The sequence below is a fragment of the Muriicola sp. Z0-33 genome (genome assembly GCF_026126425.1).
Taxonomy (GTDB): Bacteria; Bacteroidota; Bacteroidia; order Flavobacteriales; family Flavobacteriaceae; genus JAFMPW01.
The window spans coordinates 1-49,113 of record NZ_JAFMPW010000020.1; the positions used below are offsets into that span (position 1 = coordinate 1).

The 49,113-nt window shown below is 40.7% G+C and carries 38 protein-coding genes and 1 other RNA gene; 22 read left to right on the forward strand and 17 right to left on the reverse strand.

What is annotated here, in order from left to right; all coding sequences use genetic code 11:
- Positions 1–186 precede the first annotated feature (186 nt).
- The 5 genes from lgt (at position 187) to J1G40_RS17430 (ending at position 4,274) form a co-directional block, all read left to right on the forward strand.
- Positions 187–1,152, forward strand: a complete 966-nt coding sequence (gene lgt, locus J1G40_RS17410; RefSeq protein WP_265243942.1) for a prolipoprotein diacylglyceryl transferase — start codon at positions 187–189, stop codon at positions 1,150–1,152.
- A 28-nt stretch (positions 1,153–1,180) separates the two neighbouring features.
- Positions 1,181–1,675: a DUF192 domain-containing protein gene (locus J1G40_RS17415; protein ID WP_265243943.1), complete on the forward strand. Its 495-nt coding sequence runs from the start codon at positions 1,181–1,183 to the stop codon at positions 1,673–1,675.
- A 163-nt stretch (positions 1,676–1,838) separates the two neighbouring features.
- On the forward strand, positions 1,839–2,363 hold the full coding sequence (locus J1G40_RS17420; RefSeq protein ID WP_265243944.1) for a GNAT family N-acetyltransferase: 525 nt from the start codon (positions 1,839–1,841) through the stop codon (positions 2,361–2,363).
- A 213-nt stretch (positions 2,364–2,576) separates the two neighbouring features.
- Complete coding sequence (locus tag J1G40_RS17425; RefSeq protein WP_265243945.1) at positions 2,577–3,806, forward strand: ATP-binding cassette domain-containing protein; 1,230 nt, start codon at positions 2,577–2,579, stop codon at positions 3,804–3,806.
- 3 nt (positions 3,807–3,809) lie between these two features.
- A complete protein-coding gene (locus J1G40_RS17430) occupies positions 3,810–4,274 on the forward strand; it encodes a hypothetical protein (RefSeq protein WP_265243946.1) in 465 nt (154 codons plus the stop codon).
- Positions 4,275–4,329: 55 nt separating this feature from the next.
- On the opposite strand, the gene secDF is transcribed toward J1G40_RS17430, so the two are convergent.
- Together secDF and mdh are read right to left on the reverse strand one after the other, a co-directional pair.
- Complete coding sequence (gene secDF / locus J1G40_RS17435) at positions 4,330–7,284, reverse strand: protein translocase subunit SecDF (protein ID WP_265243947.1); 2,955 nt, start codon at positions 7,282–7,284, stop codon at positions 4,330–4,332.
- 176 nt (positions 7,285–7,460) lie between these two features.
- Positions 7,461–8,387, reverse strand: a complete 927-nt coding sequence (mdh, locus tag J1G40_RS17440) for a malate dehydrogenase (RefSeq protein WP_265243948.1) — start codon at positions 8,385–8,387, stop codon at positions 7,461–7,463.
- Positions 8,388–8,686: 299 nt separating this feature from the next.
- On the opposite strand from mdh, the gene J1G40_RS17445 reads away from it, so the two are divergent.
- Positions 8,687–9,058: a hypothetical protein gene (locus J1G40_RS17445; protein ID WP_265243949.1), complete on the forward strand. Its 372-nt coding sequence runs from the start codon at positions 8,687–8,689 to the stop codon at positions 9,056–9,058.
- A gap of 343 nt (positions 9,059–9,401) precedes the next feature.
- Here J1G40_RS17445 and J1G40_RS17450 read toward each other — a convergent pair whose 3' ends face one another.
- Together J1G40_RS17450 and gyrB are read right to left on the reverse strand one after the other, a co-directional pair.
- The gene (locus J1G40_RS17450; protein ID WP_265243950.1) at positions 9,402–10,406 is read right to left on the reverse strand and encodes a DUF6588 family protein; all 1,005 of its coding nucleotides are present in this window, start codon (positions 10,404–10,406) and stop codon (positions 9,402–9,404) included.
- Positions 10,407–10,479: 73 nt separating this feature from the next.
- A complete protein-coding gene (gyrB, locus tag J1G40_RS17455; protein ID WP_265243951.1) occupies positions 10,480–12,474 on the reverse strand; it encodes a DNA topoisomerase (ATP-hydrolyzing) subunit B in 1,995 nt (664 codons plus the stop codon).
- Positions 12,475–12,922: 448 nt separating this feature from the next.
- On the opposite strand from gyrB, the gene J1G40_RS17460 reads away from it, so the two are divergent.
- On the forward strand, positions 12,923–14,380 hold the full coding sequence (locus J1G40_RS17460) for an SLC13 family permease (RefSeq protein ID WP_265243952.1): 1,458 nt from the start codon (positions 12,923–12,925) through the stop codon (positions 14,378–14,380).
- A 162-nt stretch (positions 14,381–14,542) separates the two neighbouring features.
- Here the strand turns inward: J1G40_RS17460 and asnB are convergent, their stop codons facing one another.
- A complete protein-coding gene (gene asnB / locus J1G40_RS17465) occupies positions 14,543–16,216 on the reverse strand; it encodes an asparagine synthase B (RefSeq protein WP_265243953.1) in 1,674 nt (557 codons plus the stop codon).
- A gap of 249 nt (positions 16,217–16,465) precedes the next feature.
- On the opposite strand from asnB, the gene J1G40_RS17470 reads away from it, so the two are divergent.
- Complete coding sequence (locus tag J1G40_RS17470) at positions 16,466–17,014, forward strand: DUF2911 domain-containing protein (protein ID WP_265243954.1); 549 nt, start codon at positions 16,466–16,468, stop codon at positions 17,012–17,014.
- Positions 17,015–17,101: 87 nt separating this feature from the next.
- On the opposite strand, the gene J1G40_RS17475 is transcribed toward J1G40_RS17470, so the two are convergent.
- The 5 genes from J1G40_RS17475 to J1G40_RS17495 form a co-directional block, all read right to left on the reverse strand.
- Entirely contained in the window at positions 17,102–18,721 is a 1,620-nt protein-coding gene (locus J1G40_RS17475) for an amidohydrolase (protein WP_265243955.1), read from the reverse strand.
- A gap of 91 nt (positions 18,722–18,812) precedes the next feature.
- Positions 18,813–19,241, reverse strand: a complete 429-nt coding sequence (locus tag J1G40_RS17480; RefSeq protein ID WP_265243956.1) for a hypothetical protein — start codon at positions 19,239–19,241, stop codon at positions 18,813–18,815.
- A gap of 161 nt (positions 19,242–19,402) precedes the next feature.
- The gene (locus J1G40_RS17485) at positions 19,403–20,164 is read right to left on the reverse strand and encodes an NYN domain-containing protein (protein ID WP_265243957.1); all 762 of its coding nucleotides are present in this window, start codon (positions 20,162–20,164) and stop codon (positions 19,403–19,405) included.
- Between the two features lie 24 nt (positions 20,165–20,188).
- Positions 20,189–21,640, reverse strand: coding sequence for a serine hydrolase domain-containing protein (locus J1G40_RS17490; protein ID WP_265243958.1), 1,452 nt, complete (start codon positions 21,638–21,640; stop codon positions 20,189–20,191).
- A gap of 166 nt (positions 21,641–21,806) precedes the next feature.
- A complete protein-coding gene (locus J1G40_RS17495) occupies positions 21,807–22,937 on the reverse strand; it encodes an OmpA family protein (RefSeq protein WP_265243959.1) in 1,131 nt (376 codons plus the stop codon).
- A 193-nt stretch (positions 22,938–23,130) separates the two neighbouring features.
- Between J1G40_RS17495 and J1G40_RS17500 the strand changes: the two genes are divergently transcribed.
- Positions 23,131–23,916 (forward strand): NIPSNAP family protein, encoded by a 786-nt coding sequence (locus tag J1G40_RS17500; RefSeq protein ID WP_265243960.1) that lies wholly within the window; start codon positions 23,131–23,133, stop codon positions 23,914–23,916.
- 51 nt (positions 23,917–23,967) lie between these two features.
- Here the strand turns inward: J1G40_RS17500 and J1G40_RS17505 are convergent, their stop codons facing one another.
- The 3 genes from J1G40_RS17505 to J1G40_RS17515 form a co-directional block, all read right to left on the reverse strand.
- A complete protein-coding gene (locus J1G40_RS17505; RefSeq protein WP_265243961.1) occupies positions 23,968–24,186 on the reverse strand; it encodes a hypothetical protein in 219 nt (72 codons plus the stop codon).
- A gap of 216 nt (positions 24,187–24,402) precedes the next feature.
- Positions 24,403–26,154, reverse strand: a complete 1,752-nt coding sequence (locus J1G40_RS17510; protein ID WP_265243962.1) for a TonB-dependent receptor — start codon at positions 26,152–26,154, stop codon at positions 24,403–24,405.
- A 14-nt stretch (positions 26,155–26,168) separates the two neighbouring features.
- The gene (locus J1G40_RS17515; protein WP_265243963.1) at positions 26,169–29,189 is read right to left on the reverse strand and encodes a tetratricopeptide repeat protein; all 3,021 of its coding nucleotides are present in this window, start codon (positions 29,187–29,189) and stop codon (positions 26,169–26,171) included.
- A gap of 264 nt (positions 29,190–29,453) precedes the next feature.
- On the opposite strand from J1G40_RS17515, the gene J1G40_RS17520 reads away from it, so the two are divergent.
- From J1G40_RS17520 to ppgK, 3 genes are all read left to right on the forward strand, one after another.
- A complete protein-coding gene (locus tag J1G40_RS17520; RefSeq protein WP_265243964.1) occupies positions 29,454–30,137 on the forward strand; it encodes a cell division ATP-binding protein FtsE in 684 nt (227 codons plus the stop codon).
- A gap of 176 nt (positions 30,138–30,313) precedes the next feature.
- Positions 30,314–31,741, forward strand: a complete 1,428-nt coding sequence (locus tag J1G40_RS17525; protein WP_265243965.1) for a sulfatase — start codon at positions 30,314–30,316, stop codon at positions 31,739–31,741.
- Positions 31,742–31,836: 95 nt separating this feature from the next.
- Positions 31,837–32,580, forward strand: coding sequence for a polyphosphate--glucose phosphotransferase (ppgK, locus tag J1G40_RS17530; protein ID WP_265243966.1), 744 nt, complete (start codon positions 31,837–31,839; stop codon positions 32,578–32,580).
- A 1-nt stretch (position 32,581) separates the two neighbouring features.
- Here the strand turns inward: ppgK and typA are convergent, their stop codons facing one another.
- Entirely contained in the window at positions 32,582–34,381 is a 1,800-nt protein-coding gene (gene typA, locus J1G40_RS17535; protein WP_265243967.1) for a translational GTPase TypA, read from the reverse strand.
- A 142-nt stretch (positions 34,382–34,523) separates the two neighbouring features.
- Here typA and kdsA point away from each other — a divergent pair, with 142 nt between their 5' ends.
- On the forward strand, positions 34,524–35,345 hold the full coding sequence (gene kdsA / locus J1G40_RS17540) for a 3-deoxy-8-phosphooctulonate synthase (protein WP_265243968.1): 822 nt from the start codon (positions 34,524–34,526) through the stop codon (positions 35,343–35,345).
- A 47-nt stretch (positions 35,346–35,392) separates the two neighbouring features.
- On the opposite strand, the gene J1G40_RS17545 is transcribed toward kdsA, so the two are convergent.
- Positions 35,393–35,752: a DUF1801 domain-containing protein gene (locus J1G40_RS17545; RefSeq protein WP_265243969.1), complete on the reverse strand. Its 360-nt coding sequence runs from the start codon at positions 35,750–35,752 to the stop codon at positions 35,393–35,395.
- Between the two features lie 15 nt (positions 35,753–35,767).
- Between J1G40_RS17545 and J1G40_RS17550 the strand changes: the two genes are divergently transcribed.
- The 4 genes from J1G40_RS17550 to J1G40_RS17565 all read left to right on the forward strand — a co-directional run bounded on the left by J1G40_RS17550 (position 35,768) and on the right by J1G40_RS17565 (position 42,109).
- Positions 35,768–36,751, forward strand: coding sequence for a transglutaminase domain-containing protein (locus tag J1G40_RS17550; protein ID WP_265243970.1), 984 nt, complete (start codon positions 35,768–35,770; stop codon positions 36,749–36,751).
- 38 nt (positions 36,752–36,789) lie between these two features.
- Positions 36,790–37,905: an Sb-PDE family phosphodiesterase gene (locus tag J1G40_RS17555; RefSeq protein WP_265243971.1), complete on the forward strand. Its 1,116-nt coding sequence runs from the start codon at positions 36,790–36,792 to the stop codon at positions 37,903–37,905.
- Between the two features lie 224 nt (positions 37,906–38,129).
- Positions 38,130–41,423, forward strand: a complete 3,294-nt coding sequence (locus tag J1G40_RS17560; protein WP_265243972.1) for a S41 family peptidase — start codon at positions 38,130–38,132, stop codon at positions 41,421–41,423.
- A 383-nt stretch (positions 41,424–41,806) separates the two neighbouring features.
- A complete protein-coding gene (locus tag J1G40_RS17565) occupies positions 41,807–42,109 on the forward strand; it encodes a GIY-YIG nuclease family protein (RefSeq protein ID WP_265243973.1) in 303 nt (100 codons plus the stop codon).
- A gap of 261 nt (positions 42,110–42,370) precedes the next feature.
- On the opposite strand, the gene J1G40_RS17570 is transcribed toward J1G40_RS17565, so the two are convergent.
- Positions 42,371–43,576: an NAD(P)-dependent oxidoreductase gene (locus tag J1G40_RS17570; protein WP_265243974.1), complete on the reverse strand. Its 1,206-nt coding sequence runs from the start codon at positions 43,574–43,576 to the stop codon at positions 42,371–42,373.
- 242 nt (positions 43,577–43,818) lie between these two features.
- Between J1G40_RS17570 and ssrA the strand changes: the two genes are divergently transcribed.
- Together ssrA and J1G40_RS17580 are read left to right on the forward strand one after the other, a co-directional pair.
- Positions 43,819–44,217, forward strand: a transfer-messenger RNA (tmRNA) gene (ssrA, locus tag J1G40_RS17575).
- 617 nt (positions 44,218–44,834) lie between these two features.
- Positions 44,835–45,119, forward strand: a complete 285-nt coding sequence (locus tag J1G40_RS17580) for a DUF2188 domain-containing protein (RefSeq protein ID WP_265243975.1) — start codon at positions 44,835–44,837, stop codon at positions 45,117–45,119.
- A 349-nt stretch (positions 45,120–45,468) separates the two neighbouring features.
- On the opposite strand, the gene J1G40_RS17585 is transcribed toward J1G40_RS17580, so the two are convergent.
- Positions 45,469–45,882 carry a hypothetical protein gene (locus tag J1G40_RS17585; protein WP_265243976.1) on the reverse strand — a complete coding sequence of 138 codons (414 nt, stop codon included), beginning with the start codon at positions 45,880–45,882 and terminating at the stop codon, positions 45,469–45,471.
- Between the two features lie 435 nt (positions 45,883–46,317).
- Here J1G40_RS17585 and J1G40_RS17590 point away from each other — a divergent pair, with 435 nt between their 5' ends.
- The 3 genes from J1G40_RS17590 to J1G40_RS17600 are packed head-to-tail and all read left to right on the forward strand — an operon-like array spanning position 46,318 to position 49,036.
- The gene (locus J1G40_RS17590) at positions 46,318–46,515 is read left to right on the forward strand and encodes a hypothetical protein (protein ID WP_265243977.1); all 198 of its coding nucleotides are present in this window, start codon (positions 46,318–46,320) and stop codon (positions 46,513–46,515) included.
- 57 nt (positions 46,516–46,572) lie between these two features.
- Positions 46,573–48,141 carry a type I restriction-modification system subunit M gene (locus J1G40_RS17595; protein WP_265243978.1) on the forward strand — a complete coding sequence of 523 codons (1,569 nt, stop codon included), beginning with the start codon at positions 46,573–46,575 and terminating at the stop codon, positions 48,139–48,141.
- Entirely contained in the window at positions 48,125–49,036 is a 912-nt protein-coding gene (locus J1G40_RS17600) for a restriction endonuclease subunit S (protein ID WP_265243979.1), read from the forward strand. Before J1G40_RS17595 ends, J1G40_RS17600 begins: the two co-directional genes overlap by 17 nt.
- Positions 49,037–49,113: the final 77 nt, after the last annotated feature.

The following is a 49,113-nucleotide window of genomic DNA, read 5'->3' on the forward strand; positions in this document are numbered from 1 at the left end:
CATCTCGCCTGTTCACTAAAAATGTACCCCGTACATTTTCTTTACGCTCCAGCGCCCTGGGGAGGTAAAGGCTATGATCCGGTTCCTTAAATTAAACACAAATGTTACCCTCTTGTTTCAATTTCAAATACGAATTGCGAAGTACTTTCTACTAAATAACTATCTTAGCCCAACAAAAAAAACAGTATGTATTTTTTAGGTATTACCTGGAATCCTAACGAGACACTTTTCAATATTGGATTCATTCAGATCAAATATTATAACCTGCTTTGGATAATAGCTTTTGCTGTTGGCTGGTTCCTGATGAAAAAGATATTCCAGAATGAAAAGAAATCTATAGAAAAATTGGATTCCCTTTTCATTTATACTGTTTTAGCCACAATGCTTGGTGCTCGATTGGGCCATGTATTTTTTTACGATTGGCCGTATTATAAAAATCATTTGGCCGAAATCTTACTTCCCATCAGGGAGAGCAGTGGCGGATCTCTTTTCGGATTAATCAATGGTTATGAATTTACCGGTTTTACTGGTTTGGCAAGTCATGGGGCAGCAATTGGTGTAATTATAGGAATGTATTTACTCAGCAGGAAATATAAAGACATGAAGATACTATGGCTCCTGGACAGAGTAGTTATCCCTGTTGCATTGGGAGCATTTTGTGTTAGATTGGGGAATTTCTTTAATTCGGAGATCAATGGTAAAGTCACAGATAAGGCATTTCTATTTGCGACAAGGTTTGTAAGGGATTCCGATGATATGCCCGCCTCTGAAGCCTTAAGGGTGACCAATGAAAGGTCTGTCAATGCGGCATATGCAGCTATAGAATCTAATCCTAAATTTGCTGAGTACCTTCAGGCTATTCCTTATAGGCATCCGGCACAATTGTATGAAGGGTTTTGCTATATTTTTGTCTTTCTGATACTCTACTATTTTTATTGGAAAACAGATAAGAAAAACAAACCAGGATTCTTATTTGGCCTCTTTTTGGTCATGCTTTGGACCGTTCGTTTCTTTGTAGAATTTGTGAAGAAAAGCCAGGGTGGGTTTGAAGATTCATTGGGTGTCCTTTCCACTGGTCAGTGGCTGAGCATCCCGTTTATTTTCATCGGGTTGTATTTTATTTTCAAATCTAACAAGGTCACCACCAGCTAATAGAAGTTCAGCGTTTAGAATACATAAAATGAATATAGGCAACAGATCGGTATTGATCTTACTTCTCGGGTTTATTATCTCTTTTAGCGCTTGCAAAGAAACCAAAAAAAAAGTAGTTACAACCACCCCTGTAACATTCACTAAAGAGGGTGAGTTAAGTATCTATAATGGTAAAACAGATTCGCTGACCACCAAACTCAGTATTGAAATCGCCAACTCTGATTACGAGACCCAAACCGGCTTAATGTACAGGGAGTCCATGGATGCCAATCAGGGCATGTTGTTTATTTTTCCAGAGGAAGCCATGCGTTCATTTTATATGAAGAACACCAAAATTCCTTTAGACATTATATATATAGACAGGGAGAAGCGTATTGTTAGCATACAAAAAAATGCCCAACCTTTTGATGAATCCGGACTACCTTCCACGGCACCTGCTCAATACGTTCTGGAGGTCAACGCAGGGCTTACAGATCAATGGGATGTAAAGCAAGGCGATAGAATCGAGTACAGCAAAAACTAACTTCTAAAAGTGATTGCCCTGAAGATTATAATTGACACTAACAAAGGGCATTCGCTATCTGCTACCCTTTTTGAAGGGCCATTAAAAAACAATTCGGGCTCAGTTTATGGAAAAAGACATAGAAATGGTTAAACAGCAACTAAAGAATCTTTTATAGTTAGTCATGGGGAAATTATTACTTGTGGGGGCAGAGACAGAGCGACTGTCTTTTCGGAAGATAGTACCTTCCGATTTTGAAACATGGTTACCATTTCACCAGGACCCTAGAAGCACTCAATATTGGGAAGGTATACCAAAGGATCCTTTCCAGGCCTGTACGGAGCAGTTTCAACGCTTATTTGACAGGTATGAAAAGAATCTCGGAGGCATGAATGCCCTGATTAAAAAAGACACCAACCAATTTATTGGTATCTGTGGTCTGTTAATACAAAGCGTTGACGAGGTAGAAGAATTGGAAATTGGATATTCTATACTTCCTGAATACTGGAAAAATGGTTATGCCTCCGAAGCGGCCATCAAATGCCGGGAATATGCCTTTGAACATAAGTTGAGTACATCTCTTATTTCCATTATCCATGTAGACAATCTCCCTTCTAAGAAAGTGGCCAGAAACAACGGAATGATATTGGATAAAAGAACTGTCTATAAAAACAATCCGGTAGAAATCTTCCGAGTTAAGAGCAAGTAGCAGGCCTATTTATTTTAAAGAAGTGCGGAGGCATACAAGGGTATGTGGCATTAAATTTCAAGCTGTTATATCGGTACATGCTCATCTGCGTTCATATAATCTAACTCAGGTCTGTAGGTAGTGAAAATATTGTAGCTCACAACAGGCTTTGTACTGCGCAAAGAACAAATTCTAAATGAATACTCTATTTTAGCAACACATTCGATGTAAAAAATGATTAAAAAACACAGGGCCATATTTATTAACAATGATTCTGACAAGCAGGGTTTAATTGAGCGTATTTTAGAGGGCCCGGTCTCAAATCCTTTTGAAGATCTAAAAGGACAGCAAGGCGCCCTGTTTTCTAAACTTGCGCTTGATAAATACATTGAAGAAGAAGTACTGCACGACCAAAAGGTCCTCACAAAACATTCAAAACAAAGCCTTCGCTCTATGAGCAGTGGTGAAAGAAAAAAGGCATTATTAGGTCACATTAAAAACAGCAGCCCCGAATTTCTGATTTTAGACAACCCCTTTGACAATCTGGATGTAGGCTCAGTTGATGACCTTAAACAACAACTTTCCTTGATGTCGAAGAAGACCACCATGCTACAGATTATTAGTCGAAAAAAGGATTTGTTACCCTTTATTAAGGAATACTATATGCTAGAGGACAAACGCTTGCTAGCCAAAAGTTACGACATCCAAAGCGTGGAGGAGACCTTCTTTGGAGATGAACTTCCTGCTCCTTTAAGTGCCATTAACCATAGTGGTGAAGAACTTATTAAGTTTAAGGGTATAACGGTAAACTATGAGGGCATGCCCGTTCTAGACAACATCAATTGGGTAATCTGTAAGGGAGAATTCTGGCAACTAAAAGGCAAAAACGGCAGTGGCAAAACCACACTACTTTCAATGATTACCGGGGACAATCCTAAAGGCTATGGCCAGGAGTTGTTTCTTTTTGGCAAGAAAAAAGGAAGTGGCGAAAGTATATGGGAGATTAAAACCAAGATTGGATATTTTACTCCGGCCATGATCGATAGGTTTAAAGGCTATCACAGTCTGGAAAATATGCTCATTTCCGGCCTTACAGATTCTATCGGGCTTTATGTACAACCTTCCGAAATTCAGATCAGAATTGCAAAACAATGGCTACAGCTCATCGGCATGGAAAAATTACGGCACACCTACTTTCACGACCTTTCAATGGGGCAGCAAAGACTAATAATGTGTATCAGGGCTATGATTAAACATCCATTACTATTAATTCTGGATGAACCTACAGCAGGCTTAGACGATAAGAGTGCGGCTTTGTTTGTTGCTCTGGTCAACAAAATTGCCAGTGAAAGCGATACCAGTATCATCTTTGTTTCCCATAGAGAAGAAGCTGGTTTAAATGCAAATCTTGTATATGAGTTACTTCCGGGAAAAAGGGGCTCTACAGGAAAACGACAAGAATAAATCATGATAGAAAACATGCTCATTGTTGGTGCAATAGGTAGTGGCTTGTTCACATGCTTCCTGGCCTTATTTGCCATCAGTGGATGGGTAAAATACCTGCGGGATGAAGCGGGGAGATTTCAAAAAAAGTGGAATTGGAAAGCGGTAAGCAGTGTGTTTATTTTCATTGTTTTACTATTGGGTATTCTTCTTTGGGGTAACAACAGACTGGGACTGTACTATATGGATAACCCAACTTCAATAGCATTATTTTTGAATGCCTTTGGGATCTTCTTTTTTATACATCTCTTTGATCTTATAATTATAGATTACTTCCTGATAGTAAAGTGGCATCCAAAGTTCTTGAATCTTCCGGATACGGAGTATTACACCACTATAAAACCTCATTTTATTGGGTTTGTTCGCGGCCTTCCCTTTGGTATTATAGGAAGCATTCTGGCCACTGCAATTTCTATTATTATGACATAAAAAAACCGCTTAAATCAACATTGAAATTAAGCGGCTTTTTTGAGATTATTTAATTCTATTCCTTCTCGTTCATTATCCTTTTTCTAAGCGAATCGAACATGACTGGTGTTGCGATAAATACCGAAGAGTAAGTACCTACAATTACACCAACGATCATCGCGAACATAAAGCCTCTGAGAGACTCTCCTCCAAAAGTAAAAATCGCCAGCAATACCACCAATGTGGTAAGGGATGTATTTAACGTTCTACTCAAAGTACTGTTCAAAGCCAGGTTAATGTTATTACCTGCACGCCAACCCTTTTCGCTAACAATCTCCCTGATTCTGTCGAACACTACCACGGTATCATTCAGGGAATATCCTATTACTGTAAGTATGGCTGCAATAAAGGCCTGATCTATTTCCATGCTAAATGGCATAATCTTACTGGTTAATGAAAAGATACCCAATACGATCAGTACATCATGAAAAACAGCGGTTACAGCACCTAAAGAGAATTGCCATTTTCGGAATCGCAACAGTATATATAAGAAGACTACCGCAAGAGAACCAATAATAGCCCATAATGCATTCTTTTTAATATCATCTGCAATCGTCGGGCCTACTTTACGGTATTTCATCACCCCAACATTGTCATTTGTACCTCCCGGGATGAAGTCGTTCATAGTAGTGCCATCGGGTAAATATTTTTGCAGATTAACATAAAGACTGTCCAGTATCTCATTATCAACTTCTGTGCCTCCTTCAGCAACTTTGTATTTGGTAGTCACCATGATCTGGTTGGCATCCCCAAAAATTTTGGCACTGGCACTTCCAAGAGACTCTGATAATTCTGATGATATTTCTGACGGATTCACCGGGTTGACAAATCGTATCTGATAATTTCGCCCTCCGACAAAATCCACACCCTGATCCAGTCCCTGTGTAAATAATGAAAATAGTCCAACACTGACCAAAATAGCCGACAAGACATAGGCAATCTTTCTTTTATTAAGGAAGTTAATGCTCAGGTTGGTAAACAGGTTTTTGGTAATAGATGTAGAGAAATCCAGGCGTCTGGTTTTTCCAGATATATACCAATCTACCAATAATCTGGTGATAAAAATAGCCGTGAACAATGAGGTCAGAATACCTATGATTAATGTCGTAGCAAAACCTTTAATTGGTCCGGAACCAAATACCAATAATATAAGGGCCGTTAACCCAGTGGTAATATTGGCATCCAGAATTGAGGAAAGGGCGTTACTAAAGCCATCAGAAATTGCCTGGCTCTTACCTTTTCCTTTTGCTATTTCTTCTTTAATACGTTCAAAGATCAGTACGTTAGCATCTACAGACATACCAATTGTCAGTACAATACCGGCAATACCAGGTAATGTAAGAACAGCATCAAGACTTGCCAGAACCCCGAAAATCAGCACGATGTTAAAGATCAGTGCGATATCTGCAAATATTCCTGCCTTGCCATAGTAGAATATCATCCAAATCAGTACAAATACAAAGGCGATCAGGAACGATTTAAACCCGCTGTCGATGGCTTCTTGCCCCAATGAAGGTCCTACCACAAAGGAATCTATAATCTCTGCAGAGGCAGGTAATTTACCTGCTCGTAGTACGTTCGCTATATCTTTTGTTTCATTTACAGTAAAGCTTCCGGTGATTTCCGAGCTTCCACCAGATATACCTCCTACCTGAGAAACCCCAGGAGCGGTATACACTTTATTGTCCAGAACAATGGCAATACCGGTATTGTTAAGGTTGGCCTCACTGGTTAACTTTTCCCATAGTTTTGCTCCTCTAACGTTCATATCCATTCCAACGGCTGGTCTGTTGAACTGGTCAAACTGATCTCTTGCATCGCTTACGACATCTCCGCTGATCCTCGGCAAATTATCCCGGTTAGATTTTAAAGCATAAAGGGCAGCTACCTCAGAATCTTTAGAAGGGCGTTCCCAAAGAAATTTTGAGAATTGAACATCGGCCGGCAAAAGTCGTCGTATTTGAGGTAATCTTAACCAGGCCCCTATTTGGGCGGTATCCTTAACCGCGGCTACGCCAATGGCATAGTTTGGACCAGGGATTTGCAATTTGTCTATCAAAGGATTCCTCTCGGTAGAGAGATCTAAAGAATCCTGAGCAACATCGGACAATAAGGAATCTATCTCCGACTCTTCTTTTACTTCTTCTTCCTCCTGATCTTCAACAATGGTCTTAAGTTCATTATTAGCCTGTATCAGGAAATTGATCAAACTTTGATTACCAGATTCATAGGTTTCCCAGAATTCTAACTGAGCTGTACTTGAAAGCAGATCCTGAGCTCTGGCAATATCTCTGGCACCAGGCAGCTCTACTAAAATACGTCCGGAATTACCTTCACGCTGAATATTGGGTTGTGTTACACCGAAGCCATCTATACGTTCTCTAAGTACTTCAAAGGCAGAGACAACAGACTCGTCTATTTTTCTTCTAATGATGGGTTTAACCTCATCATCGGTCATTTGAAAATTTATTTCATCACTTAAACCTTTGTTTGCAAAAATATCCGGAGAAGCAAGTTGTACATCTCCTTTAATCTGATCAAAAGCATCAAAAAATAATTCCAGATAGGTATCATCACTACTGGTTGAAGCCAAATCAGCATCTTCCAGAGCCTTATTAAAAACAGGGTTTTTAGTGTTGTCTGCGAGCCCTTTCAAAATATCTTTAACCGATATTTGCAGGGTTACATTAATACCTCCTTTAAGGTCTAATCCCTTGTTTAACTCCTCTTCCTTAGCTTCTTCATAGGTGGTATAACCCAGAATTGGGTTCTTGCCAATGGAGTCCAGATAAGTCGCTTCTAGTGCTTCTCTCTTGGCTACATAGTCCTCTTCCGAAGAAGAAATGGTGGTTGCGGCATAAACCTCAGCTTCATTTTCTATTTTGCTCGTAATGAAAGTATAAGACAGTTGATAAATACTGACAATCCCGAACAGGAAGGCAAAAAGCTTTATAAGTCCTTTATTCTGCATGAGTTAGTTGAATTTGTTTTTGAATTACTCTTGGATTTGCAAACAGCGTGCAAATATATTATTTCCAAGAGGAACTGACAATTAATTTCGGGTATTTGTAACACATCAAAAAGGGCATTCCGATTGAATCGAAATGCCCTGAAAACTCATTTTAGAACGAGGAGTCTATTATTTATTTAAACTTCCAGTAAGCCATTAGTCTTTGAAACCCCCTCAGCACTTTCCTGCATTTTGGCTTTTTCTGCATCACTAAGTTCAATTTCAACTATTTGTTCAATCCCGTTTTTACCAAGAATTACAGGCACCCCAATACAGAGGTCGTTGAGGCCGTATTCCCCTTCCAATAATGTAGAGCAGGGGAACATTTTCTTTTGATCACATGCTATTGCCTGTACCAATCCTGAAACAGCTGCACCTGGAGCATACCAGGCACTTGTGCCCAGAAGTTTTGTAAGGGTAGCTCCCCCTACTTTGGTATCTTCCGCTACTTGTTGCAGACGTTCCGTTGAAAGGAATTCCGAAACTTTAACACTATTTCTCGTTGCGTGCGCCGTAAGTGGCACCATTCCTTTATCACTATGACCGCCAATTACCATACCGTCCACATCAGAAATTGGTGCTTCCAGGGCTTCTGCAAGTCGGTACTTAAAACGGGCACTATCCAAGGCTCCACCCATACCAATTATCTTATTTTTTGGAAGATCTATGGTCTTATGAGCCAGATAGGTCATGGTGTCCATAGGGTTACTTACAACAATAAGAATCACATTTGGAGAATGCTCAACAAGGCTGGAACAAACGCTTTTCACTATTCCTGCATTTATGCCTATTAGTTCTTCTCTTGTCATTCCTGGTTTTCTTGGAATACCCGAAGTAACCACAGCAATGTCGCTATTCGCCGTTTTAGAATAATCCCCGGTAGTTCCAGTAATTTTGGTATCAAAGCCATTTAAAGATGCGGTTTGCATCAGGTCCATTGCCTTCCCTTCGGCATAACCTTCTTTAATATCTAGTAATACCACCTCAGAAGCAAAATCTTTTATTGCTATATACTCTGCACAACTGGCGCCCACGGCACCTGCACCAACTACTGTAACTTTCATCTATTTAATGTTTTAAATTTTCCAATTAGTAACTACTTATTTTAATCGATAACACCTCCCATTCGGGGCTTCAAAAATAGGTTATTTTAGGCAAATTTAACAGCGTTTGCAGCCTTTACTCTTAATTAATTTATTGGGGAAACTTGGGATCTAAGAATGCTCTATGCCGTTTTATATGTTAAAGAAATAAGCCGTTTATCGAAGATCGTGTAATAATTGTGTTATTCGTCGAGTTTTGACAATAGAGTAAGCATTACGGACGTTATCACCATACCCAAATCCTAAAAATTAACCTACAAATGAAAAAGCTTTTTTCATTTATGGCAATTATAGCAATTGTTTTTGCCAGCAACTGTACACGAATACCGGAAAATAATGATCCAGTAATTGGTATATGGTACAAAATTGAAGTCCAAAACACAAGTGAGACCAGTAAGCAAACCATTCGTCAGGAATGGATATTTAATGATGCTTATTTAGGTCGTTATCACAGGTACAATGGCAATCAACTAGAATTTATAACCGATTTCAGTTGGGAACGGAACGAAGATCAATATACAATTTCGTATCCCGGTACAGACATGTCAGACAATATAGTAAGCATGAATACCTCTTCCGATCGAGAGTTGTTGGAAGACAGCCAGGGGAATGTCCTGGCCCAAAGAGAGTAAGTCCCCTTAATTTTTTCCATATAGTTATGAAAGCAGCCTTTGATATAAAGGCTGCTTTTTTTATTTGATACAAGAACTGGTATTAGAGACTTTTCACTAATCAGCAGGACATTATAGCAGATTCCTTCTTTATAAGGGATTGTTGTGTTTTACAGTATATGGCAGCTTGGCGAGATTGCTTCGCTCCGTTCTTAACGGAGCTCGCAATGACGTATTTCTATATACTATTTATGTTGATACTCGTCATTACGAGGATCCCACCATAGGTGGGAGACGTGGCAATCTCATAAAAAATAGACAATGACGATCTTTTTATGGGGTTTGTTTTGCTGATGCGGCTGGTCTACCTAAAGCCAAAGTTTAGACCAACAGAAAGGTTATTGAACTCTCCAAGTGAATAATCTGCATGCAGCCTGAAGAATCCGAGCTTGAGTTTAGCACCTACATTGGCTATTACACCACTAGCTGTTTCGTCAATTGAAAAGGGATCTGTATAGGTCTGTTGAATAGGTCCGCCAGTTACTATATAGGTTCCCAGAATATTGGTTTCCGACTTCCCACTCAGGTAGCCTAAACCACCATAAAAATTAATTACAGGTAATCTGGTAGAAACCACGGCCTGAAAAATCCAGCTATCCATCTTTGCATCAATACGCTGGTTATCTCCATCAATAATACTGGTATTAGTAAAGTCGTACGTCCCATCTAAATGCGTATATCCAATAACTGCGGAAATGGCCACTGGCAAAAGTTTATCGGCGGGAAGGTGTTTGGTAAATTCGTGCTGTATCCCCAACCCGTATAATCCTATAGCAACGTCGTCCGTATTTATTTTGGGAAGAAATCTTGCTTTTATTTCAGTGCCTTTAATAATCCCTACACTTGCCTGTAAATAAGCAGAAGGTATAAAGTTTATGTTTTCTGAAGCCAGGCCCGTTGGTAATTCGAACTCTTCACGAAACAGGCCATTTTCATCTTCAACAAAGACCCTTATACCTTCCAGATCACCTAAAGCTGTTGCTACTGTTTTAGAGCTACTACCGTCTACAAACCTGAGGTTTTGGTAGTCTGCCGTATTCATTTCAAAACTCAATTTATCATCCTTATTTTTAAAGGAAGCCATATTACCAATAATAGCAATCTCGAAACCCCCTAAAGGCTTTGCATCTGCAGTATTGTACCAACTACCAGACATACTATATATAGCACCTTCAGATAAAGGGCTGAGGTAATCATTGGTGAATCTTTCCGCGTCGTCCAGACCGGCAGCTAGTATTTCGTTGATATTAGATTGTGAGTTAACCATTAAAGTACAGGTCAACGCTACAAAGAGAAGAATAGCTTTCATTTTGTAAGATTTTTCCCCAAAACTAATTCGTCCCGCAGTGCGGGACGAATTTTTGTTGTGAAAGTGCTATTTCTTATACATCAATGTTGGCATAAACAGCATTTTTCTCGATAAAATCCCTTCTGGGAGGTACTTCATCTCCCATAAGCATTGAGAATACCCTATCTGTTTCAGTGGCATTATCTATGGTAATTTGCCTCAATGTCCTGAATTCGGGATTCATAGTGGTATCCCATAACTGTTCAGCATTCATTTCCCCAAGTCCTTTGTATCGCTGAATACTTACTCCTCCGCTATAGCTTTGAGCAATTTCATCGCGTTCCTTATCTGACCAGGCATAACGTTTCTTGGATCCCTTTTTCACAAGATAAAGTGGGGGTGTAGCGATATATACATGTCCACTTTCTATCAATTCTCGCATATAGCGGAAGAAAAAAGTAAGGATCAGGGTTTCAATATGGCTACCGTCCACATCCGCATCACACATAATAACCACCTTGTGGTAGCGTAGTTTTTCCAGGTTAAGGGCCTTACTGTCCTCCTCGGTTCCTATGGTTACTCCGAGAGCCGTGTACATATTTTTAATTTCTTCGTTCTCAAAAACCTTATGTTGCATGGCCTTTTCAACGTTTAATATTTTACCCCTGAGAGGAAGTATCGCCTGGAAATTTCTATCTCTTCCCATTTTAGCAGTTCCCCCTGCAGAATCACCCTCAACCAGAAACAACTCGCACTTTGCGGGGTCCTGTTCCGAACAATCGGTAAGCTTTCCAGGAAGTCCGCTACCGCTCATAACATTCTTTCGCTGCACCATCTCTCTGGCCTTGCTGGCAGCATGTCTTGCTTGTGCGGCAAGGATTACCTTTTGCACTATAGTCTTGGCATCATCCGGATGCTCTTCAAGGTAGTTGGTAAGCATTTCTGATACCGCCTGGCTAACTGCCGAAGAAACCTCTCTGTTGCCCAATTTTGTTTTGGTCTGCCCCTCAAACTGAGGTTCTGCAACCTTTACCGAAACTATAGCTGTTAAGCCTTCCCTGAAGTCGTCTCCCTGTACTTCGAACTTTAACTTATCTAACATCCCCGAAGCATCCGCGTATTTCTTCAAGGTGGTTGTCAGGCCTCTTCTGAATCCAGATAGGTGTGTACCCCCTTCATGGGTGTTGATATTATTTACATACGAATGTAAATTTTCCGTATAGCTATTGTTATATATCATGGCCACTTCTACCGGAATGTCATTCTTCTGACCTTCCATAGAAATAACACTCTGAATAAGCGCTTCCCTGGTACCATCCAAAAAGCGGACAAACTCTTTCAGACCTTCATCGGAATAAAAAGTCTCTGTTACAAATTCTCCTTTATCGTCTTTCTGACGCCTGTCTGTTATAGAAATAGTAACTCCTTTATTCAGATAGGAGAGCTCGCGCATTCTATTGGCAAGGGTTTCGTAACTATACTCTATGGTTTGTGAAAAAATAGTATTATCCGGATGGAAAGTAACTATGGTTCCCCTTTCGGTAGTTTCTCCGATACTTTTGACAGGATAGAGCGATTTTCCTCTTTCATATTCCTGCTCCCAAATTTTTCCATCTCTATGCACCGTTGCACGCAGATGATCGGATAGTGCATTTACAACAGAAACCCCTACCCCATGCAGACCACCGGAAACTTTATAAGAATCCTTATCAAACTTTCCACCAGCACCAATCTTCGTCATTACTACCTCAAGAGCGGAAACGCCTTCTTTTTTATGGATATCAACAGGAATTCCCCTACCGTTATCTCTGGTGGTAATAGAATTATCTTCATTAATAACGACACTTATAGTGTCACAATGCCCGCCCATGGCCTCATCTATAGAGTTATCCACTACTTCATAGACCAAATGGTGTAATCCGCGAACACCCACATCACCTATATACATGGAAGGTCTCATCCGCACATGTTCCATCCCTTCAAGGGCCTGAATACTGTCTGCGGAGTACTTTTTATTCTGTCCTTCCACCGGGGTATTTAGCCCTTCTTCCTTGTTTGCTTCCTCGTCTTTTTTAGCTTCTTCGCTCATAGAATTAAACGCTTGTATTTACTTGTGTTTTTGCAATCGAGCAAATATAAGCAATACCCCATAGAATATAGGGTTTTAGCACTTTTTTAGCATTTAAGTTATTAACATAATTTGTGGAAAAATTAGATGGAATTTTACCCTGATTTGACAATTTTTGATATTTCTATTCAAGGAATCAATTTTCGAGTCTCTTTTCCTATTATTTCGCCTTTGAAATCGGGCAAAAATAGCTGCTGATTCAGAAGGCAGTAGCTTAATTTTCAGCCCGGGAAGTTCCCCTTAATCCCGTACTTGTTATTTAGTAAACCTGAGCAATCTTTCTGTAGTCAGATCTATATTTTAAAATCTGCACACTCCAGGGGGTTTTTACAAAAGAATATGACTTTTGTTCTGTTTTAACCAAGTACTAGGACCTACATTTGCAGCATAAATTTATTATTTTGTTACCATGGCAGATTCCAGAGGTGTATCACTAAAACTAATGTCCCAGTTTCAAAAAGTGGTAGACGTTCAGAGCAAAATCATTTACTTTCTATTAAGTGTTATTGTTTCATTCGGGCTTACATATTATCTCTATGAACCCGCTATGGATCAGGCACAAGTTTATGTGCTTTTTCTCTTATTTCTTGCCGTCGGACTTTGGATTACCGAGGCCATACCTCCCTTTGCAGTGGGCTTACTGGTGTTTGGATTTTTAATTTTTTCCATGAACAGTTATTACTCCCAGATAGATCCTGCGAATGTGAAAGACTATTACATAGAATACATAAATTCCTGGTCTAGCAGTGTTATCTGGCTTATGCTCGGTGGCTTTTTTATGGCCGAAGCTATGAGTAAAACCAAATTGGATCGTTTGGTTTTTAAACTAGCCGTTACCAGGTTTGGCAGTTCCCCTAAGTTTATTCTTTTAGGCCTGATGCTAACCACTGCCTTATTTTCAATGATCATGTCGAATACGGCAACCTCAGCTATGATGATAGCCTCTGTCTTGCCATTTATAAATACCCTGGACAAAGACAGTCCGTTCTCAAAAGCCATTTTAGTAGGTATCGCAACGGCTGCCTCCTTTGGTGGTATGGGCACGCTTATTGGTTCACCCCCCAATGCAATTGCTGTGGAGGCACTAAATAATCATGGCATAGCAATAGGATTCCTGGAATGGATGATGGTAGGGTTTCCTTTGGCCATTATTCTGACTGTAATCTTCTGGTTGATGCTCACCACAAAATATATCCCAAGAAAAAAAAATATGGTGATAGCATTAGAAGAGGATATTGTTGATAAAACTGCGCCTTCCTATAAGTTTCAAAAAATAAAGAAGAGGATAGTTGTAGGGGTTTTGTTTATTACGCTATTGCTCTGGCTAACAGAAAAGGCCCACGGTATACCTGCCTCAGTGGTATCACTACTACCAATTATTTTGCTTACCATGACCGGAATTATCAACGGAGAAGATGTACGGAAGCTTCCATGGGACACCCTGATGCTGGTGGCGGGCGGTCTAGCTTTAGGGCTGGCTATAAAGGAAACCGGACTCGCCAACCATTATGTGGAAAAGATAGAACAGTTTAATCTAAATTTCTATATGTTGGTCTTGTTCTTTGGTTTTTTAACGGTGGTTATGTCTAACATCATGAGCAATACCGCAACGGCTACCATACTTATTCCAATCAGCATCATCCTTACTTTTAATAATCCTATTGTTCTGCCGCTGGTAATTGGTTTCAGTGCTTCAACAGCCTTGTTCCTGCCCATATCTACCCCGCCTAATGCAATTGCCTATAGTACCGGAAAATTAGATCAAAAGGATTTTAGGTTTGCGGGGGTGGTTTTTGGGGTCATCGGCCCTTTAATAATTACGGCTGCAATTATTCTTGTATTTACATACTTATACCAGGTAAGCTGATTTCAGGAAGGGCTGCCTTTTAATTTTGTGGGGCGTTCCTGGCCAGGTTTACCAATGCCGGACACCATAAAAAAAGCACCGTTTTTACACGGTGCTCAATTCGACTAATTAAACTAAAAAAATACCCTTCTTTCTAATTAAGAAGGAAAACAGAAACTCTTATTACGATTTTACATAGGCATCATCGTGCACCATGGCCACTGCCCTGCCTGAGGGGTCGTTCATGTTCTTAAAGGCCTCATCCCATTCCAGGGCAATCTTGGTGCTGCAAGCCACAGAAGGTTCCTGAGGAACACTCTTGGCAGCTGCATCCGAAGGAAAATGTCCTTCAAAAATGGTGCGATAATAATACTCTTCCTTGGTGGTTGGGGTCTGTATGGGAAATCGGAAATTGGCATTAACCAATTGCTCGTCTGTAACTTCTGCTTCGACCAATTCTTTTAAAGTATCAATCCAGCTATATCCTACCCCGTCAGAAAACTGTTCTTTTTGTCGCCATGCCACACTTTCGGGTAACATATCCTCAAAAGCTTTACGTACCACCCATTTCTCCATGCGCTCACCATTAATCATTTTATCCTTAGGATTAATACGCATAGCAACGTCCATAAATTCTTTATCTAAAAAGGGTACCCTGCCTTCTATTCCCCAGGCCGCTAAAGATTTATTAGCCCGGAGGCAGTCGTACATATGAAGTTTTTTCAGTTTCCGCACCGTTTCCTCATGAAACTCTTTGTCGTTCGGTGCTTTATGGAAGTACAAATAACCTCCAAAAAGTTCATCGGCCCCTTCTCCTGAGAGTACCATTTTTATCCCCATAGATTTTATCACCCTGGCCATAAGATACATAGGCGTAGAAGCCCTTATTGTAGTTATGTCATAGGTTTCCAGGTTATAAATCACGTCTTTTATGGCATCTAAGCCCTCTTGTATTGTAAATTTAATTTCATGATGTACAGTTCCAATATGATCTGCCACTTTCTGTGCGGCTGCCAAATCAGGAGAACCCTCCAGACCTACAGAAAAGGAATGTAACTGCGGCCACCAGGCGTCTTTAGTATCGCCGGATTCAACCCGTTTCTGAGAGTATTTTTTGGCAATGGCCGAAGTGACAGAAGAATCTAATCCGCCCGAAAGCAGTACCCCATAAGGAACGTCGGACATAAGTTGCCTGTGCACCGCGTCTTCTAATGCCTGCTTTATTTCCTGAATACTGGTCTCGTTGTCTTTAACTGCATCATACTCCATCCAATCCCGGGTATACCATCTTTTTAACTCCCCGTCCTTACTGTGCAGATAGTGGCCCGGAGGAAAAAGTTCTATCTTGGTACATGTTCCCTCAAGGGCCTTTAATTCTGAAGCCACATAGAAGGTACCGTTCTTATCCCATCCGATGTATAATGGGATAATACCCATATGATCTCTGGCCACAAAATACTCGTCCTTTTCCGTATCATAAATGGCAAATCCAAAAATTCCATTCATCTCGTCAAGAAATGCCGGACCTTTCTCCTGGTATAATGCAAGAATTACTTCACAATCCGATGCTGTTTTAAAAGCATAGGATCCTTCAAATTGCTTCCTCAATTCGCTGTGATTATATATTTCGCCGTTTGCGGCAAGAACCAATTTATTATCCGGGCTAAATAAAGGCTGCTTTCCTGAAGCAGGATCCACAATAGCCAATCTTTCATGAGCCAATATAGCCTTATCATCAGCGTAAATTCCGCTCCAATCCGGGCCTCTATGCCTAACTTGTTTAGACATTTCTAACAACTGAGGCCTTAGAACCTCGGCACTTTCTTTTAGATCAAAAGCACATACAATGCCACACATAATGGTATTTTTTTATATTAATTATAAGTCAAAGATGCGTCAACACTTTCAAATAATAAACATAAAAGCCCTATTTAGTTACATATAGTAATTATATAGTCTGCATTAATATTACATTATAATCAATTAAGGCTGTTCTAATACTTAAAAACAGCGTATTGTAAGTCGGGCAAATTTTAACGACTTTTTATAAGAGATACATTTTAAAACGAACTAGTTTTAACCCTACAAAAAACAAACACCCATATTATGAAAAAATTAATGACACTAGCTACTTTGGCCTTGGCCCTTGTTTTTACAACTAATTTAACTGCCCAGGATTTTGGCGGATTAGATAAGAGTCCGGCAGACATGGCCGCTTTCCCTACCAGTTACAGGGTTTCGGACAAAATGGTAAAAATCACTTACAGCCGACCACAATTAAAAGGACGTTCGTTATCCGAATTAGCCCCTGCCGGTAAAGTTTGGAGAACCGGAGCCAACGAGGCGGTAGAAATTACATTTTATAAGGATGCCAACCTTGCTGGCACGCCTGTAAAGGCGGGCACCTATTCCTTATTTACCATCCCGGGCGATGGGGAATGGACCGTAATTCTGAACAGCAAATTAAATCAATGGGGAGCGTATTCCTATGATAAATCTGCAGATGTTGCCCGCGTTAAAGCCAGTGCTTCTAACGACGGAAAGTCTCTGGAGGCTTTTAGCATTGCTTTTAAAGAAGCAGATGGCGGAGCACATATGGTAATGGGATGGGGAACAACAAGAGTTGCCGTTCCAATGACCTTTGGGAACATGTAAAAGACAAAACAAGTAAAAAAAACCGAAGCCTAAAGCTTCGGTTTTTTTGTTTAAAATAGTCTGGCAACCATATATGTCGCTACTATTTTATTCAGCTATTCTCCCATCTATGTACACATGCTCCGCTTCTATATTGGGGATTTCTTCTTCAGGAACTACCATAATGTCATCGCTGAGAATAGTAAAATCTGCAAGCTTACCTACCTCAATACTTCCTTTTTCATTTTCTTCGAAATTTGAATATGCAGCCCAGATCGTCATCCCTTTCAATGTCTCTTCCCTTGATAAGGCGTCTTGCATTTGAAAGCCGCCCTCAGGATATCCTTCAATATCCTTCCTGGCTACGGCCGCATAAAATGTTAAAAACGGACTCACCTGTTCTACCGGGAAATCTGTGCCCAAAGCTACTTTCCCTGAGGCCTCCAATAATTTTTTAAAAGCATAGGCTCCTTTTACCCTTTCAGCTCCCAATCTCTCATCTGCCCAATACATATCACTTGTGGCATGTGTTGGTTGTATAGAAGGAATGATATTTTCACTAAAAAAGTTGAAGTCGATCTCAGAAATTACCTGCGCATGTTCTACTTTCCATCTGCGGTCTGGCTTGCCTTCCAAAGCCTTTTGATAGGCCCTTAGCACAACCACATTAGCAGAATCTCCGATAGCATGCGTATTCATTTGATATTCCGAAGCAGCAATACGTTCTGCCAGTGCCTCGATATCGGAAACCGGGGTCACCATGGCTCCATAATGTCCTGGCAGGTCCGAGTAAGGGGCTTTTAAGGCAGCACCCCGGGAACCCAACGCTCCGTCTCCATATACTTTTACTGAACGGACATGCAATTTGTCTGTTTTTATTATGCCCTTATCCAGATAATAATCCAGGTTTTCAGGAGAATTGCTTACCATAGCATATACCCTTATGGAAAGTTCTCCCACATTTTGAAGGCTGTCTATCAATTCAATGGTAGATCTGTCCAGTCCTGCATCATTTACAGTGGTTAATCCGTTATCAAAACAAATCTGTTCAGCAGCCTTTAAGGCACGTATCTGAGCTGCCCTGTCTGGTGGTGGAATAATCTCAGTAACAAACTGCATCGGACTATCGACCAACACGCCGGTTATTATTCCCCTTTTCCTGACAATTTCACCCCCGGTAACCTGGGTTCGCCAATCTATTCCGGCCAGATCCAGCGCCTTCTGGTTCACCAGTAATGCATGACCATCTACTCTTCTCAAAGCAACCGGAATTTCGGGAAAGAGGGTGTCTAATTCTATTTTGGTAGGAAATTCTTTAACCTCCCAATCGTTCTGATCCCAACCTCTTCCAAGTATAAACTCTGACGGGTTTTCCTCATGAAATTGCAGCACCCTTTCCAACACTTCCTCATAGCTTGTTGTCCCAACCAGATCTACCACTGTCTGATTTAAGCCCAGACCATTAAAGTGGCAATGAGCATCGATAATTCCGGGAATAATTGTTTTGCCCTCCGCATCTACTATCTGATTAGAAGTATATTGCTCCCGAATAGCAGTGGCGTTTCCTACCGCAATAAATTTGCCTCCTTTTACTGCAAAGGCATCTGCCTTAGAGAAGTCCCCATCCACTGTATAGACGTTAGCATTTAACACTATGAGGTCTACCTCGTCCTTGGTCATTTCACATGCGAAAAAAACCAAGGAGATACATATAATCAACTTTCTCATTTGACTCTTGTTAGTATTACAAAATGTCGGGGCAAATCATCAACACCGGGTTCAATGTTGATGGCATTAGATCTCCATAAGTCCAGACTAACTATTTTCTCCTTGTGCCTTCCAAAGGGAACACCCCATCAGGTGAACTACTTTCACCAGAAAAAGTATCACCGTCCATAGACAAGGACACATCTACAGTCTGCCCTTCGATAGATATCGAAAAGTTTAGTTCTTTCTTTTTTACCACCACGTTTTCCCCATCCAAAGTGCCATTGGGAAGTTCTAACTGCACCATATGAACTCTTTTTTTCTTGGTAACGTGAAGCACCCCTTTACTATACTCTGGTGGAACATCCTGAACAGTATAATCCCAAGTACCAGCCCATTTCGCCCTTTTCATAATTAATTCAGCGGGTGTATCCGGATTGGAACTTACATTGGCTTCCAGGGGGATTGCAGTTAATAAAACTATGGCAACAAGTGTTGCCCAAAAAGTTCTTTTTAATGATCTTGTCTCTTTAATCTTCATCTTTTCAGCTTGGTTATTAATAAATAATACGAATATTTTTCTTTCAGTTCTAAAGCTTATAGCAAGCAAATGATATTAGATCTGATGGCATTCTAGGTTGATCTATAAATGTACAGAATAATTTGAATATTCTTAGTCCTAAATTCCAGATCAGTACCAACTTACTTCTTACGGCCCCTTTGCCGCTTTTCTTTAATCTTAACATAAATCAGTTTCCTTCTCCCTTTAGCGTCTTCCCGTCTTTCAATTTCAAAATTTCCGACTGAATTGATCAGGGGGGTTAATTTTTGAAACCCGTAGTTACGGGAATCAAAGTTGGGTTGCTTCTTCTGTAACAAGCTACCCACATCCCCCATGAACGCCCATCCGTCATCATCGGCCAAATCATCTATTGTTGTTGAAATAAGTCGAATTTCCTTATTGGTAATTTTGTCTACATCGCTTTTTGAGCTTTTCTGTTCTTCCGTATCTTCCGCACTATCGCCGGAAGCCTGGTTTTTTAGAATCTCTATATAGATAAATTTATCGCAGGCAACTATAAAAGGATTTGGAGTCTTTTTCTCCCCTATACCAAAAACCTGCATTCCCGCTTCCCGTAAACGGGTGGCCAAACGCGTAAAATCACTGTCGCTCGAAACCAAACAGAATCCGTTGACATCACCAGAATATAGAATATCCATGGCATCAATAATCATTGCTGAATCTGTGGCGTTCTTCCCTGAGGTATAACCGTATTGCTGAATTGGTGTAATGGCGTTCTCTAACAGAACATTTTTCCATTTGCCCAATCTGGGATTGGTCCAGTCTCCGTAAATCCTCTTAATGGTCGGATTGCCATATTTCGCAATCTCTTCCATCATTTCCTTAACATAAGCTGAAGGAATATTATCTCCATCGATAAGCACAGCTAGTTTAACATCCATAATGTAAATTAAAATTAATACCCGCTAATTAGCTTCTATTTTTTTATACTCGTTAGTGTGCGTGATATAAGCACTTATCTGGCCATCTTTATTGCGCTTAAATTCCATGGTCTCACCCAATTCCTTATTATCTCTGATGCGCCTGAATGTATCCCCTTCTATATGTTTATACATGGTCATGGATTCTCCAGGAGACCTTGAAGGCAGGCTAAGTGAAACCAATTTATCTCCCCAAACCCCAATATATTTTTCGCTCCACCAGGGCTGATTGCTAAAATAGCCCACGTATTCTGTAAGATTCACCTCCATGCTTTCCTCCGCTCCTTCCTTCTTCGAGGAGGTCTTCTTTACTTTATCCATTATGGCTTGTATTCCTCGGGAATAACTCCCGGGATTGGTGCCTCCAGCATTGATCATCACGGCATAGGCCATTTTGGATTTCAGGTCTAATTGTAGCACGGAGCGATATCCCGGACAAGATCCTCCATGGCCCACCCAGGTATTTCCGTTACTTCCTTTAAAAACGACAAAACCCAGGCCCCAGGTAGTTTTCCAATTAGGATTGGTCCAGTGTACCTGTTGCATATATTTCAGTGTTGCCGGTTTCAATATCTCCGTAGCTGCCTGGTTTCTTAACCTAAACTGCCAGGATGCAAAATTTGCAAGGTCTGTCACATTTGAAGAAAAGCCAGCAGCCGGCGTAATCCCATTGGCGTCAAATAACTCAACTTGTTTCCTTTCTCTTTTCCTGTTAATAGCACTATATCCTTTTGCCAATTGTTTCCCATATAATTCTTTGGGCATCGTTGGCCTGGTATCTTTTAAGTCTAAGGGTTGTAGAATATTTTGTTGTACATAATCTTCGAACGGCATACCACTTACCTCTTCTACTATCTGCCCTAGCAGTGTAAGCCCCAGATTACTATATTGAAAATAGGTGGATGCAGGGTATAAAGTTTCCTGCCCCCCTAGCTTTTCATTTATCTGGTCTTTTGTTGGAAATGGGAAATCTGGCCCTGTCCAATAAGGGTAATCTGCCTCCCGTGGCAAACCAGAAGAATGGGTCAGCAGACTCCGCACAGTTACCGGGCCACTTTCATTAAATTTCTGGGTTAAATTATATGTGGGCAACAGATCAGCAACCTTATCATCTAACCTTAGTTTGCCTTCATCGTACAATTTCATAATGGCCACTGCGGTAAACAATTTGGAGATAGAGCAGATGCTACACAAAGTACTTGGTTTCATTTCAACGGATTCCTCCTTATTGGATGCTCCAAAAGCTGCTGTCCACAATATTTCCTGGTCTTCGATAACAGCTACTGAAATCCCTGGTAACTGGTCAAAATCTTTCTGGGCATCCAGCCAAACATTTACCAATTGAAAGGCATCTTTATAGTCTTTTTTATTTTCCTGAGCACCGAGATTAATAATTGTAAGTAAAACAGTTAGAATTCCTAGGAACTTGTTCATCATATAATTGATTTTTAGACCATGGCATGCTGCATGGAAGATGTAGCAATGTAATCAATTTTTAGGTCAGGAATGCGGCCTAAGGAAGAGAATTCCTCTAACGCCTTTTGTATCAGAAAATAATGCTCTTTTTAGGAGGGTAAAATAAAGAACAGAATGGCCTCCGGATTTATTTATTTACAGGTGGTGAGCTAATTACAAATTCTACCCTGCGGTTTAGCTGCCTGCCCTGTTCTGTATTGTTGGTTGCAATAGGCTTACTACCGCCATGGCCAGCCCAGCGAATACGTTCTTCGGCCAGTCCTATTTCCATCAGATACTTGGCAACCGCTTTACATCGGTTGGCAGACAATACTCTATTATATTCCCTGGTCCCAATGGTATCTGTATGCCCATCTATTGATATAGAGAGGGAACCATCTGTCTTTAGATAATCAGCTATGTGCCTGATGTCCTCCTTGGCAGTATCGAGCAACTCGTACTTATCAAATTCAAAAAGTACATTATTAAAAATATGTACCTCATCTAAGGCGTATGTCCTTTTATCATCGACTATCAAATCCGAAGCAGTACTTGCATCAGTCCCCAGATTGTCAATGGAGGTCAGTGAAATCATATCAACATAGTAATACGCCCCCTGTTTTGCGTACTTTTTTGTCTTGAACTTACGGGTTTTCGCATTGCTGTTAAAATTACCTATAATGAGATAATTCTCATTTCCCTTAGCCACAAACTGGGTGTTTACCAATATCCAGTCTTTTGTGTCCTTGTAAAAATTGGTATAGCCGATTTCCATAAAATTAAAGGCGTTTTCTTTGTCTTTATACCAGTGCATTTTTGACAACTCCTTTTTTATAGGTACATGAATTTGCTTTTTTGATAGTAATACCCCAAATTCTTTTACGGCATAATCCGACCGTTCGGCCAGGCTTATATAAAACGATATATTGTATTTTTTGTCCTTGATCAGAGTTTGGGTCAAGGGTACCTGAATGTACTCCCGGTAGTCGTTCGGGGCGTATAAATACATCCCGGCATATCCCTCTCCAAAATCTGCAGGTTGTTTCCCGTTAAAGTTCTCCGGGGTGCCCATGGCCTTGCTACAAGCATTGAAATAATCTGTAGAGCCTAAAGTTGGTGTAGACCAGGCCACCACATCTTTTTCAAAATTTCCAAGTTTTACCGGGCAATCCTCATACAGTTCAAAACTCGGATTCTGAATTAGATTCTGAGACACAAGAACGCCTGTACTTATAGTACAACAGACTATGGTGATATGTTTGATCAATTTTCTCAACATCGATCAATTTTCATTAACTAGCTCTAAAATACGGAATTATAGCCCATTAGAACAGCCAGACCCTGGCCTATCGGTAAGTGGAACAAAATTTAGGACGATTGGGTAAATTGCCCATATAATTAATTAGCAATGAGAAGCCTTAGGATAAATACGCCAACTTTCTTAAGTTTGGATAGATATCAAACAAAATACCATGAAACGAAACTTTCTCTCCGTAGCAACTACAATTTTCTTATTATTTTTCACCCTTTCAATTTCCGCCCAGCAAGACCAGCGAGAGTATTACCAGATAAAGACCTATACCTTTGATTCGGAAACCCAGGAAGGTGTTACCGATAATTACCTTCAAAATGCTTATTTACCGGCACTCAAGAGGCAAGGCATCTCTAATATTGGAGTATTTAAGCTACGATCCGGATACAACATAACCGCCAATAAAACTTATGTGCTTATCCCATTTTCAAATCTTGAATTATTTAATGCCGTTAGTGAAAAACTGGCAAAAGATGCCGCATATCTGGAAGCAGGCAAGGAATATCTGGAAGCTTCTCATGACAAGGCTCCCTATAGCAGGGTAAGTTCTACCTTATTGAGGGCATTTAAAGACATGCCCAAAATGAAGCCATCAGCATTAAGCGGAGAAAGGAAAGACCGGGTGTATGAGCTTCGCAGCTATGAAGGACCAAACGAAACCTATTACCAGAGAAAAGTACATATGTTTAATGAGGGAGGGGAAATAACTTTGTTTGATGACCTTGGTTTTAATGCGGTGTTTTACGGAGATGTTATATCGGGGGATAAAATGCCGAATCTAATGTACATGACCACATTTAAAGATATGGAAACCAGAAATGCCCTCTGGAAAGATTTTGTGGATGCTGACAAATGGAAAGAAATCAGTGTGCTCCCGCAGTACAAGAACACTGTATCACATGCAGATATCATGTTGTTATACCCAACAGATTATTCTGATTATTGATGATTTAGATAGCAGAATGGCTATCAAATTGAAACAAATCACGGGCTCTGTTCAAATGCCTTTGTTTGCTGTATCCAGGCGCAGGGTTTTACTTGCTTTTTTATCTATTTTCTTTTGCTGACAAGCATAGGAAGTTTTCTTGCTTATTACCTCCTTGCCATCCTGATTAAGGGTGGGTTCTTCAATACCATAACTGGTAAGTGCATAGATAACAACAACGGGTAATAGAAGTAAAATTACAGCCGTAATGTAATGACGTCTTTCGACCATTGGATGCGTTTTTAATTGATGATGGTAAAAAGGTAACTATTAATTGGAGCTCGTATTGTTTCTTTAGGAAAACTTTAATTAAAATCGGTCATAAAATATTCTTAATGAAATTGTCAGCAACCGTCCAAATAATGCTTGTAAAAATGAAAAACCCCCACGTTTACTAGTGTGAGGGCTCATTTATCTACTATTAAAGCACTTTTGTTCTGGCCGGTCCTAAAAATCGAATTTATAGGTAACTCCCCCTAAAATTTGCAATCCCTGAACCCCAAAATTAGCCCAGCGCTGGTATTGATTATTGGCAATATTACTGGCTTTGGCAAATACGGAAAGCTGTTCATTTAAACGATAACCAACATGAGCATTGGCATCAAAATAACTCTCCAAAGTAATTAGTGTAGCCAGGAATTCTGAAGGCTGAACATTCTCCGCAGCAATAGAACTAAAATCTTCCCTTTCACCTACAAAGAAAAGGTTAGCGCCCATAAACCAATGTTCATCTATTTGATAATCCATAAAAAGCGAACCTTTTAAATTTGGGAGGTTCCAGGCCGGATTATCTGTTTCTGTATCGTAGTCATATACTTCAGCATTGACACCAAAGCTAAAATTTCTGTTGACATCTATATTGAGTTCAGCAAAGAGTCCCAATGTTTTTATATCATCATAAAAAACCTCAAACGAGTTTCCATAATGGTATTGTTTCTCATCGTTCCTGAAGGTGTTGTTTGGATTGAGCTTAAACAATGGTCTGCGATTTTCAGCTGTGTAGGATCCCTTAATTTTATAACTAAGATTAGGCAGTAATTGTCCTTTTAATCCTATATACGCATCGTATTGCTGATCTGTTGGCAATATACTTAAGGTGGGGGACACATAAGGATTATCTCCAACAAACTCAAAATAGGAATTTTGTTTCAACTTACCTTCTACCCCTCCATAAGCAATGGCCACCTCATCTAATAAGCGGTAAGAAGCAGTAACCGCAGGATATATATAGAAGTCGTTATCACTGCCCTCAATATCCATTCCGTATACAAAATTGGCTCCTAAATTCAGTGTTAAATTGTCTCTCAGGATAAGTAAACTGGGAGTTATACCTATCTGCATCTGATTATAATCAATTTCCGGGCTGTTGACCGTATTGTTTACCGATGCATTTTTAAAATTTCCACCGACATAATCGAAATTAAATTTAACAGTTACCAATTCTTCCGTAAGGGGCAGCTCTATTGTGGGTTGCAGAACCACTCTGTTCTCACCAGAATCTGTTGCATCCCAAAACCTTCTAACAAGTATTTCTCCCCGTTTAAAAAAAGAATCCTCCACATTCAGATGTGCCCCTGCCTCGGCATTAAAGTAATTCTGGCGTACATCCTCAAATAAGGGAAGAAAAGATGATAGCGGATCTTGCTCCTCTATCCCATACCAATTATACAACTGGTGAGATAAACCGATATTTGCCGTCCAATCAAAGTCGCGATCCTTTTTGGAATATGAAGCACTAAGTTGCGTATTGTAAAAATCTGCATCCAGGGGGGTACTGTCTATATCTCCTCTGGAAGAATGATGTTTAAGGCCAATATCTATACGTTCATTACCCCTGTCTATATCCCTGCTTGTATAAAAATCTACCAGGGCATTATTAAAACTTCCCAGACCAACCGAAGCATAAGAATTAAATAATTTTTCCGGCTTTGCTTTCTGAACCGTCGAAGCTTTTCCTTTAGCGGGGGTGAAGGTTGAAGCTACTGGTACCGAAAAAATGCTATAATTGATCTTTTTCTTCTGGAGGACAATAGAATCGTTCAGATTTGGTACGGACTTAATCTTGAAGGCATCAGACACCGTCGGCGAATATGGCCTGACAACGGTCACGGTCTCTGTTCCTATGTCATTATCGTCCTGAGCCTGCAGCCCATAACCAAAGAGAAGAAAGGCAATTAAAAATTTGCTGTAATTTTTCATGTGTTGTTCTCTAATTAATTTCCGTTCTGATTCACGGAAGAATTACGCTCAGCTTCTTTTGCTTTAATAATGGCTAATTCTCCTTCTGCTTCCGCAACTATTTCCGGATATTGTTTAAAATTGGAAATCACGCTTTCCAGAATATATGTGGCCTGGTAGGCATCATCCAGGGCATAGTAATTTTTGGCCATGAGCACCAACCCTTTAGCACCCCACTCTTTGTAAGCGGCAAAATCTTTTGCCAATCGCTGTACAGAACCGTTAGAAGCCTCATAGTTCGCTGATGAATTCTTAAAATAAGCATCATAGTAAAGCGCTTCGGCTGCAGTGGCACCAGTGGCAATCTTCAAGACTTCAGAATAGGCCTGTTCTGCCCTGCTTTCATCGCCAGTTGCAATTGCAGATCTGGCAATCATGATCTTAGCATCACTCTTAATTCTGTTGTCTATACTTGGAGTAGCCAGTACCTTATCTGCATAGGCCAAAGTCTGGTCATAGTTCTTTTGCTCATAATAGCCTTTCATGAGGTTAGACTGCGCAAAAGTTCTGTTCTGTTGTATATCTGCCGTGGCTTCCAGGCGCTCTAAAAATGGGAGTGCTGAAATATAATCCTGTTTCCCTATATAAATCTCACAGACTCTGGTAAGCGATTGTTCGGCATACTCACTTGCACCCCGGTCTGCCACAAACTTATAGTTAACCAATGCTTTATCTTTTTCCGACCTCCCAAAATATAATTGTGCCAGGTTAAAATTAGCCTTAATGGCGTGCAAACCATTTGGAAATTGCTGTATATAGTTCTCATATCCTCTTATCGCCGCCCCTTTCTTACCTTCCAGGTTTTGTTTGTCTGCGGATTCAAAAGTGGCATTATCCAGCTCGGTATCCGTCACCTCAACAAAATCCAGATCTCTCACCCATGCGGCGTATTCGTTTACCCTGCCCATATCTACATAAATGAGTTTGGCGGTAGCCACGGCCTGAACGGCTTCCTGAGTATTGGGATGGTCTCTGACTACAGTTTTAAATTTAGCTAATGCCTGTTCATTCCTGTTGGCATTGTAGTGCACAAGGCCTTGCCGCAACATTGCCTGAGGCACCAGAGCACTTCTTTTGTATCCATTGATTAACCTGTCATAGGTCTGCAGAGCCATATTTTCCTGATTGGCCTTTACATAAGAATTCCCCAATTCGAACAAAGCGTCGTCTTTTAGGGAGGACTTTGGATAGCGCAGTACAAAGCTGTTGAGCTCTTCCATTTTTGTATCATTTTTCCCTACAAAACCATAGCTCAGTGCTTTTTGAAATGATGCATAGTCTCTTTCTGGTCCCTTGGCTTCGAGCGCTTTGTTATAAGATTCTATAGCGGGCCAGTACTTGCTGGTAACAAAGTAACTATCGCCCAGGCGAACATAAGCATCGCTTCTTTTCTCTCCACTGCTATTTGCATCGGCATAAGCTTTGTAATAGGAAATAGCATTCCCGTAATCTTTCAATTTAAAATAGGTATACCCCAGGTTATAGTCTAATTCCTGATATTCTTCAGTGGCACTTGAAATAGGATTTTGTCTGAAGGCCATATAGCTAGTCAGGGCATTGTCAAACCTGTTGAGCATATATTCTGATTCTGCATTCCAATAGCTGGCTCTAGCCTTAAAGAGGGCATCTTCAGCATTGTCTAATGACTTTTTAAAATTTTCAGCTGCAGCGGCATAATCTGTTTCAATGTAGAGTTCTACGCCCCTGTAAAAAGCCACTTTCTGATAAGTGGTTTTACTGGCATAGTTTTTATTCTCTTCGAGAAGGCGCATAGCTCCCTCAAAATTCCTTGAAGTGATATACGAATCTACCAGCAACTCCTGCATTTCCTTTGTATGCTCATCATTGGGGTATTTTTCCAGATAGGAAGAAAGTACCTGGGGAACCCCTTCGTAAGCATTCCCAATTTCATAACTAAGACGGGCATAGTTTAAATTGGCATCTTTCTGAATTTCCGGACTAAAATCCATTTGTGATGCATTCCTAAAAGCATTGAGTGCTTCCTGCTTTTTGTCTAGTTTAAGATAGCATTCTGCAAGATGATAATAGGCATTCTGAGATACACTATTTGTCCCTCCTATAATCTTATTAAATTGCTGAATGGCATTGGCAAAATCTCCTTGTTTATAATAGCAATAGCCTAAAAGATAATAGTCCGTATTGCTCCATCTTCCCCTCTTCCCTTTATATTGTTCAAGAAAAGGGATAGCATCTGCATATTGTTTTAAATTGAAATAGCTTTCACCGATAATTTTATTTAGCTCGGATATTTCCTGGCGATCCGACTTTGGGAGTTGATTTTTAGCCAGAGTGATGGCCTCTTCAAATTTGCCCAATTTAAAATTCATGTCGGCCTGGTAGTAGGAGAGTTTCTCATCTAACAACTCCTGGTCGGTAATCTGATCAAATCTTTCATTGGCACCTTCGTAATCGTCTTGTTGATAGGCAATATACCCCAGATAGTACTTGGCCTGTGATCCGTAGGTGGCAGAATTGGTTACTTTGCTAAGGTACCTTTCGGCCTCCTTTGGTTTTTTTGAAGAAAACAAAGCATAGCCCATGTTAAAATTAAATCGCTCCTTGTCCTTTCGGGCCATAGCGCTCTGATCTACTTTTTTGTACCATTTAAGGGCATAGGGATACTTTCCGTTTTCAAAATAATAATCGGCCACGTCCAGAAAGGCAGAATTCCTTTTGGTCGATGTGGGATAGCGCTCTACAAAGTCTTCCATGAGCCGATCCGCCCCAAGCTGGTTGAGCCGTACAGCGGCATTAGCCACATAATAGGCACTGTTAGCCTCAGTTTCCGGATCATTGGTACTGTTTTGGACTTTCTCAAAAATAGTCTGGGCCGCCTGGTACTGATTGTCGTTATACAGGGCCAGGGCGTCCTGATACTGTTTTTGATCGTGCGTGTAGATTTTGGTTTCCTGGGCCAGGCCAATAATGGCGGTCCCGATAAAACTCAGAAGTAGCGCGGTTTTTTTCCTTCGCATAATGTTCTCTTAGCTGTTAGAATTACCGTATTTCTATTAAAAAAAAATAAATCGGGTTCGGGTAAAGCACTTTAAAAGTCCAATTACCGAAATAAAAATCTTGCCCCGATTTAAATTCATAACGTCAAATATTGTTCCGAAGTATGCCGGACAATGGATATGCTATGATTTTTATTTATTAAAAAGACCAAAAAAAGAAGATAATGTTACAGCTTTGATCATATTGCCCGGGAACTTATTACTTTTATATCAACAAGCAGAGCTATGAGTGAAAGTATACTGACATTGAAAGAGGTTGCCATTTACCAAAAAGAAAATATGGTATTGAACGATATCAGCCTGGAGGTAAAAGAAGGAGAATTTGTTTACCTCATTGGTAAAACCGGTAGTGGGAAAAGTAGTTTTATGAAAACACTATATGCCGATCTGCCGTTAAAAGAGGGGAATGGAAGGGTTGTAGGTTTTAACCTGAAGACCATGGAAGAAAAAGAGATTCCTTTTCTTCGTCGAAAATTGGGAATTGTCTTCCAGGACTTTAAGTTACTCCCGGACCGGAATATCAATAGAAACCTCAGTTTCGTTTTAAAAGCCACCGGCTGGACAGAAACAGAAAAGATGGAGGCCAAAATAGAGGAAGTCTTAGAGAAGGTAGGCATGAAAACCAAAGGCTTTAAATTTCCTCACGAACTATCGGGAGGAGAACAGCAGCGCATCGCTATTGCTCGTGCCTTACTAAATGATCCTGAACTGATCCTTGCCGATGAACCAACAGGGAATTTAGATCCGCAAACCAGCGTGGAAGTAATGAAAGTTCTTCAGGATATTAATAAGGCCGGGAGAACCATCCTTATGGCAACACATGACTATGCCCTGCTGCTAAAATATCCTGCTAAAACCCTCAAATGTGATGGCAGCAAGGTGTTCGAGGTAATACAGAAAGCCGTCTAGGCTATGGGTCTTCAGAGGTCATTATATTTAGTCTCTGTTGAATTATTCAAAATGAGAAAACCGGCAAATAACATAGCTATTAATGCTGTTTACCAATGAGAGACCAGTTCAATAATTCTCGACGAATACATTTTTTAAGTTGCTTTAAATCGTTGTTTTCTATTGGTATTTGTACATTGATTTTAAGTTGTAATGCACCCCAACAGCCCAATGTAATCTTTATTGCCGTTGACGATCTAAGGACAGAACTAGGCATTTATGGCCATTCCCAAATGAACTCCCCCAATATGGATGCAATAGCCAGACAAGGCAGCTATTTTACACATCACTATGTACATGTACCTACATGCGGGGCCTCCAGATATGCGCTGCTTACAGGCCTGAGACCTACCTTAGGTGTACATCTAACCAATAAGGCCATTGCATCAGAATTATCTGAAAAACCAGAAGGTGCTCATCCAGAAAGTTTTATCCACAGATTAAAACAAGAAGGTTATCATACCGTTGGTATTGGTAAAATAAGTCATTCTGCGGACGGATTACTTTATGGCTATGAAGAAGCGGTTTCTGGTAAAAGAGAACTTCCGCATAGTTGGGATGAGTTGGTATTTAATTCCGGAAAGTGGCAAACCGGATGGAACGCGTTTTTTGGATATGCTAACGGGGAAAACAGGCAAAGCCTTGGCAAACAAGTAAGGCCATATGAAAAAGGAGATGTGGATGACAAGGGTTATGTAGACGGACTCACCACCGAATTGGCCATAGCCAAACTGCAAGATTTAAAAAAACAAAAGCAACCCTTCTTTCTGGGGGTGGGCTTTTTTAAACCCCATTTACCATTTAATGCACCAAAAAAATACTGGGAGCTCTATGACAGAGCCGCTTTTAGTATTTCGGCTAATCCCGGTATCCCCCAAAACATTAATGAACAGAGCCTGCACAACAGTGGGGAATTTAATCAGTACGCTCTTGGCGATGAAAAGGCCGGACTTTCAACAGCGGTTTCCGATGCCTATGCCAGAAAGCTCAGGCATGCCTACTATGCCTCAGTGAGCTATATAGATGCACAGATTGGCCGGATAAGAGAGCAGTTAAAACAGCTGAACTTAGATAAGAATACCATCATAGTAATTTGGGGCGATCACGGGTGGCACCTGGGTGATCAACAGATCTGGGGAAAACACACCTTATTTGAAAATGCCCTAAAAAGTCCGTTGATTATTTATTCTCCATACGAATCGCATCAAAATAATAAAATTGAAAGCATTGTAGAGACTGTGGATATTTATCCTACCCTGCTGGACTTATGCGGTATTAAAGCAAAACAACAATTAGACGGAGAAAGCCTAAAGCCTCTTTTGAATACAGCAGTTGTCTCTGACAATGCCACCGCTTATAGCTATTTTAAAAAAGGGATTTCTTTGCGCACTTCTAAATACCGATTAACTAAATATTACAGAAAAGAGTTGCCCAATATAGAATTGTACGATCATAGTGAAGAGGAACCGGAACGTAATAATATTGCAAAGGATTACCCGGAGGTAGTAAAAGAATTATTGCCGCTTTTGGAAAAAGGGAATACCGGATTATACGATGAAAAATAAAATTTATCCTCCTATCTTGGACAAGGGAGAAAGTCGCCAAAAGTTTTTTGTTACTTTTGCCCTCGAGTAGATTTGCAACCAACCAAAAACCAAACATGGAAATTCTTGGCATAGACATTGGCGGCTCCGGAATGAAAGGCGCTATAGTAAATATTGAAACCGGTGAAAAGGTAACTTCCAGATACCGCATTCCCACCCCAAAGTCCAGAGCTCCACAAGAGATGGCAGAAGTAGTGGCTCAGATTGTTAAATATTTTGATTATAAAGGTCCTGTAGGTTGTGGTTTCCCAACGGTAATTAAAAAAGGAGTCTGCAAGTCTTCTGGAAATCTCCATAAAGATTGGAACAATTTAAATGTGGAAACGCTTTTTGAGGAAGCTACCGGATTAGATTTTACAGTGATTAATGATGCAGATGCAGCAGGATATGCTACAATGAACTATGGAACAGGTAAAGGGATGCAGGGATTTGTTGTAATGATAACAATCGGTACAGGTTTGGGAAGTGGTGCTTTTTTAGATGGCAGATTACTGCCAAATTTTGAGTTGGGGCAAATTCCGTATAAAAATTATAAAAAAATTGAGACCTGGGCAGCCGGCTCAGCCATAGACAGGGAAGGTTTATCTTATGATAAATGGGGCAAACGTTTTAATAAATTCCTGGAATTGGTAGAACTCATTATTTCTCCGGATGCCATTATCCTGGGTGGAGGAGCTTCAAAAGACTTTGATGAGTACAAGCACCGTATCAAGGTAGAAACCCCTGTAATTCCTGCAGAATTACAAAATCATGCCGGGATAATTGGCGCGGCAACTGCCTGTGCCAAGAGAACAGAATAACCTAATCTATCTTATTTCTTTTTCTTTCTACCTCGGTAAGGAAGATTTTTCGCAAACGTAAATGTTTGGGCGTCACTTCTACATATTCATCTTTCTGAATATATTCCAATGCCTCTTCAAGTGAGAATTTTATTGCAGGTACAATTTTGGCTTTATCATCTGCTCCTGAAGACCTTACATTAGACAATTTCTTGGTTTTGGTAATATTGATGGTCATATCATCTCCCCTGGAATTCTCCCCTATCACCTGGCCTTCATAAATATCCTCGCCCGGATCTACAAAGAACTTACCTCGTTCCTGTAGTTTATCAATAGAATAAGGAATGGCTTTGCCTTTTTCCATAGATACGAGCGAACCATTTTGCCGCATAGGAATATCACCTTTCATAGGCTGATACTCTAAAAAACGGTGGGCCATAATGGCCTCTCCAGCAGTAGCAGTAAGCAATTGGTTTCGCAAGCCAATAATACCACGTGAAGGGATCATAAACTCGCATAACATTCTATTGCCCTTGGCTTCCATACTGGTCATCTCCCCTTTACGGATAGACACCATCTCAACAGCCTTTCCGGATACTTCTTCCGGTAGGTCTATGGTTAAATGTTCTACAGGTTCACATTTTACGCCATCAATGTTCTTTATAATTACCTGGGGCTGTCCAATTTGCAATTCATAACCTTCTCTCCTCATAGTTTCTATAAGTACAGAAAGATGCAATACCCCCCTGCCATAGACCATAAACTTCTCAGCACTATCTGTTTCTTCTACCCTTAGGGCCAGGTTCTTTTCCAACTCCCTTTCCAACCGTTCTTTAATGTGGCGTGAGGTTACAAACTTCCCATCCTGGCCAAAAAACGGACTGTCGTTAATAGTGAAGAGCATACTCATTGTAGGCTCATCAATTGCAATAGTTTGCAAGCCTTCCGGGTTTTCCAGATCAGCGATGGTATCTCCAATCTCAAAACCTTCTAGACCAACAATTGCGCATATATCTCCTGTGGCTACTTCGGTTACTTTCTTTCGGCCCATACCTTCGAAGGTAAAGAGCTCTTTAATCTTTGTTTTTACAATGCTCCCGTCTCTTTTCACCAAGGAAACCTGCTGGCCATCTTTAAGTTGACCTCGTTTTAGCCTTCCGATGGCAATTCTTCCTGTAAAAGAAGAATAATCCAGCGAAGTGATAAGCATTTGAGTAGTACCTTCCTCAGGCACAAAGCTAGGAATGTGTTCTACCACCATTTCTAAAAGTGGCTCTATAGAAGTTGTTTGTTGTTGCCAATCTTCACTCATCCAGTTGTGCTTGGCAGAGCCGTAAACCACCGGGAAATCTAATTGCCATTCTTCAGCACCTAATTCGAACATCAGATCAAATACTTTTTCATGTACCTCTTCTGGCGTGCAATTTTCTTTATCCACCTTATTGATCACCACACAGGGTTTAAGGCCAAGATCTATTGCTTTTTGCAGTACAAACCTGGTTTGAGGCATAGGTCCTTCAAAAGCATCCACCAGCAATAAAACCCCATCTGCCATATTTAATACCCGCTCTACTTCACCTCCGAAATCGGCATGGCCAGGAGTATCTATAATGTTGATTTTGGTGTCTTTGTAATTAACAGATACATTCTTGGAAACAATGGTAATTCCCCTTTCGCGTTCCAGATCATTGTTGTCCAGAATGAGTTCACCCGTCTTTTCGTTTTCCCTGAAAAGTTGGCAAAAATGAAGGATCTTGTCTACCAGTGTAGTTTTACCATGATCTACGTGAGCAATTATCGCAATATTCTTTGTTCCTGACATAACTGTGTTTTCAGCGGGCAAAGATACTGCTATTTTTCTCCTTCACAGCCAAAGTTATGTTATTTTTATATTGTTGATTCTGAGGCATTTTCATTGCAGCCAAATCCTCATAAAAACCAGTATCTTTACCAAAATTTTAGTGATGGATTTAGCACTTATTCCTCAAATAAAACATCCTGATAGTGATAACTTTTTTCTGCTTTCAGGACCTTGTGCCATAGAAGGCGAAGATATGGCCTTACGTATTGCCGAAAAGATAGTTGCCGTTACCGATAGATTAAAAATTCCATATGTATTCAAAGGCAGCTTTAAGAAAGCCAATCGGAGCCGGGTAGATTCTTTTACTGGTATCGGTGATGAAAAAGCGCTAAAAATCCTTAGAAAAGTTTCTGAAACCTTCAAAGTGCCTACTATCACAGACATCCATACGGAAGAAGATGCAGCAATGGCAGCAGCCTACGTAGACGTGCTGCAGATCCCTGCATTTTTAGCCCGGCAGACAGACTTGCTGGTAGCGGCAGCCAAAACAGGCAAAGTGGTGAATATCAAAAAGGGGCAGTTTATGAGCCCGGAAAGCATGAAACATGCTGTGAATAAGATCATAGATTCTGGGAATAAGCAGGTGTGGATCACAGACCGGGGAACCATGTTTGGCTACCAGGATATGGTGGTAGATTTCAGGGGTATTCCTACTATGAAGCAATACGCCCCGGTAGTACTGGATGTAACCCATTCTCTCCAGCAACCCAATCAGGCCTCAGGGGTTACAGGCGGACGCCCGGAACTAATTAGCACTATGGCCCGTGCAGGTATTGCCGCAGGGGTTGATGGCTTATTTATGGAAACCCATTTCGACCCAGCCAATGCCAAGAGTGATGGGGCTAATATGCTGCACCTGGATCACCTGGAAAAATTACTAACCAACCTGGTTACGCTTCGCAGTACTGTAAATGGCCTCATTTAATCAATGAGCACCTCCTAACAAATTACCAATTGCTTTGTTGTCTGCTGTTAGGAGTAAAACTTCTTGTCTTTTACACTAAAGGCGTCCTGAAGTACTTCCACCAGGATATCATGGTTAATTTCTTCAAGGGAAGAATAACGCAATGATTTCATCATTTTACGCCCTGCGGTGGTCATAAATTCAGGGTGAGCCGTTAAATGTGCCGCTTTCCAAAAACCGAGATCTACATAATCCCGGGCCTGGTTCAGATAGCAGAATGGCTTGCCATCCAGGTAGTAGAATGGCACCTTATATTTGTATTTTAAATCCAGGCCGGGCACAGTTTGCTCTATCACCGTTTGCAAATGCAGTAAAATACCTCTGAAAGGTTCGGGTTGTCGTAGTATGTATTCTTCAGCAGGATTCATATCTTTATAGGAACTATGAAAAGAATCTGCAAGGTATTATTTTTTATGTTTTTCTTCTTTGCCGCTGCCGTATTTTCACAAAATTATACGGAGGTGGATAACAAGGTGAAGGCCTATCCGAAATTTGCTAATGTATCGGCCTTGGGTTATCGTATAATGAACGATTTTGATGATGATACAGAGAGAGTAAGGGCTGCTTTTAGCTGGATAACGAATAATATGATCTACCAAAGAACCCTGGACGACATTTTTCAATCCTCTCAAAAGATCACATTTACTTCGGAAGCCGGGCGCGAATACCAAATGAGGAAGTTGGTACTGAAAAGGATTAACCATGCGTTTAAAAAGAAAAAAGGAGTATGTATAGATTACTCTTTAATTCTTCACGAATTATGCCGACAGTTTGGCCTGAAAAGAAAAGTAATATTAGGAATCGCTAAGACAGATATCGGTAATATTGATCAAAAAGATCTCTATAAAAACCACAGCTGGAATGCCGTTAAAATAGAAGGGCAATGGCGATTAATGGATCCTACCTGGGCTTCCGGATACATAGATATAAAGAGCAATAAGTTTGTTAGGAATTTTTTGGACCATTACTTTTTTACCGAACCTGCCGAATTTGTAAAACACCACCTGCCTTCTAAACCAGAATGGCAATTATTAAAAGAACCCATCAGTGCCAAAACCTTTTTTAATGCCCCTATTTTTCTGCCGGATTATTTTAAAACTGGGATAGCTCTATCGTCCGCTACCAGCGGAATTCTAAAATCGTCCAAAAAGAGTAAGAACATCATACATTTTGACGAATTACCCCGCTATCATTTAATGTTCTATTCTATCAACGGCTCAGCCGATCTTAAAAAACTGAACTTCAAAAAAGTAGATAAAAGTGCGTATATCTCAAAGATCAGACTTAGGCGAAAACTCAAAAAGAACAGCAATTACCTTACTATATTTCACAAATCCAAGGCTATCCTAAACTTTAAAATTGAATAATAATCCATAACTATAAAGATTAACCCAAAACCCTTCAAATGAAAAAATTACTATTGCTAAGTCTTAGTTTATTTGTATTTAGCGCCCTGCAAGGGCAGAGTCATTCACATGGCGGAGCCCAGCCAATTACCTATCCGGACATTCCGGGTTACAAAACCCTCAAGGCAGATTTACACATTCATTCGGTGTTTTCTGATGGTAATGTCTGGCCCACTATAAGGGTGCAGGAAGCCCTTAGAGAAGATCTTGACGCCATTTCACTCACAGAGCATCTTGAATACCAACCCCACCTGGATGATATTCCCCATCCAGACAGGAACAGGGCCTACAATCTGGCAATGGAGGAAGCAAAAGAGCACGAACTGATCATTGTACACGGTTCGGAAATTACGCGCTCCGCACCCGAAGGTCATAGCAATGCAGTTTTTATCACGGATGCCAATTTATTATTGAACGATAAGGCTGAGGATGCTTTTGCTGCTGCCAAAGCTCAAAATGCCTTTGTCTTCTGGAACCACCCCGCATGGTACGCCCAAAGCCCGGAAGGGAATCCGATATTGAGCGACTTTCAAAAAGAGCGAATTAAAAATGGGGAACTTCACGGAATAGAGGTGATCAACTCTGTAGACTATGCTGAAGAATCCCTTGCGCTGGCTCTGGAACAGAACCTGACTATCATGGGCACCAGTGATGTGCATGGACTCATTGACTGGGATTATACGGAAAAAGGGAAGCACCGCCCAATTACCCTGGTATTTGCAAAAGACAAGAGTACAGCAAGTTTGCAGGAAGCCCTGTTTGCGGGCAGAACCGTTGCTGCCTATAACTCTATTTTGGTTGGGAGAGCAGAATATCTGAAACCCTTAATTAAGTCTAGTATAATTGTAGAAAAAGCCACCTATATTCCCAAAACCACTATATTGAAAATAGAGTTGAAGAATGTTTCGAGTGGCAATTTGCTCTTTGAAAACCAAATGCCATATACTTTTTACAGTAATTCGCCTGTTTTTGAGATCCCCGCTGGCGGCAGCTACACCCTAAATGTAAAAACCCTTGAGATCAAAGATGGCATTGAACTAAAACTAAAGGCCCTTAAAGCCTATTCTGCTCCAAAAGAACAAGCGGTGATTAGCTGGGATATTGCAGTAGAGTAATCAGCTCATCCGGAAGATATTTATATAAAGGGTATTGCCACTATGGAAATGCCCTTTTTTTAAGGCGCTATTCTATTAATTGGCATGATGACTTTTGTTTTCCAATTGCTGTAACCCTGTTCGGATATCATCGTCCTATTTACATTATCACATTCCTGTTAATAGTATATTTTTCACTATTTTCAGCGCTTCATAATTAAAAATCGATCTTAAAACTACACAGCATGAAAAAAATCACATTCTTAATTATTGTTTTTGCTTTTATCTTCCAGGGAAATGCCCAGATCAATGCCAAGCTCATGAAATTCATGGATATTTCGGCCAATCAGATCGCATTTGTCTACGGCGGGGACATTTGGATAGTATCCAAAACCGGAGGTACAGCAATACAACTTACCCACTCACCAGGCGAAGAATCCTGGCCGCGAATTTCACCAGATGGCACTGAAATAGCCTATACCGCAAGCTACAGGGGCAATTCTGATGTTTATGTGGTACCTATTAAAGGTGGAGTACCCAAACGAGTAACCTATGTGTCTTATGCAGACAGAATGGTAGAGTGGCACCCGGATGGCCAACAATTACTTATAGCTTCCAGGAGAGAAACCATTACTCCCAGAGTAAACCAGTTTTATATGGTGAGTAAAAATGGTGGCTTTGCCAAAAAATTGGCGGTGCCCTATGGAGAATTGGCCAGCTTTTCTGAAGATGGCAGCCAACTGGCCTACATTACCAAAATAACCGAAAACTATCCGTTTAAAAGGTATAGGGGCGGACTAACTTCGGACATTATTATCTATAATCTGAAGACCAACACGGCCGAGAATATTACCAATAATACGGCCAATGACGGGAAACCAGCCTGGGCTGGGAACAAGATATATTTCCTATCAGACCAGGGCAGTGCGTTAAGAAGTAATATTTGGTCCTATGATACCACAAGCAAACAAACTTCCCAGGTGACCAGTTTTACCGACTTTGATATTTCTTACCTCTCTGCCGGGCCAAATGACCTGGTCTTTGAAAATGGTGGAAAGTTATATACGATGGATTTGTCTACCGAGCAGTACAATGAAGTTTCGGTAAACATTATCAGCGACCTCAGCGTAGAAATGACAAAAATGCAAAAGGTAGACAAAGCGATCAGAAATATGTCTCCTTCCCCTTCCGGGAAAAGGGTTGTTTTTGAAGCAAGAGGAGAGTTATTCAACGTACCGGTGAAGGAAGGTTTTGTGCAAAACATTACAAGATCCAGCGGGGCTTTTGACCATGACCCCTCCTGGTCTCCGGATGGGAATCATGTTGCATATTGGAGTGATACCTCCGGGGAATATGAGATATACCTGCAAAACACCAGAAAGGATTCCAGAGCAGTGAAGCTTACAAGTCGTGGCAACGGTTATGGCTACGCCCTTTACTGGTCTCCGGACAGTAAAAAAATTGCATTTATAGATGAGAAAAACGATATCAGTATCATAGATGTAATAAGCGGAGAATTAGTCAAAGCAGATAATTACAACTGGAATTACGGGCACAATGGAAGGTATTCTTACCCTATCAGCTGGTCTCCGGATTCTAAATATATCACTTATACCACCGGACAGGAAAATTCTAATGATGCCATATTTATCTATAGTCTGGACAGCAAGAAAACGCAAAAGGTAACCAGTGGCTTTTATTCGGACTCTGGCCCGATATTTAGCGCGGACGGCAAATACCTCTTCTTCCTGACAGATAGAAACCTGCAGCCGCAGTATAGCGATTTAGGTGATGGTACCTGGATATATCCCAACAGTACCCACCTGGCAGCAATTAGTTTAACCAAAGACGCTGACTACCTTTTAAAACCCAAGAACGATGCAATAGCTCCTGAAAAAAAAGAAGAGGATAAAAAGGCAGATGCTGGTAAGAAATCCAAAGAAAAGGACAAGGATAAGAAAGAGGAAAAAAAGGAAGTAACGGTTAAAATAGACTGGGACAATATGGAGAGCAGGGTAGTAATACTTCCTCCCAAACCGGGGAATATTGGAAGTCTCATGGCTTTTGAAAATAAAATTGTCTACAGGAGATTTCCAAATACCGGGGCTGCCAATGGCAAACCCGCTCTAATGTTCTACGACTTAAAAGAGCGTGAAGAAAAAAACATTATGACTGGGGTACAAAGTGCTGTGGCCACTGCCGATGATAAGAGTATTTTAGTAAGCAGTAACGGCAAATACGGCTTTATTAAGCCAGATGCTGATCAGAAGATAAAAGACCCTATCCCTACCGGCGATTTGGTAATGCAGCTTAACCCCAGGGAAGAATGGACACAGATCTTTAATGACACCTGGAGAAGACACAGAGATTTTTTCTATGATGAAGATATGCATCAGGTAGACTGGGATGGACTAAAAGCAAGATACGGGGGGCTAATAAAAGATGCCAGAACCCGCTGGGATATCAGCACCATCCAATCTAACCTGGCAGCAGAGCTCAGTGCAGGCCATACCTATACTTTTGGTGGGGATACAGAACGTGCCCCTAATATTAGAACCGGCTTTTTAGGGATAGACTGGGAGCTCAACAATAACAAATACCGCATTAAAAGAATCGTAAAGCCAGCGGCCTGGGATACTGAAATAAGATCTCCCTTTGACCATTCCGGGGTTGGGGTAAAAGAAGGCGATTATATTCATGCAGTAAATGGTGTGGCGGTAAAAGCCGATAAAGATCCCTATGCTGCTTTTGAAGGTTTAAATGGGAAAACGGTGGAGCTTAAAATAAGCAGTAGTGGAAATCTGGCAGATGCCAAAAAGGTATTGGTAAAATGTCTTAATCAGGGAGATGAACAAACCTTGAGGTATTTAGAATGGATAGAACATAACCGTAAAATGGTAGATAAACTATCTGATGGAAAACTTGGTTATGTATATATGTCTAATACTGGGAACAGAGGGCAATTGGAGTTGGTAAAAATGTACTACGGCCAGTTAGACAAGAAAGGGTTTATCATTGATGAGCGTTTTAATGGCGGCGGACAATTGGCAGACAGATTCCTGGAGTTATTGCAGCGGCCAGTAGTATATAATCTGTATTGGAGACATGGGAAGAGCCATACCTGGCCAGTAAAGGCCAATACAGGTCCTATGGGGATGTTGATTAATGGTTGGGCAGGATCTGGAGGAGACGGCCTTCCATGGGCATTCCAGGAACTCAAAGCGGGGCCTATTGTGGGCGAGCGTACTTTGGGAATCCTTGTGGGGCCAGCCACCGGACATCGATTAATAGATGGCGGGGGAATTACCGTACCAGGTGCCCGTTTATACGACAATGATGGACATTGGTTCTGGGAAGGGGAAGGAGTTGCTCCGGACTTTAAAGTTTGGGACGATCCTAATATGCTTGTGAAAGGAAGAGATCCTCAGATGGAAAAAGTAGTGGAAGAGGTATTGAAGAATTTGGAGCGCAATCCGCCCAGTAAAACACCTCCTCCGGCTAAAGAAGACAGAACTGCCAGCGGCATGAATGGTAATTAATACTAGATGTGCTAGATAAAAAAACCTCCACCAGAACTGGTGGAGGTTTTTTATTGTTTACTTCCCATCCACGTAATCCTGCAAATAGGCATATCGCGGAGTAAGCAGGCCGTCTTTAGTATTATACGTTCTGCTACAGCTTTATGAGATTGCCACGTCGCCCACCAAGTGTGGTCTCCTCACAATGACAAGTGCAGCAGATGATTTGCAACTAAGAGTTCGTCATTGCGAGGCACGAAAGTGCCGAAGCAATCACATTAAGCTGCCATAATTTGCCATCCGAAACAATCCGGCAAAACAGCACAAAGTAATAACAAATCACACTCATTAATTTTGGACATTGCCTGCAATGTGATTGAGGTGTGTTATTGTATTTTCCACCTGTGAAAAATTACCGTTCAAAAAGTTATGTCTATATCATGACCAATAATCGGAATTCCGTGGTGTATATAGGCGTAACTTCAAACCTGGTCAGAAGGATATGGCAACATAAAAACAAGATTTTAAAGGGTTTTACATCGAGGTACAATTGCTACAAATTAGTGTATTATGAATCCTTTGATCATATCCTGGACGCTATTAATAGGGAGAAACAACTTAAGGCTGGCAATCGCAAACGAAAACTTGATTTGGTGAATAGTTTGAACCCAAAATGGTACGACCTTTCTGAGGGGTGGATAGAATGAGAGGCCGCTGAATGTATTACATTGTTTGGTAGTTTTACGGGATTTAGGACGTACACCTTCTGTAGTAGCTTTACGGGATTGCTTCGGCACGCCGTTGGCGTGACTCGCAATGACGATTCAATTCATGTTCATCACCCGTCATTGCGAGGCACGAAAGTGCCGAAGCAATCTCGTTATTCAACCACAATTACCCTCAGAAGCAATCTCGTTATTCAACCACAATTACCCTTCAGAAGCAATCCCGCAAAGCATTTGATAATATCAATCCTTCCCATCCACGTAATCCTGCAAATAGGCATATCGCTGGGTAAGTTGTCCATTATGCGTCATTCGGGCGCGTTCTAAAACCCCTTCTGCATCCTCATTAAAAAAGGCGGGGATAACACTTTCAACAAAAGTAAATCCAAAGCCGCGACTGGCATCTCTGGGAAGTTCTGCCGGCAGGTTGTCTACCGCCATTACAGCAATAGCCTCGGGATTTTTATAATCTACTTCCGATTCGGTCTCAGGATGGTAGCCATAAACCGGTTCGGCTATGGTAGAGGCTCTTAGTGTAGAAGCCACAGGGCCATCTACATCACAACTGATATCGGCAACCACCTTAATTTTAAAGTCGGGTTGTTTAGCATCTTCACGGGTAAAGAGGTAGGGTGCCCCACTGCCATAAAAATGCCCGGCAATATAAAAATCTGTGACCCTGGCAAACCGAAAGAAATTGGATTTGTACTCCTCGGGATGAGCAAAAAAGTCTTGCATATTTCCCTCTGCACCATCCTTTCTAAGATTGTATTCGCTTACATCTATCTGGCAATAAACGGCCTCTTCAAAAGTGTTGTTCAGATAGGCAGCTACATCAACTTCTCTAAGTCCCATCCCATCCAGCATTTCTTTGGCCCCGTTCCCTACTCTGCCTTTTCCGGTGAGTAGTATTTTTATATTGGAGAGCTCAAGAGTGGAGAGTTCGCGGATCAGGGCTTCCCTATCTACTAATTCCGTAGCCCGCGGTAATGCGAAAAGTCCGGTTTTTAGACCATAAGCCCTGAAACCGTTATAGGCGCCCACTATACCCGCATAGCGACCAAAAGCTACCAGGCGAATCCCTTTTTGGTTGGTGATTACTTCATGGTCATAGAGCTCAATATTTTTATTTAATATGGCTCGTAAAAGCTCGCGGTTATAAGGCTGTTCTTTAATGGTATGTGAAAAGAAAAAGTACTTCTTGTTTGGGATCAAATTAGCAATAGGTACTTCTTTAACTCCAAGTAATACATCGCATTCTTCCATTTGATCTGCTACGGGTATCCCTGACTGGGTATATTCTTCATCTGTAAAGACGCGAATGGGAGAAGGTTCTACTATAATCTGGGCCCCGCTATGGGTCTCCAGGACTTTTTGGCAGGCCTGGGGAGACAGCACCACACGGCGGTCTGGTGGGTTTTTACGCTCTCTGATGATTCCGAATTTCATAAGTCTGGTTTGGTATAGAATTTGCGTAAAAATAGGGTGAAAACCAAGGGTACGCAAGCTTTAACTATTGCTTGTGGAAGTGGGGTCCCAAGCTATTAGAATTGTGTACCTTTGTTTTCCTTTTTGGTAAGGAAAAAAGTTCTTTGAAAATGAACTAATATGAAATGCCCTAAACCAGAATTCCTGACGGAATACGGTTTAGGACAGTTCACAAACGATATGCTTTGCATATCTGGTTCACTGGGGCCGACTGGTTTTGACAGCGAGACCAATTGGAATGTTAGCATGTCGAGCGCTGGGATACAGCTCGTTAATCTCATATTTCACACTTTTAATTGGCGATAATAACTACGCTCTTGCCGCATAATCCGAATTATAGTAGGATAATGCCTCGTCTCCGCTAGGCGGAGAAGCGAGATGTCCCATGGTAGCCCTTGTTGACGGCGACCAGTATCGGGGCACCAAAAAAGTCAACACAAGGGTGATAGGGCTTCGTTATCACCACCAAAACCTTAAGAAGCTAAGTGTACAATAGGCGGTTTTCGGTCGGTTGTGCATCGAAAAACGAACGAAAACTAAGCATGTAGAGGGCATTGTAATTGCTTGTTTGGACGGGAGTTCGATTCTCCCCGGCTCCACGACACTCAAAAATACATAGCAGCTTAAAGCATAAGTAAATGCCAAGCTCGCTTGAGCATTTTTGAAAGATTTAAGATGCCCATTGCCTAAGCAATGGGTATTTTTATTTGCAACATTGGTTAGGGGTGAACACCGAGCCATGCTTTGGCGTGGTGAGGTAACCTTTCCGGCTCTACTCTAAAAGGCCACCTAAAGGTGGCTTTTTTGTTTATTCATAGCTAGTTATATGTATCATATGAATTCATGAACCTCCTTCGTCGGTTTCGCCTCCAGGATTCGAAGGCCAGCGCGCCAGCTTGCTCCGAGGGTCTTTCACAGTATTTTTACGAGATTGCTAATTCAAGGTCTTTGTTAAGTTGACGAGATTGCCACGGCACTAAAGTGCCTCGCAATGACGGGCGCAAAGTATGAATGGTAGTAGTGGGTTTGTCATTGCGAGGAGCCCCGCTTGCAGCGGGGCGACGAAGCAATCTCGTAATACCAATTCTGCATACAAATGGACTTGGCAATCTCATTAAGTTAACCCTAACCCCTTAATAAGCACAGTCCCGGGACGCAGGAAAACCAAATACAAAATGGGAGGGTTTTTACTATCTTCGAAACGAGTAAAAAATCGCATATGTCTAAAGGCAAATCCTGGTTACGCACCCTTATTGAGCTTGTGGAGCTCTTTTTTGATAGTTCGCAACGCAGCAAACGGGGCCGTACCTGGCACCAACATGTGGTTCCTTATGAAGAAGGTTGGGCGGTACGCAGAGAAGGCAACAAGCGTATAACCAGCAAGCACAGAAAACAGAGTACCGCCATACGCAAGGCCAAAAGTTTAGCAAGAAAATACAAGGCTGATGTCATTATCCACCGTGCTAGCGGGGGGATTAGAGAGCGGGTGAGTTATGATGATTGAGGAGATCAAGTCGCCGGAGTAAAGTTCCCAGATTCGATTCGCCTGGGCGAATCGATATACGGCACTACAGCTTCCTGGAATTTCTCTTTCATGGTATGCGTTAGGTTCACGGGATTGCCACGGCACATTCGTGCCTCGCAATGACGTACTTATAATTGAAATTGTAGTTGCGTGCACGTCATTGCGAGGAGTGCAACGACGAAGCAATCCCGTTAACTAAATACTATACCAAAAATTGGAGTGATAATTACAGTTTGATTATATAGCACAGCAACCTCCTACAGGAGGTAACCTCCTCGGCTACCAATCCAATTCATTCATATAACAGCATTAACCAGCTAGAACAGGCTTAGCTTATACTCATATACCATTCAAAGGGACATTCGTGAATGGCTGGGGGTGGATCGCCTTTTTTCCTGCTTGCCTGAACTTCTGGCGGTCTTTGTTGTTCTTCCTCTGTTGGGTTTCCTCCCCCGTCTCCAACGACAGGTTCGCATTTTACCTCAAAGTCATCAAAGATTGCGTTAAGACCTCTCCAACCGCCAGCGGTGGGGATGACCATCTCCTTTTTTACATTGGGTGGAGCAGGAGCGCCTCCTGGTGCAGGAGGTTGAGGGTTATCTATAAGGCGGGCAGTAAATTTACATACTCCACCATTAAATTTTACAAAAACATGGGCAAAGATATTTGAAGTAATATGAATCTTGTGCCAGTTACCATCACAAGGCACTTGTGCGGGCATAATTGGTGTTAAAACAGGCATGGTTTTATTATTTAATTAAACAGCCATTAGGCAAAATCAATTAGAAGATTAAACTCCAAGAAAGGTTCATTAATAAAATTGATTATTATTATTCATCTATACAATACAAATTGTATGGATGATCAAGGATATTGTGTAGTTGGCAATATGGGAATAGAAGAGCAACAGCAACAGATCCTTACATAGCATTTATATACTTTATGAATAACTTATCAATTATGGTTTCCCACAACGCTTTCTCTTTAAAATTTCGTCACTTTACTTCAACTACGGCTTTCTTACATTTAAAATGCAACAATTGTGCATTTCATCGATAAAGGTTGCTGTTTACAGAATTGTATAAGGTTCCCGATTTATGTTATCCCTTTTTGTGGGAGAATGGTTACATTAGACTGCAATTAAATTGCAGTTTCATATCACAGATCAAATTGCTAAATGAAATTTAACGAGGACTCTAGAGTAAAACTACCCGCAATACTGCATCTTACCCAATTGGGTTATACCTATTTGTCCTTAAAAGAGTCGAATTGGGACGAGAACACCAATATTTTTACAGGGTATATTATTAAGCTGAATTTTACTGTTGAGGATATCTGTAAACTCACTGATTTGAGCAGGTCTAGTTATCACTAATACTTAAGGAATCGGGGGCTTGATAATACATTGGGGCCTTCTAAAGCATAAGACTAAATGGCAAAAAAATCAACAACCAAAAAACAAAAATCAATTGAAGAATCACTTTGGGATTCTGCTAACAAACTAAGAGGTTCTGTTGAACCTTCAGAATACAAACATGTCGTACTTGGACTAATATTTTTAAAGTTTGCTTCCGACAAATTTGAAGCACGTAAAGCAGAACTCATTGCAGAAGGCAAAGAGAAGTATATTGAGATGAAGGAGTTCTACAATATGAAGAACGTCTTTTTTCTATCGCCAGAAGCACGTTGGTCGTTTATTATACAAAATGCAAAGCAAGACGATATTGCCTTAAAGATAGATACGGCTTTACATACTATTGAAAAGAATAACCCTTCATTAAAAGGTGCCTTGCCAGACAATTACTTTTCTAGGTTGGCATTAGACATTAGTAAGCTTGCCGCGCTTTTAGACACCATTAATAATATTGATACACAGCAAGACAAAGCCCAAGATGTAGTTGGGCGAGTATATGAATACTTCTTATCCAAGTTTGCCATAGCAGAAGGGAAAGGGAAAGGAGAGTTCTATACCCCAAAAAGTATTGTAAACCTTATTGCAGAGATGATAGAACCCTACGAAGGTATTATCTATGATCCTGCATGTGGTTCTGGTGGTATGTTTGTCCAGTCTATTAAGTTTATAGAAAGTCATCACGGAGACAAACGTAATATCTCTATCTACGGACAAGAATATACCAATACCACCTATAAGCTGGCGAAAATGAACCTTGCCATACGTGGTATCTCCGGAAATCTAGGTGAAAAAGCAGCCAATACTTTTGCCGATGACCAACACAAAGATTTAAAGGCCGATTATATTATGGCCAACCCACCTTTTAACCAAAAAGACTGGCGCACTGATAATGAACTCATAGACGACCCACGTTGGATGGGTTACGACGTACCACCTACGAGTAACGCCAATTACGGTTGGATTCTTACCATGGCATCCAAACTCTCAGAAAATGGCGTGGCAGGTTTTCTATTAGCCAACGGAGCACTTTCTGGTGGTGGTGAAGAATATAAAATACGTAAAAAACTCATTAATAATGGGCTGGTGGAAGCGATTGTGATTCTACCACAAAATATGTTTTATACGACTACTATTAGTGTTACGCTTTGGATTTTAAACAAGAACAAAGCTGAACACACTAGAAATATTGGTGATGTCTCTAGAGATTATAGAAATCGTAAAGACGAAATTCTATTTATGGATTTAAGAAAAATTGGTGTGCCGTTTGAAAAAAAATACATTCAGTTTAGTCCAGAGCAAATTGATGAGATTGCAAAAACCTATCACAATTGGCAACAACATGATAAAGGTTATGCAGATGTGCCAGAATATTGTTACAGTGCACATCTTGATGAAGTGCGAAAGAAAGACTATTCCTTAGTACCAAGTAAATATATTGAGTTCGTCAATAGAGATGAAAATATTGACTTTGATGAAAAGATGGAAATACTTAAAGAAGAGTTTACAGACTTGTTAAAAGAAGAACAACAATCGAAGCAAGAATTACTAAAAGTTTTTAAAAAGCTAGGATTTGAAATCGAATTATAGAAAAATAGGTGAGTTTATTCGCCAATGTAATGATCGAAATGAAGAAGGTTCTATTGATTTATTGCTTGGGGTAAATCTTGATAAAAAATTTATGCCATCAGTTGCAAATATCAATGGTACTGACCTAACGAAATATAAAATAATTAGAAAAGGACAATTTGGTTGTAAGCTAATGAGTGTTGGAAGGGATAAAAAATTGCCAATTTCAAGATTGACGCATAAGGATATAGCTATAATATCTACGGCATATTTTGTTTTTGAAGTGATTGATGAAAACCATTTGCTACCTGAATATTTGATGATGTGGTTTAAAAGGTCAGAATCAGATAGATTTTTATGGTTTTTAAGTGGTGGAGATATAAGAGGACGAATTACTTGGGATGACCTATGTTCTTTACCGATTAAAGTTCCTTCAATTGAAAAACAACAGCAGATCGTTAACGAATACAACACCATTATCAATCGTATTGCGCTTAACGAACAACTCAACCAAAAACTAGAAGAAACCGCGCAAGCCCTATACAAACATTGGTTTGTGGACTTTGAGTTTCCTAATGAAGAAGGTAACCCTTATAAATCATCTGGTGGTGTAATGGTTTATAATGAAGAATTGGATAAAGAGATTCCTGAGGGCTGGTGGGTCAAAGAATTAAAAAATTTCACTTCTAAAATGACCAGTGGAGCAACGCCTAATCGCAGTTTTGAGAAGTATTGGTCATCAAAAGACTTTCCTTGGTTGAAAACAGGTGAGTTAAAGAATCAGGTTATAATTGATTCTGAAGAATATATTTCTTCCTTGGCTTTAAAAGAAAGTTCGGCAAAAATTATACCTGTCAATGCTGTGTTAGTTGCAATGTACGGACAGGGAGATACAAAAGTGTATGTCGTCAAATAAATCTGAACTTTTTGGGTTAAAATTTAAGAGAGTGCTTTCACGAAGTTAAATGATTTTCCCTGGACTGTTTTTTTCTA

Bases quoted from the DNA above. Each gene is read 5' to 3' on its own strand.
- J1G40_RS17430 (WP_265243946.1), top strand. From the start codon at position 3,810: ATGATAGAAAACATGCTCATTGTTGGTGCAATAGGTAGTGGCTTGTTC.
- J1G40_RS17450 (WP_265243950.1), bottom strand. From the start codon at position 10,406: ATGAAAGCTATTCTTCTCTTTGTAGCGTTGACCTGTACTTTAATGGTT.
- ppgK (WP_265243966.1), top strand. From the start codon at position 31,837: ATGGAAATTCTTGGCATAGACATTGGCGGCTCCGGAATGAAAGGCGCT.
- J1G40_RS17570 (WP_265243974.1), bottom strand. From the start codon at position 43,576: ATGAAATTCGGAATCATCAGAGAGCGTAAAAACCCACCAGACCGCCGT.
- J1G40_RS17590 (WP_265243977.1), top strand. From the start codon at position 46,318: ATGAAATTTAACGAGGACTCTAGAGTAAAACTACCCGCAATACTGCAT.
- J1G40_RS17595 (WP_265243978.1), top strand. From the start codon at position 46,573: ATGGCAAAAAAATCAACAACCAAAAAACAAAAATCAATTGAAGAATCA.
- typA (WP_265243967.1), bottom strand. From the start codon at position 34,381: ATGTCAGGAACAAAGAATATTGCGATAATTGCTCACGTAGATCATGGT.
- J1G40_RS17485 (WP_265243957.1), bottom strand. From the start codon at position 20,164: ATGGATGTTAAACTAGCTGTGCTTATCGATGGAGATAATATTCCTTCA.
- J1G40_RS17500 (WP_265243960.1), top strand. From the start codon at position 23,131: ATGAAACGAAACTTTCTCTCCGTAGCAACTACAATTTTCTTATTATTT.
- J1G40_RS17425 (WP_265243945.1), top strand. From the start codon at position 2,577: ATGATTAAAAAACACAGGGCCATATTTATTAACAATGATTCTGACAAG.
- J1G40_RS17560 (WP_265243972.1), top strand. From the start codon at position 38,130: ATGAAAAAAATCACATTCTTAATTATTGTTTTTGCTTTTATCTTCCAG.
- J1G40_RS17420 (WP_265243944.1), top strand. From the start codon at position 1,839: ATGGGGAAATTATTACTTGTGGGGGCAGAGACAGAGCGACTGTCTTTT.
- gyrB (WP_265243951.1), bottom strand. From the start codon at position 12,474: ATGAGCGAAGAAGCTAAAAAAGACGAGGAAGCAAACAAGGAAGAAGGG.
- J1G40_RS17475 (WP_265243955.1), bottom strand. From the start codon at position 18,721: ATGAGAAAGTTGATTATATGTATCTCCTTGGTTTTTTTCGCATGTGAA.
- secDF (WP_265243947.1), bottom strand. From the start codon at position 7,284: ATGCAGAATAAAGGACTTATAAAGCTTTTTGCCTTCCTGTTCGGGATT.
- J1G40_RS17415 (WP_265243943.1), top strand. From the start codon at position 1,181: ATGAATATAGGCAACAGATCGGTATTGATCTTACTTCTCGGGTTTATT.
- J1G40_RS17505 (WP_265243961.1), bottom strand. From the start codon at position 24,186: ATGGTCGAAAGACGTCATTACATTACGGCTGTAATTTTACTTCTATTA.
- J1G40_RS17585 (WP_265243976.1), bottom strand. From the start codon at position 45,882: ATGCCTGTTTTAACACCAATTATGCCCGCACAAGTGCCTTGTGATGGT.
- J1G40_RS17510 (WP_265243962.1), bottom strand. From the start codon at position 26,154: ATGAAAAATTACAGCAAATTTTTAATTGCCTTTCTTCTCTTTGGTTAT.
- J1G40_RS17470 (WP_265243954.1), top strand. From the start codon at position 16,466: ATGAAAAAATTAATGACACTAGCTACTTTGGCCTTGGCCCTTGTTTTT.
- J1G40_RS17445 (WP_265243949.1), top strand. From the start codon at position 8,687: ATGAAAAAGCTTTTTTCATTTATGGCAATTATAGCAATTGTTTTTGCC.
- J1G40_RS17555 (WP_265243971.1), top strand. From the start codon at position 36,790: ATGAAAAAATTACTATTGCTAAGTCTTAGTTTATTTGTATTTAGCGCC.
- mdh (WP_265243948.1), bottom strand. From the start codon at position 8,387: ATGAAAGTTACAGTAGTTGGTGCAGGTGCCGTGGGCGCCAGTTGTGCA.
- J1G40_RS17515 (WP_265243963.1), bottom strand. From the start codon at position 29,189: ATGCGAAGGAAAAAAACCGCGCTACTTCTGAGTTTTATCGGGACCGCC.
- J1G40_RS17490 (WP_265243958.1), bottom strand. From the start codon at position 21,640: ATGATGAACAAGTTCCTAGGAATTCTAACTGTTTTACTTACAATTATT.
- asnB (WP_265243953.1), bottom strand. From the start codon at position 16,216: ATGTGTGGCATTGTATGTGCTTTTGATCTAAAAGAAAGTGCCGAGGTT.
- J1G40_RS17550 (WP_265243970.1), top strand. From the start codon at position 35,768: ATGAAAAGAATCTGCAAGGTATTATTTTTTATGTTTTTCTTCTTTGCC.
- J1G40_RS17495 (WP_265243959.1), bottom strand. From the start codon at position 22,937: ATGTTGAGAAAATTGATCAAACATATCACCATAGTCTGTTGTACTATA.
- lgt (WP_265243942.1), top strand. From the start codon at position 187: ATGTATTTTTTAGGTATTACCTGGAATCCTAACGAGACACTTTTCAAT.
- J1G40_RS17460 (WP_265243952.1), top strand. From the start codon at position 12,923: ATGGCAGATTCCAGAGGTGTATCACTAAAACTAATGTCCCAGTTTCAA.
- J1G40_RS17480 (WP_265243956.1), bottom strand. From the start codon at position 19,241: ATGAAGATTAAAGAGACAAGATCATTAAAAAGAACTTTTTGGGCAACA.
- J1G40_RS17520 (WP_265243964.1), top strand. From the start codon at position 29,454: ATGAGTGAAAGTATACTGACATTGAAAGAGGTTGCCATTTACCAAAAA.
- J1G40_RS17580 (WP_265243975.1), top strand. From the start codon at position 44,835: ATGTCTAAAGGCAAATCCTGGTTACGCACCCTTATTGAGCTTGTGGAG.
- kdsA (WP_265243968.1), top strand. From the start codon at position 34,524: ATGGATTTAGCACTTATTCCTCAAATAAAACATCCTGATAGTGATAAC.
- J1G40_RS17545 (WP_265243969.1), bottom strand. From the start codon at position 35,752: ATGAATCCTGCTGAAGAATACATACTACGACAACCCGAACCTTTCAGA.